Raw genomic sequence first — 57,671 nt, 5'->3', positions numbered from 1 at the left:
AGCCCGCGCCGAGAAAGCCGATGCCCGACACCACTTGGGCGGCCATCCGCGACGGGTCGAGCACGATGTGATCGACGGTGAGCACTTCGGCGAAACCATAAGCCGACACGATCATGATGAGCGCCGAGCCGACGCAGACCAGCATGTGCGTGCGCAGCCCCGCCGCCCACGAGAGCCGTTCGCGTTCGAAGCCGATGACGCTGCCGAGCGCCGCGGCCAGCACCAGACGGGAGATGAGTTCGACATTCCCAAGCATTGCTTTTTCGTCCTTGTCGGGAATTATTTGAAGTGCGTTGCGCACATGTTCTGATGTGTCGGCGGGGCCGTTTGCTTTATGCTAAGCCGCACGCCGCCGCGTCGATTGCGCTGACAGTCGCAGCGCGCATGCCCATGCGAATGCCGATGCCGTCCGCGTGCAAACCGGTTAGCATCCGTTGCTTTCCAGCGCGTTTGCCGCGCCTGCGCCGCTCCGTGCCATGGAGTCACGCAACGGCGCAGGCGGCGGATCGAGTCCGTGGACGCTTAGCAACTCCTCCGTTGGCCAACCTGACTATGCAAAGCATGAACCCTACCGCCGCTTCGACGATCGCTGTTGCCACCGCACTGCGCGATCACTTCACGGGCGTAGTGCTGCCCCTCTGGCGCGGCCCGGGCTTCAACACCGCGCTGAAGCTGCCCTACGAGGCGGTCAGCGCCGAGGACCACGCCCCGCTGCCCGTCGAGCGCTACCGGACGATGGCCTGCGCACGACAGCTGTTCGTGTTCGCGCAAGCCGGCGACACGGAGCATGCAAAAGTGTTGTTCGATTCGCTCAGGCATACCTTTCAGGACCCAATCCACGGCGGATGGTTCTACAGCGTGGACGCGCAAGGCGCGCCGCTCGACACCACCAAGGACCTGTACACGCATGCGTTCGTCGTGTTCGCGTGCGCGCACTACGCGCAGCGTTCCGGCGACCGCGATGCGCTCAATCTCGTGCACAACACGTCGGCGCTGATCCAGTCTAACTTCGCGGCCGACGGGGATCTGTTCAACGCCGCGCTGACGGCTGACTTCGGCAGTGTCAGCGGCACGCCGGTCCAGAATCCGCTGATGCATCTGACCGAGGCCTGGCTGGCCGCCTGCGAAGCCACGCGCGACAACGTGTTCGGCGCGGCATTGCGCCGTCTGGCCGGCGCGGTCGCTCATCACTTCGTGCATACGCCGACTGGCTGCATCGCCGAATTGCCGATTGGCACGAGCGGCAACTACCTCGAACCGGGACACCAGTTCGAGTGGTTCTGGCTGGTCAGGCAGGGTGGCGGTCTGTTCGAAGGCACGGGCCTGAAAGAAGCGATGGCGCGCGCGTTCGCTTTTGCGCAGCTGCACGGCGTGGACCGGGAAAGCGGCGGCGTTTGCGCATCGCTCGACGAAACCGGTGCGATCCAGGACGCCACGCAGCGGATCTGGGCGCAAACGGAATATCTGCGCGCGTTGGCCTGTCACGACGACCCGGCCGTGCGCGCGGCGCTGCCCCGGCAAATCGAACTGTTCCAAAAACGCTTTCTGCATCCGCAGGGCTGGTTCGAGTGCAAGACGCCGACCGGCGACGTTGTGCGCGCCGACATGCCGCCCACCACGCCTTATCACCTCGCCACCGCCTACGCGGCGTTGCCGGCCTGAGCGGCTGCGCGCCGTTACGCGGCACCTTCGTGCGCTGGGTTCGCACCAAGCCGAATGATTTTTGCGAGCGAACCCGCCGCAGCGCAAGGAAAGGCTGAGCGCCGAATGTTCAGGAAATGGTAAAAGGCGACTGATCGCGAGGCCCGCCGAACGTCGCCGACGGTCTCGCAAACCCGAGCCGGCATCAAAGCCGACCGCTCGGTCGATCAATACGCTTCGCGCTGCCAGGGTCCCCAATCGGCGTCGGAAGATTTAAAACGCATATAAGTTGCGCTTTGTCCGGTGGGAATGTTCGATGTATCGCCGTGCGGCTTGCGATCGGTGGTGTGAAGGGCAAAAGCCTGGTGGTCTTCGGTATCGACGGTAATTCGGCCGACCGGGTCCGGGGCGCCTTCTTGAGGGGATTTAGACTCCAATATCGCGAGATAGGGGGTCAAACGACTCCAGAACGACGTGAGTTCTTCTTGCAGATAATGTGTCAATGTTTTTCCTGGAAAAGTAATACAAGCAGTTTACCCTACCAGGCGGATCGCTCTTCCAATCGCTTCCCAATGCTTTCGGAGGGCTCAAAAGGGCCGAAACGGGGGAATACCCGGATACGGGTTGGTTGGCGTCCGTCATAAAGACGTGATACAACTCTCCCTTCGCGTCGATCTCGTGTTGAGAAATAGCGGTCGCGAATGCAACACACAACATTTACTGGATCAAAAATGGCAACAGGTACTGTGAAGTGGTTTAACGATGCAAAGGGCTTTGGCTTCATCACGCCGGACGACGGCGGCGAAGACCTGTTCGCACACTTTTCGGAAGTTCAAGGCAGCGGCTTCAAATCCCTGCAGGAGAACCAGAAGGTGTCGTTCGAAGTTAAGCAAGGCCCGAAGGGCAAGCAGGCTGCAAACATCCAGCCGGCCTAAGTACCCAAGGTACTTTGAGGCACCCTTAGGCGCTTGCGTCTAATGCAAAATGGCCCGCTTTCGCGGGCCATTTTCTTTGGAAAAATGCCTTGTTTTTAAGCGCCTGCCTGGTTTAAATCGCGCGCATTTCGGACAAGCCCGATTCCCTATTCGGCGCGCGCATCTCATCGAGTTGTTGCGTGCGCAACACAGTTTCAGAAATTTCGAACACTGAGACTGCCTGTTTCAATTGCTGCGTCTGTTGATGCAGCGAGGCCGCCGCCGCCGCGGCCTGTTCGACGAGCGCCGCATTCTGCTGCGTCATCTCATCCATCTGCACCACCGCCTGGTTGACCTGCTCGATGCCCGTGCTCTGCTCCAGCGACGACGCGCTGATTTCCGCCATCATCTGCGTGACGCGCGAAATGGAGGCGGACACGTTGCTCATCGCTTCGCCGGCATGCTCGACCAGCGTCGAGCCGCCCTGAATCTCCGCAACCGATTCGCTGATCAAGGTCTTGATTTCCTTCGCCGACTGCGCGCTGCGCTGCGCGAGGCCGCGCACTTCGCCCGCCACCACCGCGAAGCCACGGCCCTGCTCGCCCGCGCGCGCCGCCTCGACGGCCGCGTTCAGCGCGAGGATGTTGGTCTGGAACGCAATGCCGTCGATCACCGAAATGATCTCGGCGATCTTGTCCGAGCTTTGCGCAATGCCGTGCATCTTGTCGACCACCTCGTTGACCACTTCGCTGCCGCGCGACGTCGCTTCGAGCGCCGTCTCGGCAAGTGCGTTGGCCTGGCGGGCGTGATCGGCGTTCTGTCGCACGGTCGCTGTCAGCTCCTCCATGCTCGACGCGGTTTCTTCGAGCGACGCCGCCTGGTTTTCGGTGCGCGCCGACAGATCGGCGTTGCCGGTGGCGATTTCATCAGCGCCCAGATGGATCGAGTCGGCGGATTCGCGCACGCTCTGCACGGTGCGCGCGACGCTCGCCTGCATTTTCGCGAGGCCCGAGAACAGCCGGCCGATCTCGTTGGTGCCGCGCACGGCGATCGGCTGGTCGAGGCGTCCTTGCGCGATCCGGTCGAAGTGGCGCCCCGCCTCCTCCAGCGGCGCCACCACGCCCCGGCGCAACGCCGCGTGGACCGCGAACGTGCCGCCCACCAGCGCCAGCAGGATCAAGACGCTGACGACGCGAAACGTCGCCATGCGGGCGTCGATCGAATCGAGCGACGCGCGGCTCGCGGCGTCGCCGAATTGCACGAAGTTTTGCGACTCGGCGAGATAGGCGTCCTGGAGCGACTGGGTCGGCTGATCGAGGAAGGCCTGGAGGTTGTTCGAGTCGAGAAACTGCACGAGTTCGGCGAGCGCGTCGTGCAGCTTTTTATAGCGCTCGGCGAGCGCCGTGGCACGCGCGCTGTTTTCGTCACTGGTCTTCTGCGCGCTCATGAACGCGGCAAACGACTGATCGGCGGCCGTCAGCTGCTCGCGCGCGTGCTGCACGATGTCCGTCGGCTCCGCGCCGCCCCGCACCATGCGCGTGCCGGCGCGCGACAGGTTGATGCGCGCGTCCATCAACCGCTGGGTGGTTTCGTTGACCGCGTCCACCTGCTTCAAAGCAATGTTCGACAGATCACCCACGTCGTCATGGGTGCGCGTAAGCGACCAGAAGCCGAGACCCACCGTGACAAGCTGAAAGACGCAGAACGCGGCCAGAACACATAACAGGCCGGATGCGACCTTGATCTTGCTGAACATCAAGAACACCTAAAGCAAAAGAATGACGGGAGCTGCATAAGGGTTAACGGCAAGGCCATGCGTAGCTTGAGATCAATTTCATCAAAAATCGGCTTACACGCCCTTTTCATCGGTCAACGTCATTATTGGGATCGTTTCGCACAAGAATGCGGCACACTTTTTTCCGAATCACCTTGACGCGGCGCATCCACGCTTCCTAGAGTGGGTAGGGACTTCAACGCACACCGTGCGGATGACACCGCGGGCCTTGCCCGAAGGAATCACGATGACCGACCTTCTCGACCGGGCGCGCGGCGCACTGCATGCCCAGCCGTTCAGCATGCTGCTAGGCGCAGAGTTGATGCACACGGGCACCAGCGAGCTCACCTTGAGCCTGCCGATCCGCGACGAGCTGCGGCAGCAGCATGGCTTCGTGCATGGCGGCGTGCTCAGCTATCTGGCCGACAATGCGCTGACGTTCGCGGGCGCGATGTCGCTCGGGCCGAAAGTCGTGACCGGCGAATACAAGATCAACTATCTGCGCCCGGTGATGAACGGCACGCTGGTCGCCCGCGCGAAGGTCGTCTACGCGGGGCGGCACCAGGCGACCTGCCAATGCAACATCTATGTGACGGAAGGCAATCGCGAAAGACTCGTCGCGGTGGCGCAAGGCACGGTCAACCGGATCGGCGAAAACGGCGAACACGAACCGGCGAGTTGACGACCCCCGTTCGGGGTAGACGGTTGCGGTTTGTGAAGCGGCCCAAGCATCCGCCGAAACGTGGTTCGGCGGTTCGGTCTGGCAAGGACGGCCCGCGTTTCGCATCAGCGTCTCATCGTCGCGCACGCAAGACGAGCACATTGACCGACCCGTCGAGCTGCTTGCGCAACCGCGCGTCTGAAAAATCGCGGCGCCGGAAACTACAAGGCCGTTCCCGCATCACGCGGGAACGGCCTTTTGCATCGGCAACGCAGTTGACGGAGCGCGAGGTTGACTCCGCTGCGTTACTCCGCCGCGTACGTCTTCTGCGTCTGCTCGCCGAGACCTTCGATACCGAGGCGGATCGTCTGACCCGGCTTCAGGAACACCGGATTCGGCTTCACGCCCATGCCGACACCCGGCGGCGTGCCGGTGGAGATCACGTCGCCCGGTTGCAGGCTCATGCACTGCGACACATACGAAACCAGTTTCGCGACGCCGAACACCATCGTCTTCGTGTTGCCGTTCTGGTAGCGATGGCCGTCCACTTCGAGCCACAGGCTCAGGTTCTGCGGATCGGCGACTTCATCGCGCGTGACGACCCACGGGCCGATCGGGCCGAACGTGTCGAAGCCCTTGCCCTTGTCCCACGTGCCGCCGCGTTCGATCTGCCATTCGCGTTCCGACACGTCGTTGATCACGCAGTAACCGGCGACGTAGTCGAGCGCGTTCGCTTCGTCGATATATTTCGCCGGCTTGCCGATCACCACGCCCAGTTCGACTTCCCAATCGGTCTTCTTCGAGCCGCGTGGAATTTCGACGTCGTCGTTCGGGCCGCAAATGGCGCTCGTCCACTTGTTGAAGATGACAGGCTCGGCCGGCACCGGCAGATTCGATTCCGCCGCGTGGTCCGCGTAATTCAGCCCGATGCAGATGAACTTGCCGATCTTGCCCACGCACGGGCCCATGCGCGGATTGCCTTCGACCAGCGGCAGCGACGCCGGGTCGAGCGCGCGCAGTTTGGCGAGACCTTCGTCGGTCAGCGCGGCGCCGTCGATATCGCCGACCACTTTCGACAGATCGCGAATCTTGCCTTGCGCGTCGAGCAGGCCCGGCTTTTCCTGGCCTTTCGGCCCATAACGAAGCAGTTTCATCGTTGTACTTCCCTTTACGTTCAGTAATGTTCGGTTCGCAAATCGGTGCGCGTCAGTTCGACCAGCCGCCGTCGATCACATGCGCCTGGCCCGTGGTGAACGACGATTCGTCGGACGCGAGATACAGCGCCAACGCCGCGATCTCCTCGGGCTTGCCGACGCGGCCCATCGGCTGACGCGCGACGAACGCGGCTTGCACGGCGTCCAGCGTCGCGCCTTGTGCCTGGGCCTGCGCGGCGATCCGCTGTTCGAGCGACGGCGACGACACCGTGCCCGGGCAGATCGCGTTACAGCGTACACCACGCGTGACGAAATCGGCGGCAACGGCCTTGGTCAACCCGATCACCGCGGCCTTCGATGCGCCATACGCAAAGCGGTTCGGCACGCCCTTCACGCTCGACGCCGCCGACGACATGTTGATGATCGAGCCGCCGCCCTTCTCCAGCATCGCGGGCAGGAACGCGCGGATCGTACGGTACATCGCCTTTGCGTTCAGGTCGAACGCGAAGTCCCAATCCTCTTCGCTGCATTCGAGAACCGATCCGGCATGCACGAAGCCCGCGCAGTTGAACAGCACATCGACCGGGCCGATCTCCGCGGCCAGCGCCTGGATCGCCGCGTTGTCGCGCACGTCGAGCTTGCGCGCGTCGACCGGCTTGCCGGCCAGTCCGTCGATGCGGATGTCCGTGGCGATCACGCGCGCGCCTTCGCGTGCAAAGAGTTCCGCGGTGGCGAGACCGATGCCTTGTCCTGCCGCGGTGATCAGGGCCGTTTTGCCGGCCAGTCTTTGTGTCATCTACGACTCCATTTGAATGGGCTGCTGGTAGGCTGCTTATAGGCTGCTTGTGTCCTGCTGACTCTTCCAGTCATCAAAGGCGGTAAAACGCGGCGGCGTTGTCGCCGAAAACCGCGTCGCGCTCGGCATCGCTCAACGACGCGAGCAAGGTGGTCGCCACCGAATGCCAGAGCAGATAGTCGCCGTTCAGATCGAGCACGGGCCAGTCGCTGCCCCACATCAGGCGCGCCGGACCGAACGACCTCAGCAAGTGTTCGACATAGGGCCGCAACGTGTCCTCGGTCCAGCCAGGCGATGCTTCGGTGGCGAGGCCCGACAACTTGCAATGCACATGCGGCAGGGCGGCCATGCGCGTGATCGCATCGAGCCAGGTCTGGTAGCCCGCGCTGCCGTCACGGATCGGCGGCTTCGCGCCGTGATCGACGACGATGCGCAGTGCGGGAAAACGCATGGCGAAGGTTTCGAAATGCTCGACGTGCCGCGTGTAAATCAACGCGTCGAACGCGAGGTCGTGCGCGATCAGCGCTTCGATAGCCGGTGCGAGATCGGGGTTCGCGATCCAGGCATCGTCCGGCAGATCCTGGAGCATCGGCCGCACGCCCTTGAACTTCGGCTCGCGCGCGAGCGCCTCGATCACGGCGGGCGCCGTGGGCAACAGCAAGGGCACCCAGCCGACCACGCCCGCAATCGACGGCTCATGGCGCGCGAGATCCAGCAGGTAACGCGTTTCGTCGACGGTCTGCGCGGCCTGCACGACCACCGTCCGCTCGATGCCCGCTCTCTCGCGCAACGGCTCGAGATCCGCCGGGCCGAACGGCCGATAAAGGATCTTCATTTCCGGCGTGAGCCAGTCGTAGTCGCCTCGCGCGGGGTCCCAGTAGTGCTGGTGAGCGTCGATGAACATTGTCGAGTCAATCCTCATGCGCGGGCGCGCGCGCGTCGAGCAGGCCTTCGTCGCGCAATGCGGACCACAGATTCGCGGGGATTGGCTGCCCGAACGACGCGACGTTCTCGCGCATTTCGTCGGCGCTGCGCGCGCCGGTCAGCACGGAGGCGACCGCCGGATGCGCATACGGAAACTGCAATGCGGCGGCGGCCAGCGGCACGCCATGCGCGCGGCACACCGCTTCAAGACGTGCAACACGCTCGATCACTTCGGGCGGCGCGGCGCCGTAGTTGAATTTCAGATCGCCCTCGACGCCGCGAGCAAGAATGCCCGAGTTGAACGCGCCGCCTAACAGAATGCTGACGCCGCGCGCTTCGCAGGCCGGCAACAGGTCGTCGAGCGTGTTCTGTTCGAGGAGCGTATAACGGCCCGCGAGCAACGCGCAATCAATATCGAACTCGGCCATCGCGTCGAGAATGACCGCGCCTTCGTTGACGCCGAGGCCGACTGCCTTGATCGCGCCGGTTGAGCGCAAGCGGTCGAGCGCGCGGAAACCGCCGCCTTCGGTCAGTTGCCGCCAGTAATGGGGATGCTGGTCGCCGTGCGTGACACGGCCAATGTCGTGCACCAGCAGAATGTCGATTTCGACGAGGCCCATGCGCTGCTGACTGTCTTCGAACGAGCGCATGATGCCGTCGTGCGTGTAGTCGTAGATCGCTTCGAAGGGCAGCGGGTTTTGCCAGCCTTCGCGGTTGTCGAACGGGGTGGTGCGCGGCACGAAGCGGCGCCCCACCTTGGTGGACAGCACATAGTCGCCGCGCGGATAGCGGCGCAATGCGTCGCCCAGACGATGCTCGGCCTTCGTGTTGCCGTAGAGCGGCGCGGTGTCGAAGTAGCGCACGCCCGCGTCCCAGGCGGCGGCGACGGTCGCAAAAGCCTCTTCATCGGACAGATCGCGGTACAGGCCGCCCAACGGCGCCGTGCCGAGACCCAATCCGCTCACCTGCAATGCACTGCGGCCGATGCGGCGCCGCTGGCCAATCTTTGAAACGATCGTTGTCGTCATTGAGCGCGTCTCCTCGTATGTCGACCGGAGTTGGCGCTTTAGCGCCGACTCCGATCCTATTTATGTTTTTACCATGCGCGGACAGGATTTGCCCATCGCGTCCATCGCCTGCCGAATACGAGCGCGCACCCTGCGCCCACTGCACCTCACTGCGGCTCGATCGCGAAAACGCGTGCCGCCGACGCGCCGCTCGACGGCAAGCACGCGGGCCCAACCGGCTCGAACGTCTTGTAAGTCAGAATGAATTCCTGATGCCCGAGCGTTTCCGATTTCGACGCCGCGCCGCCCGACACCGCCACCGTCTGCTCGAACACTTCGAGGCCTACTTCGTCGAGCGTGCCGCGGCCTTCGAGAATCCGGCCGGCGTCGACATCCATGTCGCCGGCGAGGTTGCGGTACGTGGCCGGATTCGCGCACACCTTGATGACCGGCGAGATCGCCGAGCCCACCACCGAGCCACGTCCGGTCGTGAACAGGATCACGTGCGCGCCGCACGCGATCAGCTCGCCGATCTCCGCGTTGTCGCTGATGTTCGGAAAGCCGAAACGCGGTTCGCCGTCCGGCACTACGTCGAGCAGATAGAGGCCGCCGGTCGGCGGAATGTCACCGGGTTTGATGATGCCGACGATCGGCGACGCGCCGCTCTTCGCATACGCGCCGAGCGATTTCTCTTCCTGCGTGGTGAGGCCGCCGTCCGCGTTGCCGACCGCAAAGCTGCCGTGCCCGAGGATCGAGTAGTAGCGCGCCGCCTTCGCGACGCACGCAACGATCTCGTCGCCGAGTTCCGGCCGCGCCGCGCGCGTCTTCATATGGAATTCGCAGCCTACCAGTTCGCCGGTTTCCTCGAAGATGCAGGTCGCGCCCGCGTCGATCAGATGATCGAACGCGCGGCCCACCGCCGGGTTCGCGGTGATGCCGCTGGTGCCGTCCGAGCCGCCGCAAATCGTGCCGATCACCAGTTCGCTCAGCGCCATCGGCACTTTGCGCTGCGCGGCGAGTTGTGCGCGCGCGCCGCGAATCCAGTCGACGCCGTATTGAATCGTGCTGCGCGTGCCGCCCTTTTCCTGGATCGTCAGCACTTCGACGGGACGGCCGCTCGCGCGAACCACGTCGACCAGATAGTGCTTGTTCATGCTCTCGCAGCCGAGCGACACGAACAGCACCGCGCCGACGTTCGGATGCGTGGTGAGCCGCTCCAGCATCTTCTCCGCATAGCCGTTCGGGTAGCAGCCGGGAAAGCCGATCAGATGCACCGGCGGCCCGCGTTCAGCCGACGGGTCGTCGAACGAGGCGAGCGGCTCGCGAAACTGCGCGACGATCTCGCGCGCCACGTGATGCGCGCACTCGACCAGATAAGCCACCGCGACCACATTGCGGATGCCCTTGCGGCCGTCGCTGCGCAGATAGCCTTGCAGCATCGGCTGCCGCGCGGCGGTTGCTACGGATGTGTCAGTCATGATGGTTCCAGCGCGGCACGAGGCCGCGTGATTGTGCGCCTGTCAGTGATGGACGAACTCGTGGCCCGCGTCGTGCGTATAGGTCGGCAAGTAGTCGCTTTCGAGGTTGTGCGTATGCAGATGCGCGCCGCGCGCGACCGCTTCGGTCACGTGGCCGATCACCGCGCCGTAGCGCAGCACCTTGTCGTCTTTCGCGAGTTCGTGGCGCGCCACCTTGTGACCGAGGTCGATGGTTTTGGTCAGCGTCACGCGCTCGCCTTCGATCTCGACCTGCGTGCCCGCGTCGAGCCGGGCCGCCGCGATCAGGCAGTTGTCGGCGGGACTGAGCAGGATCAGGCGCGGGTCGGTTTGCAATGGACGGCTGGTCAAGTGAGGTCTCCGTGATGCGTGGACATTAGTTCTGGCCTTCGCCGCTCGCGAGGCGCGCGACCATCAGCGAGCCGAGAATGATCGCGCCGTAGATCGCCTGAATCCAGAACGACGGCACCTGGGCGAGCGTCAGCAGGTTCTGCACGACGCCGAGCAGCAGCACGCCGGAGAGCGCGCCGAGCATCGTGCCCTTGCCGCCGTCGAGCGAGATGCCGCCGATCACTGCGGCCGCGAACACCGTAAAGATCATGCCGTTGCCCTGATTCGCGTTGATCGCGCCGACATAGCCGGTCACGATCAGTCCGCCCAGCGACGCCAGCATGCTGCCGAGCACGAACACGCCCCACGTGATGCGCTCGACGCGAATCCCGGCCGCGCGCGCCGCTTCAGGATTGCCGCCGATTGCATACAGCGCGCGGCCCAGGCGGTGATAGCGCAACACGAATGCGGCGATCGCGAAAGCCGCCGCTGCCAGCCATACCGACAAGGGCAGGCCGAACACGATGGTGGTGGCGAGCGTGAAGAACGACGGCGGCATGTCGAACAGCGTGCCGCCCTTGGTCGCGCCGACCAGCATGCCGCGCAGCACGATCAACATGGCGAGCGTGACGATGAACGCGTTCAGCCGCAAACGCACCACGAGGAAGCCGTTGATAAAGCCGATCAGCGCGCCCACGGCCACGATCGCGACCAGCCCGACCGCCGCCGGCCATTGCATGCCGAAGCCCGCGGAGGCCGCCGGCATCACCAGCATCGCCCCCATGGCAGGCGCGATGCCGACCGTCGATTCGAGCGACAAATCGAACTTGCCTGTCAGCACGATCAGCGATTCCGCGAGCACGACCAGCGCAAGCGCCGCCGATGCGCCGAGCACGCTGATCAGATTGGCCCGCGTCAGAAAGCTCGGGCTGACGAACGCGCCGATCACGATCAGCAGAGCCAGCGCGGGCAGCAAGGCCAGATCGCGCAGGCGGGCGAGTTCGGAGCGGGCGCGCTTGCCGCGCGGCGCCGCTGCGGCGGCCTGCGGTTGCGCTGGGCCTTGCGCCGCGCTGAATGCGGGGCTGGGCACGCTATTCTTCATGAAGACTGACTCCTTCAACGGATGCGATCAGGTCGTGGTCCTGCCAACCCGCCGGAAATTCGGCCGCGACACGGCCACGGAACATGACCAGCACGCGGTCAGAGGTGCGCAGATCGTCGAGCTCGCCGGACACGACCAGCACGGCCTTGCCCTCTTCGCGCACGCGATCCACGACGGAGAGCAAGGCTTCTTTCGATTTCACGTCGACGCCGGCGGTGGGGTCGATCAGCACGAGCACGTTGGGGTCGGTGGCCAGCGCGCGCGCCATCACCACCTTCTGCTGATTGCCGCCCGACAGTCCCGAGACGACATGTTCCGGACCTTGCGCAACGATGCCGAGCGCGTCGATCATCTGCTGGCCGAACGCGCGCTTCTTCGCGGGCGGTGCGATGCCGAACTTGCCGAGCAGGCCCGCGATCGTCATCGACGCGTTTTCCGCGACCGATTGCGTCAGGACGAGCCCTTCGTGATGCCGGTCCTTCGGCACGCAGCCGATGCCGTGCGCCAGTGCCGCAGGCACGTCGCCGGGCGGCAACGCAACGCCGTCGACGCTGACCGCGCCGCGTTTGGCCGCGCGCAAACCGGCGACCGCTTCGGCGACGCTGGTGCGGCCACTGCTCGTCGCGCCCGTCAAGCCAACCACTTCGCCGCGCCGGACGGTGAACGACACGCCTTCGTAATCGGCGCCGGCCAGGTTGTCGACTTGCAGCGCAATCGCGGTATCGGCGGGCAACGCGTCGCGCGCGGCCGCGTCGGCGACGGCGAGGCCGCCGCGTTCGCCGGTCATCGCTTCGATCAGCTGCTCGCGCGGCAGCGCGGACACCGGCGCGCTGACAATATGCCGCGCGTCGCGCAGCACCGTCACCGCCTGGCAAATCTCGTAGACCTCCTGAAGATGATGCGAGATGAACAGGAAGGTCACGCCTTCGCGCTGCAGCTCGCCGATGCGCCGGAACAGGCGCTTGATCTCGTCGCCGTCGAGTTGCGCGGTCGGCTCGTCGAGGATGATGAAGCGCGCGCCGTACGACAGCGCCCGCGCGATCTCCACCAGTTGCCGCGCCTCGACCGTCAGATCGCCGGCGCGCGCGTCCTCGCGCACGTCGATCTTCCAGTGGTCGAGCAATACGCGCGTGTCGCGACGCATCGCCTGCCAATCGATCATGCCGCCGCGCACCGGCTGCCGGTTGATGAACAGATTCTCCGCGACGCTCAACTCGCGGATGATCGTCGAATGCTGATACACACAAGCGACGCGCTCGCGCCACCCGTCGCGGTCCGCGATCGACGGCGCGGGTACGCCGCCGAAACGCACCTCGCCGGTATCGGGCTTGCGCAGGCCGGTCAGAATCGACACCAGCGTCGACTTGCCCGCGCCGTTGCGCCCGACGAGCGCATGCGACTCGCCGGGCATCACGCGGATGCTCACGTCTTTCAGCGCGGGCGTCGAGCCGAAGCGTTTGGTGACTTCAAACGCTTCGACGACCGGCAGCACGGATGGCGTCGGCTCGCTCATTTGACCGTGTTGCCCCACAACGCTTTGTCGTCGACGTTCGACTTCGTCACGAGCGGCGCGGGCAACTGGTCTTCGAGCACCCCAGGCGCGAGCTGGATGATGTTGCTGCCGTGATCGGTCGGGCCCCGCTTGAAGGTTTGTCCGGCCAACGCGGCCTTGATATAGAACAGGCCGTATTTCGCGTACGAATCGGCGGGCTGCGACACGGTTGCGTCGATGTCGCCACGGCGGATCGCGTCGAACTCCTGAGGAATGCCGTCGTTACTCACGATCACGACATGCTTCGCATCGCCGGCGGGAAACAGCATCTGCTTGCGCCGCAAGGTTTGCAGCGTCGGCGAGAGATACACGCCGCCCGCCTGCATGTAGATCGCCTTCACGTCGGGATTCGCGGTCAGCAGGCTGTCGAGCGCGGTGGCCGCCACGTCGCCCTTCCAGCTCGCCGGAATCTCCAGCAGCGACAGCCCCGGATAGCCTTTCAGACACGCGCGGAACGCCTCTGACCGGTCGCGCCCGTTCACCGATGCGAGATCGCCCATGATCTGCACGACCTTGCCCGACTTCACGTGTTCGCCGATATATTTGCACGCCTTGTCGCCGTACGCGCGGTTGTCGGCGCGCACGACCATCGCGACCTTGCCCTGCGTCGGCGCGACATCCACGGCGACCACCGGCACGTTCCTGGCGGCGGCGGCGTCGAGCGCGCGGCTGATCGCCGCCGAATCCAGCGGCCCGACCACGATGCCCTTCGAACCGAGGTTCAGCAGATTGTTCATGTCGGTGATCTGCTGCGCCGGATCGCCGTTCGAATTGACCGGCGCGAGGATGTCGAGGCTCATGTCCTTCGCGTACGTCGGCAGGTAGTTGTTGTACGACTGCCAGAACGGCGAGGTGAGCAGCGGCAGATCGAGGCCGATCTTGCCGGTGTCGGCGGCTTGCGCGGCGCCGCTCAGGGCAGCGCTTGCGACGCACGCAGCGGCCGCGACAGTGAAGAGGGAACAACGGAACAGACGGGGGGCCGGGTGCGGTCGTTTAACGAACGGCATGGGGCTGTCTCCTGCGATGCGTTGTTGAACTGCGTGAACCGGTCATGGATGCCGGCACTTCGTCCTGCGCTTTCTTATCAAATATTGGTGTGCGTTCATTCACCAATGAACGTATTATTCATATACGAACTTTTTGAAGTCAAGGGATCCGCACTGCAGCAAGCCCCCCGTGTTTTCCCTGGACTACGGACTGCTTGCCGAAGATTCCCCACGCACTTACATTCACGCGCCAGATAATGAGAAATCCCCACGGAACCTCGCTGACGATGGAAGCCGAAGACAAAGACAAAGACGACGACGACCGTTACCGGGCTCCCGCGCTCGACAAAGGCCTCGACATCCTCGAACTGCTCGCCGAGCAGAAAGAAGGACTGACGCGCGCCGAAATCACCAAGCTGCTGGGCCGCAATGCGAGCGAGATGTACCGGATGCTCCAGCGTCTGGTCGCGCGGCAGTACGTGGTGCGCTCGGCGGCGGGCGACCGCTATTCGCTGAGCTTGAAGCTGTATGCGCTCGCGCATCGTCATCCGCCGATGAACCGGCTGATCGCCGAAGCGCTGCCGCTGATGCAGCGCTTTGCCGATGCCGCCGAACAGTCGTGTCATCTCGTGGTGTACGACCGGGGCAACCTGCTGGTGATCGCCCAGGTGGACGGGCCGGGCACGTGGGGCATGTCGGTGCGGCTCGGCTCGCGGGTCGGCTTGATCGACACGGGCTCGGGCCGCGTGATGCTGGCGTTTCAAAGCATCGAGCAGCGTCAGCAGATGCTGGCCGAGCATACGAAAGTGAAGGGCGAGGTCACGATCGACCGCGACGCGCTGGAGCAGGCGTGCGAGCGGATTCGTGCGGCGGGCTTTTCGCAGAAGGACAGCCAGCAGACGTTCGGCGTGACTGACGTCACGTTTCCGATCCAGGGGCCGTCCGGCCACGCGATCGCGGTGCTCACCTGCCCGTATCTGCGGCGTATCGATGAATACGTCGCGCCGACGCTCGAAGCGGCCACCGCCTTGCTGCGCGAGACCGTGCAGGCGCTGTCGATGTTCCGCGAGCAAGCCGCCTGACCTGAATAGCTGAAAAGTGGACTAGCGCGGCGGCCCGTCGAAAGACGAGCGCCTGCGCACATGGTTTAGAATGGCGGCCCTCTCAAATCTACGCCGCATGGGTTCGCTCATGCGCGCCCATCGACAAGCAATGGCGAAACTTCTGACCGATTCCGAATTCCAGCGTTTTTCCGAACTCCAGCAGAAGCAGTCGAGCTTCACGATCACGCCTGAAGAAGCCGACGAACTGCGCGACATCGTCGCTCACGCGCAAAAGCGCCGCGACGACCGCGCGGCGGCGATGCAAAGCATCGAAACCTTCATCCAGCAATTCGACATCAGCCCGGACGAGCTGTTTTCGCCGGAGCAGATCGGCGAGGCCGCGCGCACTTACGGCCTGATTCCGGCCGCGAAGAAAGAGCGCGTGCTGCCGCCGTCGTTCACCTTCAACGGCAAGCCGTACCAGTGGACGACGCGTCCGCTGCCCGACGATATTCGCGTGCCGCTGTTCGATGCGTTCAAGGAAGGCCAGTCGGTGAAACCGTTCATCGCGACGCTGAAGGACGCGAACCGTTGCGCGATGACCATCGCGCGTCTGGAGCGGGAGACCGGTGCGGTGTATGCGCAGACTTGGCTCGACGAGTTGGCGGTGACGCGCGCGCAGGTCGATGAGGCTGCGGCGAAGCTGGCGGTTTGAGGACTTGATTTTTAGCGTGAGGGGCCGTTAAGGCTTCTTGCGCAACGAGAAGCCGTTCGGGCTTCTTGCGGCGTGGGACATCTCTCACGTCTCAGCCGTTCAGGCGGCGCGTCGATCTTTTCGCACTGTCGCCGCTTTAGGCGGTTAGTTGCGTCCTAAACGGCGCGCCAATGATCCGTCTCCGATACCGCCCTTCACGCACGCGGAGCCTGCGCGCCGTTCTCGCGCGCCTCATCCAGCGCCATACGAAACCCAACCACGCCGGGGTCCTCGGTTCGCGTGACCGTAAAGCCGCTGGCTTTGGCAAGCGAAATCATCGGCGTGTTTTCACGCAACGCCTCGCCGACCAGCCAATGAATGCCGCGCGCCCGCGCATAGCGGATGATCCGGTCCATCAGCAATCGACCAAGCCGCCGCCCTTTCTGGTCCGAGCGCACCGCCACCGCGAATTCAGCGGTTTCGTTGTCGGGATCGGCAACAGCGCGCACCACGCCCAAAGTGCGCGTGAACCCCTCTTCGCTCGTCACCGTCGCAATCAGCGCCATTTCGCGGTCGTAGTCGATCTGCGTCATGCGCGCGAGCTGCGAGTGATCGAAACTCCCCACCGAGCCGAAAAAGCGCAAGCGCAAATCCTCGGGCGTCATCGCTTCGACCAAGTCATGATGCGCGGCCTCGTCCTCCGGACGGATCGGCCGCACCGTCAGCCGCAAGCCTTGCCAGTCGAGTGTCTCTTCGAAGCGGCGCGGATACGGCACGATCGCGAGGCGGCTGCGCTGCGCGGTGAGTTTCAGCACGGGATCGACCACCGTCACATGATCGCTGTAGACCCTCAACGACAACGACAGGCCGCCGATCTGCCTGACCTCGCAGACCACTTGCGAGAGCGCCGTCAGCGCGGCCAGCGCCGGTGCCGGCGCGGCCTGCCGCGCGTAGGGCGAGCGCATGATCAGGTCGCGCGCGAGTGTGGGGTTCAGCGGCGGCAGGCCGTAGACGCGCAGCGCCTCGGATATGCCATCGGCCGACGGCACAGTGAAGTGGAACACGGGCCCGAAGTTGTCGTCGTCGTGAAGCTCGATGGCGATATCGACTATCGCTTGTCCGGACGATCCGGCGTTGCCTTCCTGCGATTCAACCCGCAGCCCGAAGCTCTCAAGAAACCGCGCCGCCGCTTCCCCAGACAGTTCGCGCTCGCCACCCGCCACCGCGGCGCAAGCTTGCGCCTGAGCGACGTCGATCGCTTCGGGAATCTGCGCAGGCAATCCTTCCGGCGTTTGCATCAGCAGTTCGCGGCCCAGCCGGTAATCGACCAGCCGCGCGAACGCGCGCGCCAGGCGCTGCGGTGTCGTATGAACCGGAATGCCCTGCGCGTGCAACGCATCGCGGGTGGCGGCGTCGAGGCCGCCGAAGAAACACGCGAGCAAGCCGCGATACGCGAAACGCTGATTCGCAATCAGGGCCTGCGCGACCTCGCCAACCGGCGCGCCGTGTGTCGACGCATGGACCACGAACGCGGTGCCGCTGCTGCGATGCTCGGCGAGCAGTTTGAGCGCGGTGCCGAAATGCTCAGGACGCGCGTCGTCGCCGAGTTGCAGCGGATTGCCGCCGACCGCGTGCGGCAGCGCCTGCTGCAACGCGTCCGACGCTTCGGTCGGCCACGGCGCGAGCATGCCGCCAGCGGCGGCGAATGCGTCGCAGGCGAGCGTGGCGAGGCCGCGGTCGCTGGTGATCAGCGTCGCCGATGCGCCCGCCGCCACGCGCCCGACGCCGAGCGATTCCACTTCGTCGAGCAGATCGTCGAGTGCATCGACGCGCACCATGCCCGCGCGCCGGAACGCGGCGGTGTAGAGACCATCGGCGGGGTCCGCGCGGCCGGAGCGCAGCGCCAGCACCGGCTTGTTGCGCGCCGCCGCCCGCGCCGCCGACATGAACTTGCGCGCCGCCCGCACCGTATCGAGTTCGAGCAGAATGGCGCGCGTGCCGGGATCGCTGGCCAGATAATCGAGCACGTCGCCGGCGTCGACGTCGGCCTCGTCGCCGAGCGCGACGGCATGCGAAAAACCGAGCCCGCGCGCATGCGCCCAGCCGAGCACCGCATTGGTCAGCGCATTCGACTGCGACACCCACGCGACGCCGCCGGCCTTGACCGTGCACGACGGCGCGCCCAGGTGCGCGCGCAGCGCGGGCGAGACCATCCCGAGGCTGCCCGGCCCGACAATGCGCAGCAGATGCGGCCGCGCCGCCGACAGCGTGTGCCGCAACGCGAGGCGGTCGTCATCGCTGCGCACGTGGCCGACGATGATCGCCGCCCGCGTGCCCAGGCCCCCGAGTTTATGGACGATCCCCGGCCAGGTGGCAGGCGGCGTGCAAATCAGCGCAACGCTGGGCGCTTGCGGCAGATCGCCGGCGTCGCCGATCACGGCGTACGCGCCGAGCTTCGCGTGTTTCGGGTTGACCGGCCACAACGGGCCCTCGAAGCCGCCTTCCAGCACGCGCGCCCAGACCATCGCGCCGGTGCTGCCCGGTCGTTCGGAGGCGCCGATCACGGCGATGGATCGGGGGCGAAACAAGGCGTCGAGATTGCGTACGGTCACGGGCGCTCCGCGGAGAGGAGAAGACGCGAGGGCCGTGCGGCGCGCGTCACAGTCAGCATAGGCGAAGTCGGGCGTTTGCGCGGCGTGTCGGCCTGCGGGTCGTGAAATTCGTCCAACAGCGGAGCGGCGGCGCTGGATGCGCCGCGCACTGTCATCCGGGCTTTCGTCAGTTCATCATGACTCAGGTCCGGCGCCGCCGCTTGGTGATCGCTGTGCGGACAACGGCATCGAAGTAGTCGGCCTTTTCGGCTACTGGCTCGACGTGACGCAACGCCATGCGGCGCATGGGAATGTCGAGACTGTCGGGCACTGGATGCGCGGCGCAGTGTTGACGATCGAGTAACGGCGCACGCGGGCGCGTCCCGCGTAAAACGCGCGCATTGGGCAGAAAAAAGCCGCGTCAGTTTGCACTGGCGCGGCTGTCTAGCTGACGCGTAACAGAAACGGCTTACGTTACATCGCCTTCTTGAACGGCGCGCCCGAATGCTCGCGCAATTCATTGAACACGATCTTCGGCCACGCCTTCTGCGCGACTTCGATCTCGGACACGTGCGACGCCAGATAAGTCGGCGCATCCGAAGCGTCGAGCGCGATGCGCGCCGCGTACGAATCGGTGAAGCGGCGCAATTCACCGGCGTCCTCGCAGGTGACCCAGCGCGACATCCGGTACCGCGCCGGCGCCATCCGCACGTCGACCTTGTACTCGGTCGACAAACGGTGCGACACCACTTCGAACTGCAGCTGCCCGACCGCGCCGAGAATCGTCAGCCCGCCGCCTTCCGGACGGAACACCTGGATCGCGCCCTCTTCGCCGAGTTGCTTCAGCGCTTCGCCGAGTTGCTTCGCGCGCATCGGATCGACCACTTCGACGGTCTGGAAAATTTCCGGCGCGAAGAACGGCAAGCCGACGAATTGCAGCGGCTCGCCTTCGGTCAGCGTGTCACCCAGACTCAGCGTGCCGTGATTCGGAATACCGATGATGTCGCCGGGATACGCCTCGCTCACGGTCTCACGACGCTGCGACAGGAACGTCACCACGTTGTTGGCGCGGAAGGTCTTGCTGGAGCGCGTGACCTTCACCGCCATGCCGCGCTCGAAACGCCCCGAGCACACGCGAATGAACGCCACGCGGTCGCGGTGTGCGAGGTCCATGTTCGCCTGCACCTTGAACACGACGCCGGTGAACTTCGGCTCGTCCGGCATCACTGGACGCTGCACAGTCATGCGCATCGACGGTGGCGGCGCCAGGTCGACCAGCGCGTCGAGAATTTCCTTCACGCCGAAGTTGTTGATCGCCGAGCCGAACAGCACCGGCGACTGCTGGCCGGCAAGGAACTGCTCGCGGTCGAACTCAGGCGTCGCGCCGGTGATCAGGTCGATCTCTTCCTTGGCCTTCGTCCAGCTATGGCCGAAACGGCGTTCGCCTTCCTCGTCGCTCAACGCCTGCAACGTTTCCACCGCACCGCCCGCGGTATCCTGGCCGGCGCGGAACACGCGCACCTGATCGCGCTGGATGTCGTAGACGCCCTGGAATTCCTTGCCCATGCCGATCGGCCAGGTGAACGGCACCGCGGCGACGCCCAGATGCTGCTCGATTTCATCGAGCAGATCGAGCGGCTCGCGGACTTCGCGGTCGAGCTTGTTGATGAAGGTGACGATCGGCGTCTTGCGGCTGCGGCAGACTTCGAGCAGCTTCAGCGTCTGTGCTTCGACGCCGTTGGCGCCGTCGATCACCATCACGGCGGCGTCGACCGCGGTCAGCACGCGATAGGTGTCTTCGGAGAAGTCTTCGTGGCCCGGCGTGTCGAGCAGGTTGATGACGGCGTTGCCGTATTCGAACTGCATCACCGAACTGGCGACGGAAATGCCGCGCTGCTTTTCGATCTCCATCCAGTCGGACGTCGCATAGCGATTGCTCTTGCGGCCCTTCACGGTGCCCGCAATCTGAATCGCGCCCGAGAACAGCAGCAGTTTTTCGGTGAGCGTGGTCTTACCCGCGTCCGGGTGGGAAATGACCGCGAACGTGCGGCGGCGTTTGAGTTCGGAGACTGACATCGGGTCTGGCGGTCACAGATAGGGGTTCGGGCGGTTCCCGGCGGCGGGTGGCGGCCGGTATGCCGCGCCTTGCGCGGCGGCGTGAGCTGCGGGAGTTGGGCCGGAACCCACATCGACTGGCGAACCTCGCCGCGTCGGAAACAGGTCACGAACAAACGTTCGACAATACGGGAATCGCCAGCGCAGAACAGCGCAGGGAACGAATGATACACGCCCGCGACAACCGCAGGGGAAACGGGACCGGCCGCGAAGGTTCGCGCGGGTCGGGGCGGCGGGTGAATTCAATGGTGAACTTGTCCACGCACAGGGCGCGAGCTGTGAGCGGCACGCGCAAGGGTGAGAGTTTTCGGGACTTGCGACGCTGAGCGCCAGGGTCGCGGCAAAAGGTGAAGCTCAGCAAGCCCTGTTCACGCACCTGCGATGTAAAGTTCGCCGGCGCGATGAACGTTTATCAAGTCGTGGGAAAGATTCAGCCGATCCCCGGCATAGTTTTCCGTACAGCTTGAAACGCCCGACAGTCAAGGATCATGGGCCTCTCAGGGAATGAGCCCAGCGTCACGAAAGGCGTCATCGGTAACCACGCCTAGCGGTGCCTCACACAATAAAACCTGGCTCACCGAAAGAGTCGAACTCTTCGCGCGTCACGCCGCAAAAATCACCTTCCGCAGACAGGCGTGTGTCAAAGGTGAGCGTTTTCGGGACCCTCGCAACGGTGCGACATTGACCACACACCGCATCACTTCAGGAAATCCGGCGCGTCGAAAGCATTGCATGTTAAGCGCGCTCGCGCCCAACCGCGCCCTTCACATTTCGATCAGGAAGCGCTCGCGATTCTTGCCGGCAAGCCACGCGGGCGAGCGGCCGCGACCGCTCCAGGTCTCGCCGGTTTTCGGATTGCGATATCTGGCGACCGACTTCGGGGCCGCCTTGCGCGCCGGCTTGCGCTCGGTCGTGAAACCGAGTTCCTCGGCGGTCAGGTCGTATTCGGCGACCTTCTGCTTGATGTCGGCGATCGCTTGCGCCACTTCTTTCTCGCGGGCCGCGGCGACTTCCCGGTGGAGTTTTTCGAGCTCGGCGGTCAACTGTTTGTACGAGGCCATGGCGGTGCTCCCATCGATTGACGAATTGCAGTGCGGACACTACCAGATGAATAAAGTGTCGGATAGAAAGACCTGCAATCGTATCGCGCCGGTTGCGCGTCGGCCCGGGGGAGGCGATCAGTGCACTCAGTCGTCGATGGAATCGTACACGCGGCGCTCGAAGTCGACGGACATCGGAAACGGTTCGACGCCGCGCCGCTGGATCAGCATCAGACCGATCAGGTCTTCCCCTGGATCGGCGAACCAGCTGGTGCCGTAAGCGCCCGGCCAGCCGAACGAGCCAACCGAGCGATAGCCGAGCGCCAGTTGCTGGGCGGGATCGTCGACCACCGACAAGCCCAGCCCGAAGCCTTGGCCCGCCCACAGCACATGCCCGAAAGCCGGCACGCGACGCTGGTCGCGCGTCAAAAAGTTGGAGCGCATCAAATCGACCGAGCGATGCGACAGCAAACGCGTCTCGCCGACGCGCCCGCGTCCGAGCAACAATTGCGCGAATTGCAGGTAATCCTGCGCGGTCGAAACGAGCCCGCCACCGCCGCTCTGAAAGCGCGCCGGATTCGCCCAGCGGCTCGCCGACGGATGATCCTCGACCACGCGCCGCTGCGTGCCGGGCTCGACGCCATACGCGGTGGCAAGCCGCGCAAGTTGCGCGTCGGGCACCCAGAAGGCGGTATCGCGCATGCCGAGCGGCTCGAAAATGCGCGTTCGGAAGAACTCGCCGAGCGGCAAGCGGCTCACGCGCTCGATCAGCACACCGAGCACGTCGGTGGCGACGCCGTAGTGCCAGCGCGAGCCGGGCTGGAACATCAGCGGCAAACCCGCGATGCGCGCGAGCCATGCGCCGCTGTCCCCGTGCGCTTCGAAACCGTTGGAAGCGGCCGCGTAGGCTTCGGCCAGCGGCCCCGTGGCGGTGAAGTGGTAAGCGAAACCGGCGCGGTGCGTGAGCAGATCGAGCACGGTGAGCGGCGCTTTGGCCGGCTCGGTATCGTCGAGCGGGCCGGCGGGCTCGCGCAGCACGCGCGGCGCGGCCAGTTCGGGCAGCCATAGGGCGATCGGCGTGTCGAACGCGAGGCGGTCCTCTTCGATCAGCATCAGGATCGCGGCGCTGGTCACCGGCTTGGTCATCGACGCGATGCGAAACAGCGTGTCGCGCTCCATCGGCAGTTGCCGGGCTTCGTCGCGCAGACCGAGCGCCTCGAAATAGCCGATTTCGCCGCGCCGCCACACCATCGACACGACACCCGCGACTTCGCCGCGTTCCACATAGCCTTGCATGGCGTTGTTCAACGCCGCCAACCGCGTCGCGGAAAGTCCTGCTGGTTGCATGAGTGTCCCGGGTCAGTGGAAGCTCAATGATGGGAAAAGGTCTGGCCGCTCGCGGCGAGCTGGCCCGAGCCAGCCGTGAGGGCTATGTCGTTACGTTCGGCGATTCCGCTGCCGGGGCGTTCAGGCTTTGTGCCGCATTTCCAGCGCCGACAGCGCGGCATTCAGCCGTTTGATCCGGCTGGCTTGCGCCGGCACCCGGACCGCGCCGGAAACGACGTCGATGCGGCTGCGCCAATAGGACAACGGAATGCCATCTTCAGCGGAAATATGGGAAATAACACGTTCCAGATGTTCAATATCTTTTTCGAGTTGCTGATGATTCATTGCTATCCCCGGAATCTTTGAATTAATTTCGACCGTAAATCGGAAGCATGGAACGTGCCGCGGTGGGCGCGGCAGTATAAACTGAAAGCGGAAAATCTTTCTCGATTCTTTTCCCCTCGGCAAAAAAAACGGAAAAACGTGCTTGTTTGTTAAACCCCGAACCGTGCGAACAGCATACTGCCGATTCACCTCCGCGTTCCGTTAGGTTCCGCACCGACTCTAGTCTGCGGCCCGCACCAGGCAGCCGTTAAGCGGCTATTTACTGGCGTGGGGGAAACATAGCATTCGGCCAGCCGCTAAAAAAGTTGCGCGCAAAACTCAGCACGCATGATAACCGGTTGCAGAATGCATATTAGACATAGCTTTTTATGACGACCATGCGAAATTTCCATGACTTTACTATGCCCAATGAGTAATTTTTGGGCACAGCAAATAATGCACGTCATATGACGAAGCCAACCGCATTAATTACCGGAGGGCTTCGCGACACGAAGGGAATATGCGGTGAACCCTCGCGCCAGCGTTTGTGCCGGCGCGGATTTGATTCTCTTTATTTCGCGCGGCACGCGTAAATCAGGCTGAGCGTGCCGCTTTCGCTGGACTGGCGCACCACGTCGAACGGGCCGCCGCAACTTGCGCTGGCCTGCTGCGAGCAGGAGTCGGAGCCGACCGGGCATTGAACCAGCGTGGTGGCGCGGCCATCCGGCAGAAACAGCGGCGCGCTGCTGCTGCACGCACCGAGCAAGGACAAAGCGCCGACCGCCAGCGTGGCGCTGGCCCGGCACGCAAAGGAGGATAGACTGCGTTTCATTGGAAAGCCCCGGTCACGTCTTTTTTTTCGATCTCGAGATTGTGCCACGGGGTGGTTGCACTGCGTCACTCGCCCCCCCGGACCGCCTCACACCTCGATGCCGTAGGCCGCGATTTTCTTATAGAGCGTCGCGCGGCCCATGCCGATCTGGCTGGCGGTGTCGATCACGCGGCCGCCGTTGGCGCGCAACGCGTCGCTCAGGAAGCGCTTTTCGAACGCGGCCATCGCGTCGCTCCACGATGCCGGCTCGGGCATTCCAGCGGCCGCGCCCGGTGCTTGCGATCGCGTTTGCGTTGGCGCGGTCACCTCGGTCGCTTGAAGACGCCGCCCGCCCGGCTGCGCCGAACCGATGTACGGCGCCAAGGCGCGCGCGTCGATCCGTTCGCTGTCGGAGAGCATGACGGCCCGCTCCAGCGTGTTGCGCAACTCGCGAACGTTGCCCGGCCACGCATACGAGCACAGCAACCGCAGTGCGTCGTCCTGCAGTTCGAAGTGGCCGCTCGCGCACGCTTGCGTCGACAGATCCTCGAGGATCGCGTAGGCCAGCGCTTCGATGTCCGATGAGCGCTCGCGTAACGGCGGCGCGTGGATCGTCAGCACGTTCAGCCGGTAGAACAAGTCCGCGCGGAAGCGTCCCGCCGAGACCAGCGCGGGCAGATCGGCCGAAGTCGCGGCGATGATCCGGACGTCGGCGCGCACGATCCGGTTCGAGATGAGCGGTTCGAACTCCTTGTCCTGCAACACCCGCAGCAGCTTGCCCTGCAACGCGAGCGGCATATCACCGATCTCGTCGAGAAAGAGCGTGCCGCCGTTCGCCAGTTCGAATTTGCCGACGCGGCCTTTGCGATCCGCGCCGGTGTAAGCGCCGGGCGCGGCGCCGAAGAATTCGACTTCGAGCAAGGTCTCGGGGATCGCCGCGACGTTGACGGTCACGAGCGGCTGATTCGCGCGCGCCGAGCCGCCGTGAATCGCATGCGCGAGCAGCTCCTTGCCGGTGCCGGTTTCGCCGAGCAGCAGTACCGGCGATTCGAGCTGCGCCGCGCGGCGCGCCTGACGCTTCACTTCGAGACAGGCCGCGCTCGTGCCGACGAAGCTGCCGAACGTGTAGCGGGCGCGGCGCGCCTGTGCGAGCGATTTGCGTGTCGCGATCAATTCTTCCTGCACGCGCGAGTAGTGTGAAAAGAGCGGCGTCAGCGCCTTCAGCTCGTCGAATAGCGCGAAGCCGACCGCGCCGACCGTCGCCCCGGCGTCGTCTTTCAGCGGCAAACGCGTGACGACGAGCGGTTCGCGGTCGGTCTCCATGATGTCGAGCAGGATCGGCTTGCCGGTGATGACGACCTCGCGCATCAGGCTGTTGGGAATCACCGCTTCGCAATCGCGGCCGATCGCCTGCCGCGGGTCCGAAAAGCCGAAGCGCGCCGCATAACGCTTGTTGATCCAGACGACGCGCGCATCGGCATCGACGATGAACGTGCCTTCGCTGAAATTTTCGAAGGTGCGAAAGAGCGAATCCATTGCCCGGCGCAGTACGTCGTCGTAGGTGGCGGGCAGGCCCGCCCAGTCGTTCATCATGCTGTCGCTGTCTCCGGGTATCGTTCTGACTGCGCTTGTCTCATTTTGTAGACAAGCTTATCTCATCGGAGAGAACGCCAGCAAGCCCTATTGATAAGGGTTTAACCTTGGTTAGCCTTATCTTCCGTTGATTTGCGTCCCGTTTCGGAGACGTTTGGGTACAATCGGCCGAACTGCGCTTCCCGCTTCGGCCACCTGATCAATGCATCGGCCATGGCAGCGGGCATGGCACGAAACCTGCTTCCACGCGGCGCCGTGCCGTCGCACCGTCAGGACGGCGTACATGTAGAACAACCAAGCCTTGGAGACTCAATGTCCTTTGTCATCGTCCTCGCCGCGCTGGCGTTCCTGATGTTTGCCGCGTATCGCGGCTATAGCGTCATTCTGTTCGCGCCCATCGCGGCGCTCGCCGCCGTCCTCGCGACCGAACCGGCCGCTGTCGCGCCGGTCTTTACCGGCATCTTCATGGACAAGATGGTCGGCTTCGTGAAGCTGTACTTCCCGGTATTCCTGCTGGGCGCCGTGTTCGGCAAGGTGATCGAACTATCCGGCTTTTCGGAGTCGATCGTCGCGGCCGCAATCCGCTATATCGGCCGCTCGCGTGCGAATGCGGTGATCGTCGCGGTGTGCGCACTGCTCACGTACGGCGGCGTGTCGCTGTTCGTGGTGGTGTTCGCGGTCTATCCGTTCGCCGCCGAGCTGTACCGCCAGAGCAATATTCCGAAGCGTCTGATGCCCGGCGCCATCGCGCTCGGCGCGTTCTCGTTCACGATGGATTCGCTGCCCGGCACCCCGCAGATCCAGAACATCATCCCGACCACCTTCTTCAAGACCACCTCGTGGGCCGCGCCCACGCTCGGCGTGATCGGCTCGCTGTTCATCATCGTGGTGGGTCTGTCCTACCTGGAATGGCGCCGCCGCGCCGCGATGGCGACCGGCGAAGGCTACGGCACGGAACTCGTCAACGAGCCGGAGCGCGTCGAATCGAAGCAACTGCCGCATCCGTTGCTGGCCGTCGCGCCGCTGGTGGTGGTGGGTGTGGCGAACTTCCTGCTGACCCGCTGGATTCCCATCTGGTACGGCCCGACCTTCACGATCACGCCGGACATCCTGCCGGGCCTCCACGCGCCGGTCGAAACCACGGTCAAGAGCGTGGTCGCGATCTGGGCCGTGCAAGGCGCGCTGCTGCTGGGCATCGTGATGGTCATGTTGACCGCGTTCGGCCGCGTCAGCTCGCGCTTTGCGGTCGGCACCAAGGCCGCGGTGGCGGGCGCGCTGCTGGCGTCGTTGAACACCGCGTCGGAATACGGCTTTGGCGGCGTGATCGCGGCCTTGCCCGGCTTCCTCGTGGTCAGCGACGCGTTGAAGAGCATTCCCAATCCACTCGTCAATGCGGCCGTTTCGGTCAGCACGCTCGCGGGCATCACGGGCTCGGCGTCGGGCGGCATGAGCATTGCGCTTGCGGCCATGTCCGACGTGTTCATAAAGGGCGCCGAAGCGGCGCATATTCCGCTCGAAGTGCTGCACCGCGTGGTCGCGATGGCGAGCGGCGGCATGGACACGCTGCCGCACAACGGCGCGGTGATCACGCTGCTGGCGGTCACCGGGTTGACGCACCGCCAGTCGTATCGCGACATCTTCGCGGTGACGGTGATCAAGACGTTGGCGGTGTTCTTCGTGATCGCGGTGTACTACGGGACCGGGCTGGTTTGATCGAGGGGAGGCGAGCCGCGCTGCGTGCTGTGCGGTGCGGCTGCTTGCCTGAGTTCGCTCTTGAAACACCCACTCGACTCCCCCGCACGAGTTTTGATCGGTTAACGTAGCGTTTCGACAATCGAAACGCGCCGACCTTTCCGATGAGCTCAAGCCCCAGCTTCTGGATGATTCCGCAGGCCCCGACGCCCGTCGGGCCGTTCTCCCACGCCGCCGAAGCCGACGGCTGGGTCTTCCTGACCGGCCAGATGCCGACCTCGCCCACCGACGATAGCGCACCCTTGCCGGACGGCGTCGTCGCGCAAACGCAGCGCGTGATGGACAACCTGGTGCTCGTGCTGCAAGGCCTCGACATGGGCTTGCAGCACGTGGTCGCTGTGCGCATCTTCCTGACCGAGTTCAAGCGCGACTATGCCGCGATGAACGCCATCTACCGCGCTTACTTTCCCGCCGACGCGCTGCCTGCCAGAACCTGCATCGGCGTGACCGCGCTTGCGCGCGATGCGCTGGTCGAGATCGACTTCGTCGCGAAGCGGCCGGGCTGAAGCGGCCGGGCTGTGAGCGTCCACGCCCGTGCTGAGAAGGCCAGCACTGCCAAGCTCGCGCGGCACTCGTCCGGCGCACTTACGCGCCACGTCAACCCGCCCCCCTCGACCCAACCCTGCATTAACGGCGAGACGCCTCACAAACGTGAGTGGTTTAGTGGGAGACCCTAAAGACCGTGGGGTTAATTGCCGTTATTCCTTGCGAACAAGTCAGCACCGCGCCCACGCGCGACAGCATCTGCAAGGAAAGTCATGCGCAACAACCAGCCTGTCACTGGGCACGAGTACGAATTCCCGTCGTCCCACATGCTTGTTTCCGCGACCGATCTGACCGGCCGCATCCAGTACTGCAATCCGGCCTTCATCGCCGTGTCCGGTTTTACGCGCGACGAGCTGATCGGCCAGCCGCACAACCTGATCCGTCATCCGGACATGCCGCGCGAAGCGTTCGCCGACTTGTGGGCGACCATCCGCGCAGGCCACCCGTGGACCGCCCTCGTCAAGAACCGTCGCAAGAACGGCGATCACTACTGGGTGCGCGCGAACGTCACGCCGGTGGTCGAGAATGGCGCGGTGGTCGGCTACCTCAGCGTGCGCGTGAAGCCGCAACGCGACGCGGTGCGCGCCGCCGAATCGCTGTATGCGCGCATGCGCAGGGGCGAATCGCGCGGCCTGATGCTGCGCCACGGCGTGCTGGTGCGCACCGGCTTGCGCGGACGTCTGCAGGCGCTGATGCGTCTGCCGGTCGCGACGCGCGCGGCGGCCGGCTACGTGCTCACGCCGCTGGCGTTGCTCGTGACCGGTCTCGCAGCTTGGCAAGGCACGCCGCCCGCGCCGTTCTGGATTGCGCTCGGCGTCGCCACGACGATCAGCGTCGTGTCGTGGCGAGTGCTGACGCGCCAGCTCGCCGCGCCGATCGACGACATGTCGGGCTTCGCGACCCGTCTCGCCGCGGGCGATCTGACCACCGATCTGGAGATCGCCCGTCACGATGACCTCGGCGATGTGCTGCAGGCCTTGAACCAGCTGAAGGCGAATCTCGCGGCCATCGTCTACGACGTGCGCGCGCAGATCACCGGCATGCTCGACAACGCGCGCGAAATCTCCAGCGGCAACGTGGATCTGGCGCGCCGCACCGAATTGCAGGCGGCGTCGCTCGAAGAGACCGCCGCCACCATGGACGAGCTAACCACCACCGTGCAAGCCAACGCCGATGCGAGCGTGCGCGCGCCCGACCTGGCGCGCGACGCCCAGGCGGCGGCGGCCGAAGGCGGCAAGATCGCGGGCCAGGTCGAGCAGACCATGGCCGGCATCACGGCGGCGTCGCGGCGGATCGCGGATATCACCGGCGTGATCGACGGGATCGCGTTCCAGACCAACATCCTCGCGCTGAACGCCGCCGTCGAAGCGGCGCGCGCGGGCGAAGTGGGCCGCTCGTTCGCGGTCGTCGCGGGCGAGGTGCGGATGCTCGCGCAACGTTGCGCGGCGTCGTCGAAGGAAATCAAATCGGTGGTCGAGGCAAGCGCGAGCGAAGTCGCCGCGGGCACCGAGCTGGTCGCACGCACCACATCGCAGATGCGCGCGATCGACGAGGCGGTGGGCCGGGTGTCGTCGATCATCGTCGAAGTGGCCAACGCGAGCAGCGAACAGGCCGAAGGGATTCGCCAGGTCAATCAGGCCGTCTCGCATCTGGACGGCGCAACCCAGCAGAACGCCGCGCTCGTCGAGCAGGCGGCGGCCACCGGGCAACGTCTCGCGGAACAGGCGGACGTGCTCGACGCAGCGGTGCGTCTGTTCACGGTCGCCGAGGCCACGTCCGCGCCGCGTGGCGGGAGCGGCGCGCAGCGCATGCTCGGGGCCGATGCGGCGAACCGCGCGGCGCCCGCATTTCACGCCAGCGCACCCGCCGCCGAGCAGGAAGAAGCGACATTGATCTGATAGATCGGCGTTACTCCCACCTCGACAGCCGACTATTGGCGCGTGAGGATGCAACCGTCAGCGCCCACTGGTTGTGGGCAGTTTGACCCGAGTAACAACGGCGTTTAGCAGCCCGTCCCTTTCCGGACGGGCTATTTTTTTGCCTGCATGGTTGGGGCGTCAATGGATGGTTGAAGCCGGGGCCTGTCGGGCTCGCGTCGCGAGCAGCGTTTGCGTTGTGCCGGAACGGCCCGCGAAGGTGAGCCAATACGGGAGCCGTTGTCCACGCGATTGCCGTGCGCCGCGAGTGCGCTCACACTTGAGTGCGCCCTATGCTGACTGCAACCCCAGGAGGCCGACGTGACCCCTTCCGACTCGCCGCGCGCGAACCCGCTTGCCGCGCACTTCGTCGCGATGGCGCGCAACAACGCGTGGTCGAATCTACGCCTCTACCGGGCGTGCCTCACGTTGACCGACGACGCGTTCGCCGAGCGCCGGGTGAGCTTCTTCCCATCGCTGCAGCTCACGTTGAATCACATCCTGCTGGTGGACCGGTATTACTTCGACGCGCTGACCGGCGGCGGCGAGGGGCTCACCATTTTTGACGACGAATTGCCCTATCCGCGCGCAGCCGACTTGTGGGATGCACAAGCGCGGAGCGACCAGCGGCTCGTCGCCTTCTGCGAGTCGCTCGCCGACGGCGATCTGCAACGCGACGTCCAGATCGACCGAGGCCCATTGGTCGGCATTCAGCAGGAGGCCGTCGGCAGCGTACTGCCACATGTGTTCGTCCATCAGATCCATCATCGCGGCCAGGTTCACGCGATGCTGAGCGGCACAACGGCCGCCCCGCCGCAGCTCGACGAGTTTTTTCTCGCCGCCGACGCGCCGCTGCGCACCGCCGAACTGCGCGAGCTGGAGCGCATGAGCGCGCCGCGCTAACCCGCGCTTTTAACCGGAAGGTGCGTCAGCAGCATGACAGCGATGGAGAAGACTCGCGGCGCCACGGGGCACGAAAAATGCATCCGTCGCGAGTGGGAGTCGCGTTAAACTGGTTGCCCCGCTTGGGATGTCACGGCACGCACTGGCGTGAAAGACGGCGCGCCAGCCTGCCCGTACAATGGTTCGATCAACAACGGAACAAGGACAACTTCGATGCGCATTACCGGGTCCTCCGGCTCAATGGCCCTGCTCACCGAATACGACGAAGCCACGGCGCGCGAACTCCGCTCGCTGCGCCTCGAATCGACAGAAGACGGCAAAGGGATTCTTCTGATCGAGGTCGACGAGCGCAAAGCGGGCATACACCGCGAGGTGCGTTACGAAATCACGCCTGCCGAGCTGATTGCCGCGATTCGTGCGCATGGCGCTGAATTGCCGGGCGAACAGCACAATCATCGTCAATGAAATAACGCATGCGGTATTGCGCTCGCGCGCGAATGCCGCATGTTTTACCGCTTTACCCGCATTGAATGGTGAGTGGCGGCACGCGGGCACGCGGCCTTCGCAGCGTTCCAATGGACAAGGTTCGAGCGCTTTGCATGCCGACGGGTTTCAATCTTTTTCTGTTTGTTTCGCTTGCGGCACTAATCCGCGCTTTGAATCATTCAACCTGCCGCAATAGCGCTCTTACCACCCGAATATCGGGCACCTTTTCAAGCCGTTTGCACGTCTTGAAAATGCGTCCATAATCCTTGCATTCTCCTTTGCTTTTGCCACCCCCGCCGCACCCGCAAGGGCCGCGGTTGTAAGCCAATGCTACATGATCTCGTCGAGCAATATGGGCCGGCGCTCGTCTTCGCCAACGTGCTGGCCGCCTCACTCGGGCTACCCGTGCCGGCGATGCCGTCGCTCGTGCTGTTCGGCGCGATGGCGGCCATGCATCCCGGCTCGGTCGGCACGCAATTGCTGCCGGTTCTGATTCTGTCGATCTTCGCCACGCTGATCGGCGACAGCGCGTGGTATCTCGCCGGCCGCATGTACGGCGGCAACACGTTGAAGACGATTTGCCGCCTGTCGCTCTCGCGTGACACCTGTGTGAAAAAGACCGAGCGCTTTTTCGGCCGCTGGGGCGTGCGCGTGCTGGCGGTGGCCAAGTTCGTGCCGGGCCTCTCGATCGTGTCGATCCCAATGGCCGGCGCCATGGGCACGCGCTACCGCACTTTTCTCACCTACGACAGCATCGGCGCCGCGTTGTGGTCCGGCACGGGCTTGATCATCGGCGCCTTGTTCGCGCGGCAGATCGACATGCTGTTCGCGATTGCCGGGCGGCTCGGCCGCACTGCCGCGCTCGTGGCGGTTGCGCTGCTGCTGTTGTACGCGGCGTACCGGTGGTTCCGGCGCCGTCAGTTGATTTCGAAGCTCGCGTCCGCGCGCATCGAAGTCGAGGAGCTCGCGAAGCTGTTCGCGGCGGGCAAATCGCCGGTGCTGTTCGACATCCGTTCCCAGGAGAAGCGCAAGCTCGATCCGTACGTGATTCCGGGCTCGCAATTCGCCGATGAGCGCCAACTCGACGAGATCGTCGCAACCTATCCGCACGATCAGAAACTGGTGATCTACTGTTCCTGCCCGAATGAGATCTCCGCGGCATGGATGGCCAAGCAACTGAACGAGGCCGGCTTCTCCGACGTGCTGCCGCTGCGCGGCGGCATGGAAGCTTGGCGCGACAAGGGCAAGCCGGTCGAAGCGCTGCCCCACACGCCGCCGCCGGTAGTCGCGGTCGACGACATCGCGCCGAAGGCCATATAGCGCGGCGGCGCATCCGCATCAGCGCGCCTCGCGCGCCGCGCCGCTTCGCCTCCCGTTCAATCCATCAATGAACACCGAAGGAGCGGTTCAATGCTTTCGACTCAGGAAGTTCCGACTCAGGAAGTTGAAGGACAGCAGACGGTTGTCGCCGACGCGCCGTTTTCGACGCTCTCGACGCGCATGCATCAGATGTTCCCCGCGCTCACCTGCGCGGAAATCGACCGTCTGCGCCGGTTTGGCGAGATCGGCCACTGGCAAGCCGGCGAATTGCTGTTCGAGACGGGTCATACCGGGCCCGGCATGTTCGTACTGCTCGAAGGACGCGTGAAAATCTATCAGCGCGACGGCATTGGACGCGAAGTCCTGATCAACGAACATGGCGCGGGGCATTTTCTTGCCGAGGTCGGCCAGTTGTCGGGACGGCCCGCGCTGGTGAACGGCATGGCGCTCTGCGAGGTGAAAGCGCTGCTGATTCCGCCCACCGGGCTGCGTGCACTGATCGTCGCCGAAGCCGAACTCGGCGAGCGCATCATGCGTGCGCTGATCCTACGGCGCGTGTCGCTGATCGAAAAGGGCGCGGGCGGCCCGATCCTGATCGGCAACAGCAGCGACGCGCGGCTCGTGATGCTGCAAGGTTTTCTGTCGCGCAATGGCCACCCTCATTCCGTGATCGACGAGCGCGATGAAGACGCCCTGCGTCTGATCGAGCAGTTCGCGGCGCAGCGGGAAGACATGCCGCTCGTGATCTGCCCGGACGGGACGGTGCTGCATCATCCGAGCATGCCGGAACTCGCCACCTGCCTCGGCCTGCTGCCCGACCTCGACGACTCGCATGTCTATGACGTCGCAATCGTGGGCGCCGGACCGGCAGGACTGGCGACCGCCGTCTACGCAGCGTCCGAAGGATTGTCGGTGATCGTGCTCGACAGCCGCGCGCCGGGCGGCCAGGCGGGCGCCAGTTCGCGGATCGAAAACTACCTCGGCTTCCCGACCGGCATCTCCGGCCAGGCGCTGGCGGGCCGCGCGTTCGTGCAGGCGCAGAAATTCGGCGCGCGCGTCGCGATTCCGGTCCACGTGACGGCGCTGAAGTGCGCGGAGTCGCCGTATCAGCTGGAACTCAAGTGCGGCGGGCATATCACGTCCCGCACCATCGTGATCGCGAGCGGCGCGGTCTACCGGCGGCCCGCGCTCGAAGGTCTCGACCGCTTCGACGGGCGCGGCGTCTACTACTGGGCGTCGCCAGTCGAAGCCAAGCTGTGCAAACGCCAGGAAGTCGTGCTGGTGGGCGGCGGCAATTCGGCCGGCCAGGCGATCGTCTATCTGGCCACCCACGCGGCCAAGGTTCATGTGCTGATCCGTAGGAGCGGCTTTGAGGCCACCATGTCGCGCTATCTGATCGACCGTATCCGCTCGCTGCCGAATGTGTCCGTGCATCCGAATTCGGAGGTCGGCCGGCTCGAAGCCGACGAGAGCGGGCTCGCATCGGTCGGCCTGAAAAAGCCTTTGCCCGACGGCGTCGATCATTTCGACACGCGGCATCTGTTCCTCTTCACCGGCGCGGACCCGAACACGGACTGGCTGCGCACCTGCGGCGTGCAACTCGACGCCAAGGGCTTCGTGTTGACCGGCACCGGCGCGGACGGCGTGGCCGCCTGCGATCTCGCGACGTCGGTCGAAGGCGTGTACGCGATAGGCGACGCCCGCGCCGGCTCGACGAAACGGGTGGCGGCGGCGGTCGGCGAAGGCGCGGCGGTGGTCGCGCAGATCCATCAACTGCTGGCGGCTTCCACTGGGGAAGCGGTCGCGCTCGGCGCCTAGAGCCATCACCAAGCGACTCGCCGGGCCTCCGTGATGCCAGCAGCGCCCAGGCTCGGCGTCCAAGGCCCCGGGAAGCAGGCCCCCCATGGCCCGGCCTCGCGGGTAACCGGCTGTTACACACGCCTTCAACTCGTTGCACCTGCGTGCCTTTCTGTCTCGTAAGATTGTCGTCAGCCGTTCGACAGCGAACGGCCAGCCCTTTCGCTTGGGACCGGAGTAAGCGCTAATACGCCAACTCCGGATCGACACTGGAGACACGCATGACCAAACGCGCCATCGTATCCGCCGCCCTCGGCCTTGCCGCCGCCTGCGCATCGACTGCCGCCCTCGCGCGGGTGGACGTCGGCGTGTTCGTCAATACGCCTGGCCCGGTGTACGCGGCACCACCCGTGGTGTACGCGCCGCCGCCGGTCGTCTATGCGCCGCAGCCCGTCTATGGTTACGGATACCGCGACGACTACTATCGCGGCCGCGGCTGGCATCACGACCATGGCCGCCATCGCGGTTGGGAACGGCATCATGGGCACGGCTGGTAACTACGTCTCGCGCTGCACGCCGCGTCCGGTTCATCTTCTCGATTCACGCTACAGTACCGGCTGCTAATCGAGGTCGGGCCTCGTGCCCGCACCACTCGCCGTCATTCACTGTCCGACGCTCGCGTGAAGATTCTGCCGATATCCGCAGCCCGCACCCTGCATCTGGCCGCGCAAGGCCTGTTGACGCCGCCACGCCGCAAGGCCGTCAAGGCCGACGTGCTCGACACGATCCGCCGCATGACGCAATTGCAGATCGACACGATCCACGTCGTCGCGCGCAGCCCCTATCTCGTGCTGTTCAGCCGGCTCGGCGCGTATCCGCAGCAGTGGCTCGACGAACATCTCGCCGAAGGCGAACTGTTCGAGTACTGGGCGCATGAAGCCTGCTTCCTGCCAATTGAGGACTACGGCCTGCTGCGTCATCGGATGCTCGACCCGAGCGGGATGGGCTGGAAATACGCGGCCGAGTGGCACGCCAGGCATCGGGCGGACATCGACACGTTGCTCGCGCAAATTCGTGCGACGGGTCCGGTCCGCTCGGCGGATTTCGTCCGCGAGACGGGCACGAGCCACGGCTGGTGGGACTGGAAGCCGGAGAAACGTCACCTTGAAGTGCTGTTCGCGATTGGGCAACTGATGGTGGCGGAGCGCCGCAATTTCCACCGCGTCTACGATCTGACCGAGCGCGTCTTGCCCGGTTGGGACGACGCGCGCGATCTGCCGCCGGCCCACCTCATCACCACCGAAGTGCTGCGCCGCACCTGCCGCGCGCTCGGTGCCGCGCGCGCCGATTGGGTCGCCGATTACTACCGGCTGCCACGCCGCCCCTACCGCGACGAACTGCACGCGCTCGCCGATGCGGGCGAGCTGATTCCGGTTCACGTGGAAGGCTGGAAACAGGACACGTTCGTCCATCGAGACTTCGCGCCGCTGCTCGACGACGCCGCAAGCGGCAAGCTCGCGTCAACCGTCACGACGGTGCTGTCGCCATTCGATCCGATGGTATGGGACCGCAAGCGCGCCGCCGCGCTGTTCGACTTCGATTATGCAATCGAATGCTATACGCCCGCGGCCAAACGCAAATACGGTTACTTCGTGTTGCCGCTGCTGAGCCGGGGCAAGCTGGTTGGCCGCGTGGATGCGAAAGCGCATCGGGCCCAGCGTGTGTTCGAGCTGAAGTCGCTGCACATCGAGCCGGGTGTGCGTCTTAGCGCGCGCCTCGCCGGCGATTTGCGCCGCGCATTGCAACGTTGCGCGGACTGGCACGGCACCCCGCAACTGGCGATCACTTCGGCGCCGTCCGCCTGGCTCGAAGCATTAAGCGCCGACAACGACGTGCAAGCGTAACGACACGATGCAAACGCGCGCTCAGTGCAGCGCCGCCCACGCGAGCGACAGGGAAAACACGCCCAGCACAATCGACGCGCCGCGCTGCATCTTCACCGGATCGAGCCACAGCTTACCGCTGCCGAGCGCCGCGCCGAATGCGATCCACGCGAGCGCGATCGGCACGGCCAGGCACGCGAACACCAGCATCGTGAACACATAAGCCGGCACCTGCGTGAAGGCGATGGCCGGAAAGATCGTGCCCGCGAACAGCAGCCCTTTCGGATTGAGCAGCGTCGCCACGAACAGCGTGCGCATGCCGCCAGTGCGCGGCGTGGAATCGGGCAAGGCGACCGCCGCGCGCCACATATCGACGGCCAGACAGGCGATGTAAAGACCGGCCGCGACGCGCAACAGCGACGGCAACCACGGCAGCGCATGCGCCGCTTGCGCGAGAAAGCGTCCCCATACGGAAATCGACACCAGATAGCCTGCCAGTTCGGCGCCGATCAGCGGCGCCGAGCGCCGCACGCCATGACGCAAACCGGCCGCCGCCAGCAGCGTGTTGGTGGGTCCCGGAGTAATCAGCACGACGACGATGCCGACAGCCAGCAACGCGATTGCAGTCGCAGAGAGCATAGAAATGGCGCAGTGTTGGAAACAGTGCGCCTTTTATCACAGATAGGGGCATCGCCGTCACGCGGCGGCGAATGAATTGACGGCTAATGCGCGGACGGATCGCAAGCGCCGCTTGCAACGGCTACGCGTGTTCCACATCGGCACGCTTGCCGACATTCATGCCGATGCAAACCGCGCCGCCCACACTCGGCGGCGCGCCCTTGCTTCAGCGATCCAGCTTCGCGCGCAATTCACGCGCGGCTTCCAGCAGCCCTTCGTAGCCCGAGCGCGCGTGCTCCGGCAGATCGGGATCGCCCACGAACGCGCCGAGCGTTTCGATCAGGCTGTACAGAATGCCCTTTGCTGCGCCCGACGCAATACTGCCGGACGATACCTGCTGATCCACGTGACTGAGCGCTGCGTCGAGGTTTTCCAGATCGGGCCGGTCGCCCGTGGGCGGCTTTGGCGAAACGTCTTGCGTCATGATCAAACATCGCTCCGGTTGATGCAGCGTGAACAAGCCTTTCACGTTGTTATATACCGATCGTGCGCCGCCGTCTATTCGTGATCGGCGCGCACGCGGCGCACATCAAGGCGTCCAGCGATACATCAGGATTTTCGCGCGGGCGTCGTCTTCCAGCAGCACCACGTACTCGCCATTGGCGCGTTGCACCGCGCTGATGCCGAGGTACACGTCCACCCAGCCGCTCGTGCTGCCGACGCTCGCGCCCGGCGTCATGTAGCCGACCGCCTGGCCGGTGCGCGCGTCGTACACATCGACTTTCGCCGTGTACAGCTCCGCGACGAAAATGTAGTTGCCCGCCACCGCGACGCCGACCGTCGTCGTCTGCGGATTGCTCCGCGTATTCCACGGCAGCGAGATCGCGTACTGTTGCGTCGGCGCGCCGGAACTCCAGTTGTCATAACGCGCGAGCACGGGGCCCGCTTCCTTCCAGTGGGTCGCGTCCCACGGAATCGCGCTCGTGAAACCGGACAGATACATGGTGTCGGTCTCCGCGATGTAGACGAGCCGCGCGAGCCGCGTGAACGGTTGCGGCATCGCGAACATCTTCGAACTCGCGTACGTGTAGATCGGATTGCCGGCGGAGTCGAACCCCTGCATCGGCATCTCGCGGATGCCGCTCAACGGCGTCGCAAGCCACACGTTGCCCGGCGTGTCGACCCACCAGAAGCCGTTGCCGACCGTGCTGCCGGACGAAGGATGGCTGCTGATTTCGCTGGGCTCGACGGTGCCGTTGCCATTGCTGTCGCGCCACAGCCATTCGCCGTAAGTCGGCTGGCCGGCGGGCCACGTGCCCGGCAGCGGATTCTGCGCGAGCAGACCGGACGGAATCGCCATTTCGCCATGCGCCGCGTCGAAGCGATAAACGTTCAGATAATGCGCGCCCGGATCGAGCGTGTACAGAAACGGCTGACCGTTGATCCGGCGCACCATCGGCTCGCCACGCACACCGCGCGGCTCGTGAAATGCGGGGTCGTCGGGATAGTCGAACCGGTCCAGCGTGAAGGCCGCATACGACCATTCGTGGCCGACCGGCTGGTTGTAATCGAGCGTGAAGCGCTTCGAGCCCGTGTAGACGGCGTTCGGCGTGGCTGGATCGAACGCGGCGCTGTCGACGAACGTGAGGCCGTAGAGCCGCCAGTTGGACGTATGCGACCTGAACACGTAGCTTTCGAGCACCGCGCCCTGCCCAACCGACGCCGAGCCCAACGCGCGCGGCCCCTCGCCGTTTTGCGCGACATACAGATTGCCCGCCGGATCGACACCGATACCCGTGATGCCGTTGAAGCGCACGTTGCCCGGCACGCCTTTGACCGCGTGAAACAGGCCATTGCGCGTGCCGATCGCCGCGCCGGCTTGCGGCTGCCCGCTGGCGTCCTTGTTGAAGACGAGAATCTGCTGTGATGGCCCGTTGTCGGCGACGAGTATTTGCCCTGACGGTGCGACCGTGATATCGGACGGCACCGTGCCGGCGGGCAATGTCAACGCGCCGAGCGCGGTGCCGTCGGCGGCGTAGTGCTCAATAGTTAGGGATCCGGATGAAATGCCGCGCATCACCCATAGCGTCGAATCGGTGTCCACCGCGATGCGTCCCGGCGACGTCACATTCCACGAGCGCAAAGGCTGCATCGACTCCGCGTCGAACACGACGATCCGGTTGCCGTAGGTGTCGGCCACATACAGTTCGGTATCGGTGGCGGCCAGGCCGCGAATGCCTGCGTCGATGCCGGTCGTCACCGTGTCGAGCGCGAGGAAGCTGTTCTTTGTCGCATTCGCGCTATTGCCGATGCCGCCGCTGAACGGCGCGCCGCTCGCCAGATTCGCGAGCCTGCGGCGCGTGATGCCGTACCAGGTCTGATTGGCTGGCGGATAGTCCGAGCCGACGAGCGCGTTGCTCTCATTGCCGATCGACATCGCCGCATACAGGTACTGATGATTTACCGCGACCGCGTCACCGCCGGCCGCGCCCCAGCCATGTGTCGAACCCGCCACCGCGAGTTTGTCGCCTGCACGGTAGGCGGCAATTTCGCTGCCGCTCTCGTCCCAGGGCGCATTGGTATAAACGGTGCCGTCGGCGCCGACGCTAATGGCCCGAATATCCTGCTGCATCCATTTGCCGTCGCCGAAACCGAAGCTATTGCCGATCCATGAAGTGGAGTAGCTGAGTTGGGATTGTGCGGACGCATTCAGTGGAATAAGGCTATGGAATAAGACGACGGCCAGACCGAGACGAGAGAGGAGTTTCACGACGGTATTTCCTTGCGAGTCGCAAAGCGCGCGCATGGCTGGCACGCTGTCGCGGATATGCGCAGACACCAGTTCATGCGCATACGTCAATGTTGACGTTTTATCCTCTCATAGAAAAAGCGTAAATAAATTCCAAAAAAAATCCTTGATAAGCCTTTAGCCACCTCAATTAATACGCTGCGCATATTATTACGCGGCAATAACTTGCTGTTTGAGTTTTATATGCGGATGTAATCGAAATGTCACCGCGTAGGTGCATGACATGGCATTGCGGCGGATGACGGGGACCGGCCTTTGGATGACCTGAGCGAGTGCGGCGACTCTACGAAATGAAAAGGCCTCCGCCTCTTCGCGACGAAACGGCGAAGCGAAGCGAAGGCCCGTGTACAGCAGGACAACGTTACGAATGCACGGCGTGCTCCACGATCACCGCTTGCGCGGCAGCCGCTTCGGCAGCGGTAACGGCAGGCGAGACGATCGCCGGTTGTCCCGTCTGCCCACGCGACCGCCCTGAACTCAGATAATCCGCGATCGAATCCTGTGTGACTTCGCCGACATAACGGCCATCGCCGTCCAGTACCGGCATCCAGGACGAATTGAACTGGTACATCTTCGACAGCACGATGCGCAGATGCTCGTCGGCATTGACGGTGGCCTTGAACGCGGTGAGATGATCGCCGCACACGCCCTGGCCCGCGCGCGCCGCGCGGCGCGTCACATAACCGAGCGCCTGCTGGTTGTCGTCGACGATGGTCAGATAGCGATTGTCGCTGTCGTCCATCATCTGGAGCGCGCGTGCCACCGGCATTTCGGCGCGCGCGGTGTCCGGCTGCGTGGCGGCGTCGCCGGCCTTCACCAGCAACAAGCGCTTCAGCGTGCTGTCCTGGCCGACGAACGCGCCGACAAACTCGTCGCGCGGACGCGCAAGCAGCGTGTCCGGATGATCGTATTGCACCAGCTGACCGCGGCGGAACACCGCCACGCGGTCGCCGAGCTTGATCGCCTCGTCGATGTCATGGCTCACCATGATCACCGTCTTGTTCAGTTGACGCTGCATCTGGAAGAACTCGTTCTGAATCGACTCCCGGTTGATCGGGTCGACCGCGCCGAACGGCTCGTCCATCAGCAGCACGGGCGGATCGGCGGCCAACGCGCGAATCACGCCGATGCGCTGCTGCTGCCCGCCCGACAGTTCGCGCGGATAGCGCTTCAGGTATTGCTTCGGATCCAGCGCGACCATCGACATCAGCTCCATGGCGCGCTCGCGGCAGCGCTTCTTGTCCCAGCCGAGCAGGCGCGGCACGACCGTGATGTTTTCCTCGATCGTCATGTTCGGGAACAGGCCGATCTGCTGGATCACGTAGCCGATGTGCCGGCGCAATTCGACTTCGTTCAGACCCGAGGTGTCCTCGCCGTTGATCAGCACGCGGCCCGAGGTCGGCGTGATCAGACGGTTGATCATCTTCAGCGTCGTGGTCTTGCCGCAACCGGACGGCCCCAGGAACACGCAGATTTCTCCTGCGCCGACGGTGAGGCTCACCGAGTCGACCGCCTTGACCTGCTGGCCGTCCTTCTGCGTAAACGTCTTTGTCAGTTTGTCGAGTTCGATCATGTCTTTTGCACTCCCTTCGGTGTCAGCAGGCGTTGCAGCGCCTGCAGCAGCAGGTCGGCGACGATCGCGAGCAAGCTCACGAGCACCGCGCCCACCAACAGTTTCATCATGTTGCTCTGGCCAATCGCGCGGACGATCAGCGTGCCCAAGCCGCCCGCGCCGATCACCGCGGCGATCGTCATCACGCCGATGTTCATCACCACGGCCGTCCGCACGCCGCCGAGAATCACCGGCACCGCGAGCGGCAAGTCGACGAGGCGCAGCCGTTGCCACACGGTCATGCCGATGCCGATGCCGGCTTCCTTGATGCCGGCGTCGACATTGCGCAGCGCGAGGTAGGTGTTGCGCATGATCGGCAGCAGCGAATAGAGAAACACGGCGGTGATCGCCGGCACCGCGCCGATGCCCTGGCCGAAGCGCGAGAACACCGGAATCATCAGGCCGAACAGCGCGATCGACGGCAAGGTGAGCACCACGGTGGCGATGCTCAGCAACGGTGCGGCCAGCCACTCGTGGCGATTGATCAGGATCCCCAGGGGAACGCCGACGATGATCGCGCAGCCCACCGCGATCCCCACCAGCCACACGTGTTGCGCGGTCAGTTGCAGCAGTTCGAGCCAGTTGGCCGATAGATAGTCGAATACAGTCATAGAAAGGTCTCCGCTCAGGGCAGCTTGTGCGTGCGCAGGAAATCCGCCGCGACTTCGCGCACCGGCTTGCCGTCGATATCGACCTGCTTGTTCATCTCCAGCATCGCGTCGTTGTTCAGGACACCGGAGAGTGCGTTCAGTTGCGCCGCGAGCTGCGGGTTCTGGTCGAGGATCGCCTTGCGCACCACCGGCGTGGCGTTGTATGCGGGGAAATAGTGCCGGTCGTCTTCGAGCGGCACGATGTCGAAGCCCTTCACGCGGCCGTCCGTTGTGTAGATCAGGCCGATCGGCACCTGGTTGTTATGCAACGCGGTGTAGACGAGACCCGGGTCCATCTGGCGCGTTTCCGCGCGGCTGAACTCCATGCCGTAGGCGGCTTCGAGCGGCTTCAGGCCATCGGCACGATTGGCGAACTCCGCATCCATCGCGAAGACGTGCTTCTTTTTCGGCTCGGCCGCGAGCTTCTCGGCGAGTTGCGAAATGGTGCGAATGCCGGTTTGCTGCGCCAACTGCTGCGGCAAGCCGAGCGCGTACGTGTCGTTCAGCGGTGACGCATCAAGCCAGACGAGGCCGCGTTTCGCGTCGAGTTCCTTCACGCGCTCGTACATCGTCTTCGCGTCGAGCTTCTCGGTGATCTTGTTGTAGACGAGCGCGGCCGTGCCCGTGTATTCCCAGACCACGTCGAGCTGGCCGTTCTCCTGCGCACTGCGCATGAGCGTGCTACCGAGCCCCGCGCGCGCGTCGATCGTGTAGCCCTTCGATTGCAGGTATTGCGACGTGATCTCGGTGAGAACGTACTGCTCAGTGAAATTTTTCCCGCCGACAACGAGCGTCGCCGCGCTCGCGTGAAGGCTCGTGAAGAGCAGCGCGCCTGCCGCGATCCAGCGGCTGCGTTTGAGCAGATTCATCATGCCGTCACCCCGCGTCGTGCGAGCAGGTAACGGCTGCCGGCCGAAACGATGCCGTCGAGAACCAGCGCGAGAATCGCGGTCGCCGCGGCGCCGAGCAGAAGCTGCTGCTGATTGTTCAGGTAGATGCCGGGGAAAATCAGCGTGCCGAGACTGTCCGCGCCGATCAGATACGCGAGCGGTGCGCTGCCCACGTTGATCGCGAGCGCGGTACGCACGCCGCCGATGATGATCGGCATCGCGTTGGGCAGCTCGACGCGCAACAACGACTGCCACCCCGTCATGCCGATGCCGCGGGCCGCCTCGCGCAGCGCGGGCGACACATTCTTCATGCCTTCGTACGCGTTGCGCGTGATCGGCAGCAAGGAGGCCAGGAACAGCGCGACGAGCGCCGGAATATCGCCGATGCCGAAGATGCCTAGCGCGATGGCCAGCACCGCCAGCGACGGGATCGTGTTGCCGATGTTTAAGATCTGCATGAAGCGTTCGGCGTGACGCGCGAACGATGGACGGCTCAACAGAATACCGGCCGGTATGCCGACCAGCAGGGCGAGGGCCATCGAGTAGCCGACCAGCAGCAGGTGCCGTTTCGTGTAGTAGACGAGATCGGGCGCGTATTGCTGCAATGCGCCGGGGTCGATCGCGTGGCTGAGCAAAGGGACGACCAAGCCGAGGGCTACAAGACTGCCGATCAGTCTGGCAGGACGATGAATCATGAAGATGCGCCTCCTTGTTCGGGCGACGCGCAGAAATAGCCGCGCCGCACAGGCGTCATAACGACGCTGCGAATGAGAAGTTCGGGACGCGGCAGGTGCCGCGAGTTGAACCGAGTGATGCCGGGACTGTGTGGTTTGCCCGGCGCGAGGGCGGTGCGATGAACTGCTCGTGCCCTCGGTGGCTAGCCAGTTAGCAAACTGGCGCCAGATCCTTCGATGAGGTGGACAGCGACGCTTGGACGCTTGTCCGACGGGGGTTTGGGAGCCCCTCGGAATGCAGGTCTTTTACAGGCGATGGGCTGGATGCAAGGTGGCACTCATTTGCATTCAACCCCTTCTAACTTAGCCTATCTGGCTGCGATTTCGCGGTTAGGAAGCGGCGATTATACGGGCGGACAGCGCGTTCGTCTACCCATGTGGTTAATTTATGGGCAGCCGGGCAGTCTGCGGGCGGGAAAATCGGCTCCCGGAAACTCTCACCCTTTTAGTTTTCTGCGCGCGGGCGGCTCCCGGAAACCCTCACCTGAAACGGCCGCCGTAGCGGCCGTCGCATACGATTCTTCGTGGTCGCGTGTCGCGTCAGGCGATGCCGGCGCTGATGTGCTGCATCACGATCTCGCCACGGTTCGCCGCGTAAAAATCCGCCGCGTCAAATCGAACGCCACCAGGTTGCCGGCGACTACCAGCGACAGTCCGACCACCGCCAACGCGGACCACCGGTAACCTTCGAATACCGTCGACGCCGCCAGCGCCACGATTGGAAACAGCACCGTGCAATACGCGGCCCGTTCGGGGCCCATGCGGCCGACGAGCATCAGATACGCGGTAAAGCCGATCACCGAGCCGAACACCGCGAGATATGCGAGCGCGCCGAGATAACGCACGGACGGCTCGACCGCGAACGAAAAGCCCGCCACAAGGCTGCCGAGCGTCAGGATGCTGGCGCCGATCAGCATCGCCCAGCTATTGGTGGCAAACGGGTGCAAGCCCATCGACTGCATCCTGCTCGACAACAGGCTGCCGGTCGAGAAACACAAGGTGCCGAGAAACGCGATTCCGAGTCCGATCAGCTCAGTGCGATCGCCGAGGTGTCCCGCCATCTGCTGGACGAACAGGCACAAAATGCCGACGAGTCCCAGCAATGCGCCGGCAATCGCCGTGGGTTGCAGCGGCCGGCCCATGAAGAAGCGTCCGTTGATCGAGTTCAGCAGCGGCGCGATGGAAAACACCACGGCCACCAGCCCGCTCGGCACCGTCTGCTCGGCGTAGTAAAAGCATAGAAAGTTCAGGCAGAAGAGCGTGAAGCCTTGCGCGAACAGAAAGCGCCACGCGGCGCGCGGTGGCCAGATCGGCCGGCGCATGATGCGCAGCAGCGCGAACAGCAACAGCGCCGCGATCCAGAAGCGCCACGCAATCGACACCGGCGGCGGCACCGTGCCGAGTTGCCATTTGATCGCGAGCCACGTGGTGCCCCAGATCAGAACCGTGGTCACATAAAGCAAAAGATTCATAGTCGAGGTTACGGCAGCAGATACGGAACCTCCACTATGCGGCCGCGCGAGCCGCCACACTTGTCCAGGCTTGCGCACTTTTTCGCGCCGACGATCCGCCGCACAGGCGCGCACGTATACTCGTGCTTATCCAGTCATCGAAACCCGTTTGCCCATTTGCCGTGAACGCCAGCCCGCCCGTCCCCGTGATGCCCGCTATCGACACGCCGTTCGGCCTTCAGTCGGTGTGTCACACGCTGAGCAGCGCGGACGCGCATCTGGACCGCTTCGCATGGCTCGGCGACGGGCTCGCGATCGCGCTATGGACACGCGACACGAAAGAAACCGAGACCGTCTACGATCGGCCCGGCCATCACACGCTGTCGTGCTATCTGGATGGCGGCTATCGCACCGAGCGTCAGAAAATGCCAGGCCACTATGGCGCGCCGTCGCGGCTGTGCGCGCTGCCTGGCGAACACGAATCGCGCTGGTGGGTGCGCGGCTACATGCACTTCATGCATCTGTACTTCCTGCCCGAACACTTCACGCAGCGCGCCGTGCAGGAACTCGACCGCGAACCGCGCGAATTGACGCTCGCGGATCGCACCTATTTCGAAGACGCCCGCATGGCCAGCTTGTGCCAAACGCTCGTCAACGAAGAGTGGCGGAGGCCCGACGGTCTGCTGCGCACCAACGAAACCGCGCACGAAGTGCTGAGCCTGCTGCTGCGCGCGCAGGGCGTGCGGCGCACCGACGTGTCGCTCAAAGGCGGTTTGTCGGTGGCGACGCGGCGGCGTCTGCGCGATTACATCGAAAGCCATCTTGCGCAGCCGCTCACGCTCGGCGAACTGGCCAGCGTCGCGGCGTTGTCGGAGTTTCATCTTGCGCGCATGTTCCGCGAGTCGTTCGGCCTGCCGCCCGCCGCGTGGATCGCGCAGCAACGGCTCGACCGCGCGCGCACCCTGCTGCGCACGTCGGCGCTGTCGCTCGCGCAAGTCGCCGAACAATGCGGCTATGCGAACGCCAGCCATTTCAGCCATCGCTTTCGCGAGGGCGTCGGCGTGGCGCCCACGGTGTTCCGGCAGGTAGTTGGCGTTTGAGCGCGGCTGGCGTAGCCAGCGCGATTACTGCAACGCCATCGCCAGCACGCGCGCCACGTGGATCGCGTCGACACCCGCGCCATCGTGGATCTGATGCCGGCAACTGGTGCCGTCGGCGACCATCACCGTATTGCCGTCGATCTTGCGCACCGCCGGCAGTAGCGACAGTTCCGCCATTGCCTGCGAAGTCGCGTAGTGCTCGGCTTCGTAGCCGAAGCTGCCGGCCATTCCGCAGCAAGACGATTCCACCGTCGATACCTTCAGCTCGGGAATCCACTTCAGCACGGTCTGCACGGGCGTGAACGCGTCGAACGCCTTCTGATGGCAATGGCCATGCACCAGCGCCTCTCGCGCGGCCAACGGCTTCAGCGCAAGCTGCAAGCGGCCGGCCTTGTCCTCGCGCACCAGAAACTCCTCGAACAGAAACGCGTGCTGCGAAAGCTGCTGCGCTTCTTCGCCGAAGCCATAGTGCAGAAACTCGTCGCGCAACGACAGCAGACACGACGGCTCCAACCCGATTATCGGCACGCCCCGCTCGACGAACGGCTTGAACAGATCGAGCATGCGCCGCGCTTCCTCCTTCGCTTCATCGACCAGACCCGCCGCGAGGAACGTGCGGCCGCAGCAAACTGGGCGCTCGCCCTGGCGCACGTTGAAGTGCACCGTGTAGCCGGCGGCCTCCAGCACCTGCTGCGCGGCGCGCGCGTTATCCGGCTCCATGTTGTTGTTGAACGTGTCGACGAACAGCAGCACTTCTTTCAACGCGCCGCCTGGAGCCGCTTTGCGAGGCACCGCGCCCGACAGAAACGACTTCCTGAAGCGCGGCAAACGCCGCTCGGGCGCGAAGCCCACGGACCGCTTGAACCACGCCGATAGCACCGGCACGTTATCGGCCAGCGCCATCAGACCCGGCATGCGGCTCGCGGCGGCGGCATAGCGCGGCATGAACGCGACCAGCCGGTCACGCAGACGCAGGCCGTGCCGCTTGACGCGCGCCGCCCGCGCCTCGATCTTGAACTTCGCCATGTCGATGCCGGTCGGGCAATCGCGCTTGCACCCCTTGCACGACACGCATAGATCGAGCGTGTCCTTGACGTCGTCGCTCGCGAGACCCGCTTCGCCGAGCTGACCGGAAATCGCGAGACGCAAGGTGTTCGCGCGGCCACGCGTGACGTGCTGCTCGTCTTTCGTCACGCGATAGCTCGGACACATCGTGCCCGCGTCGAATTTGCGGCAGTGGCCGTTGTTGTTGCACATCTCCACGGCCTTCGCGAGACCACCGGACAGATCGTTGCCGCTGCCCGGCAACGTCTCCTGTCCGGTCAGCGGATCGCGCTCGACGTTCCATGCCGACCAGTCGAGCGCCGTATCGATGCGATGCGCCTTGTAGCCCGGTGCAAAGCGGAAATTCCGCGCGTCGTCCATCTTCGGCGGACGCACCATCTTGTCGGGATTGAAGCGATTGTCAGGATCGAACAGCGCCTTGATCTCGCTGAACGCCTGGTTCAGCCGCGGCCCGTATTGCCACGCGACCCATTCGCCGCGGCACAGTCCGTCGCCGTGTTCGCCCGAATACGCGCCCTTGTATTCGCGCACGAGCGCGGCTGCTTCGTCGGCGATCGCGCGCATCTTCACCGCGCCGTCGCGCCGCATGTCGAGAATCGGGCGCACGTGCAGCGTGCCGACGCTCGCATGTGCGTACCAGGTGCCCTCGGTCCCGTGCCGATGAAACACCTCGGTCAGACGGCTCGTGTAGTCGGCCAGATGCTCGAGCGGCACCGCGCAATCTTCGATGAAGGAGACCGGCTTGCCGTCGCCCTTCATGCTCATCATGATGTTGAGCCCGGCTTTGCGGACTTCCCACAACGCTTTCTGCTCGTTCGCCTCCGTCATCTCGACGACCGAACCAGGCAAGCCGAGGTCGGCCATCAGTTCCGTGAGCTGCCTGAGCGAGGCGAGCTGCGCGTCGCGGTCCTCGCCCGCGAACTCCACCAGCAGGATCGCTTGCGGCTCGCCGACCAGCGCGCGGCCGATCACCGGACGAAACGCGGGATTGCTCATCGCCAGATCGATCATCGTGCGATCGACCAGTTCCACCGCCGCCGGCTTCAGCTTGACGATGTGCTGCGTCAGTTCCATCGATTGCCGGAACGTCGGGAAGTTGACCACGCCGAGCGTTTTATGCACGGGCAGCGGCGCGAGCTTCAGCGTCAACTGCCTGCTGAACGCGAGCGTGCCTTCCGAGCCGACCAGCAAATGCGCGAGATTCGCGATGCCGTCGTCCGTATAAGCGCGCGGGTTCTGGCAATCGAACAGGTCGATGTTGTAGCCCGCCACGCGCCGCAAGACCTTCGGCACACGCGCGACGATTTCATCGCGCTCGCGTTGCGCGATGCGCGTCACGCCGTCGAGAATCTGCTGCAGGCGCGCGCCTTGTGGCGTCTCGCGCAGCGACGCGAAGCGCGCTTCGCTGCCGTCGGCGAGAATCGCGTCGATCGCCTCGACGTTGTGCACCATGTTGCCGTATTCGATCGAGCGCGAGCCGCACGAGTTGTTGCCGGCCATCCCGCCGATCGTGCACTGCGCCGCCGTCGACACGTCCACCGGAAACCACAGCCCGTGCGGCTTGAGCCACGCGTTCAGATGGTCCAGCACGACGCCGGGCTCGACCGTCACGGTGCGTGCTTCGGCATCGAACGCGACGATGTTGTTCAGCCACTTGCTCGTGTCGATCACCAACGCTTCGCCGACTGTCTGACCGCATTGGCTGGTGCCCGCGCCGCGCGCGAGCAGCGGCACTTTCTCACTGCGGGCGATCTCCAGCGCGATGCGCAGGTCGTCCTGATCGCGCGGCACCACCACGCCGACCGGCATGATCTGATAGATCGACGCGTCGGTTGCGTAACGGCCGCGGCTCGCCGCATCGAACAGCACGTCGCCGCGCAGCGACTTGCGCAGATGCTGTGCGAGCGGACTCGCGAGCCGCGCGGCAGAAGGAACCAGATGAATCGGCTTGACGAGTAAAGCGGAAGTGGGGTTCGTCATATGGTCGGCTTGTGGGAACGCTGAGGAGCTGAAAAGCAGGCGCAGCGCTCAGTACAACGTAACGCTGACCGGCGCGAGTCCTTCGATGTGCCCGCTTGCCGTGCCCGCCTTGCGCGGAAAAAACATCCCGGTGTACGAGCCCGCGGTCACGACCATCTCCGGCGTCACCGCGATACCGCGCGAACTCGCGTGATTGACGAGCCACGTCAGTAAGCGCCGCGGATCGCCGGCAGGATTCGCGGGCGCGGTTTCGACCACCTCGCGTCCGTCGAAACTGAAATGCAGGGACGGCGCGACGAACGGAAAGTCCTCGCGATACGGGATGAACTCGCCAACGATCAGCGCGCCGTGATTCTGCAAGTCCGCGAGCTGCGCGAGCTTGTCGATGTCGGGCCACGCGGCATAGCGGCTCGCGACGACTTCGATGGTCGCACCGATCGAACCGATGCCCGCCTTCACTTCGTCCTCGCTGTAAGGCGTGGCGGACGGCTCGAAGCGGCGGCCGAAGCGAAACGCGACTTCCAGTTCGAGCCCGAGCGGCGCGAAGCCTTCCCGCGACAAACGCGCGCCGTCTGCGTGCAGGTCGACATCGGGCAACGGCGCGCCCTGGATCGGGCCGCTCGCGGACTTCGCGCCGATCTTCCAGCCGCCGATCCGCGCGCCGGACGCGCTCAGAATCTCGTGCTGGATCGCATAAGCCGCGCTGGCGTCGGCGGGAATCTGCTCCGGCGGCAACGTGTCGAGTGTGACGCGATCGCGGCGTGCGTCGGCAAGGCGCCGGCTGAGTAATGAGGTCATGTCTTTAATCGCGAACAGTGAGTGAACAGTGGATTGCGCTTACACGCCCATGCGGGTGGGGACGTGCGTGTTGTCCGCAGCATCGAGCGTGAACCTGCTTTCGGGCTGCATGCGGAACGCGAGCACCACGCCGACGCCCATCAACAGGATGCTGCCGACGAACGGCAAATCCCAGTTGCCGAAGTAGTCGATCAGAAACCCGCCGACCACCGGCGAGATGATCGCGGCCAGCGCCGAGCCGGTGTTCATCATTCCGCTCGCGGTGCCGGCGAATTCCGGCGCGATGTCCATCGGGATCGCCCACATCGGGCCGATCGTCATTTCGGCGAAGAAGAAGCCCGACGCGAGACACGCAATCGACAGATACAGGTTGTGCGTGAACATCAGCGGAATCAGCGAGAGCAGGCAGAACAACATGCAGACGGACACCATCCAGCTGCGCGCGCGTTTCAGGCTGCCGGTGCGCTTGAAGATCCAGTCTGTCACGATGCCGCCGAGCGTATCGCCGAGCACGCCGGCGAAGAACACCACCGATGCGAAGATCGCCGACTTCTGCAATTGCAGATGATGGTTGCGCAGGAAGTAGAGTGGAATCCAGCTGAGGAACAGCCACAGCGTCCAGCCGTAACAGAAGTACACGACCGTGACCGGCGCCATGCGGCGAAACAGTTTGCTCCACGGTACGCCGGCCGCTTTCGGCTTCGGCGTGGGCAGCACCGCGAGTTCTTCAGTGGTGATGCGCGGATGATCCTTCGGATGCTCGGTGAAGGTGACCGCCCACACGGCGACCCACAACAGGCTGAGCACACCGCAGATATAGAACGATTCGCGCCAGCCCCAGGTCGCCATCACCAGCACGATCAGCGCGGGCGCGATTGCATTGCCGACGCGCGACGCCGCATGCGTAATGCCCTGCGCGAAGCCGCGGTTTTCCTTCGCGACCCAGCGCGACATCGCGGACGTCGCGGCGGGAAACGTGGCGCCCTCGCCGAAGCCGAGCAGCACGCGCGCGGCCAGCAGGGACGCGAGGCCCCCGGCGAGACCGGTCAGCACGGTGGCCACGCCCCAGATCGCGCCGCACCACAACAGCGTGCGTTTCGCGCCGAAGCGGTCGCTCACCCAGCCGCCTATCACCTGAAAGATCAGATACGGATACGCGAAGGCCGAGAACACCAGGCCGACCTGCGTATGCGAGAGCTGGAATTCCTTGCCGAAGCCCGCGGCCGCGGTGCTGACGTTCACGCGGTCGAGGTAGGTGATGAAGTACATGATGCATAGCATCAGTAGCACGATACTGGGTGCACTGGTCAAACGAAACCGCTTCATCGTCTCTCTCCATTGCATGTATCGACGGCGCGCCGGGGATGGCGCGCTGCGTCGTTGACCGGCAGCGGCACACGCCGCTGCAGATGTCTTGCATGATGTTGGGCCCGCGTTCTGTGCGCGGCTTTTTTGGTCTCGAGGGAGGCGCTCCCGCATTCCCTTTCCGTCTGCTGCTTATTGCTTATCTATTGCGTGTTCTTTTCAAGGCTGACGGCGCGGCGCTCGCGGCCCGCGCCGTGCCATTGCGCGCGGCGCGCTTCAGGCCGCGGCTTTCAGACCCGATGCCTTGGTCGGCTGGCTCAACCACTCCATAGCGGCAGGCAAGCCGCTTTCCTTGAGCGCCACGCCCGCGAGACGCAGACCCATTTCGCAACCGGCCAGCGTGGCGAGCAGCATCAGATCGTTGCAATCGCCCAGATGGCCGATGCGGAACATGCGGCCTTTCATCTTGCCGAGACCCGTGCCGAGCGACATGTCGAAGCGTTCGTAGATGAGCTTGCGCACCGCGTCGGCATCGACGCCGTCGGGCGTCATCACGCCGGTCAGCACCGGGCTATACACGGCCGGGTCCGCGCACTGGATCTCCAGGCCCCACGCGCGCACCGCGCGGCGGGTCGCTTCGGCCAGACGCTCGTGACGGGCGAAGACGTTGTCGAGACCTTCGCCGAGAATCATCTCCAGCGCTTCGTGCAGGCCGTAGAGCAGGTTCGTGTTCGGCGTGTACGGCCAGTAGCCGGTCTTGTTCATCTCGACGATGTCGCTCCAGTCCCAGAAGCTGCGCGGCAGTTTCGCGTGCTTGCTGGCGGCCATCGCTTTCGGCGAGATCGCGTTGAAGCTGATGCCCGGCGGCAGCATCAAACCCTTTTGCGAGCCCGACACGGTCACGTCGACGCCCCATTCGTCGTGGCGATAGTCGGCGCATGCGAGGCCTGAGATCGTGTCGACCAGCAGCAGCGCCGGATGGCCCGCTGCGTCGATCGCGCGACGCACGGCGGCGATGTCCGACGTGACGCCGGTGGAGGTTTCGTTGTGCACGACGCACACGGCCTTGATCGCGTGTTGCGGGTCGGCGCGCAGACGCTCTTCGATCATCTGCGGCTGCACCCCGCGCCGCCAGCCTTCGATGCCGGGCAAACCGAGGAACTCCGGCTTGAGGCCAAGGCTTTCCGCCATCTTTTTCCACAGCGTCGCGAAGTGGCCGGTCTCGAACATCAGCACCTGATCGCCGGGGCTCAGCGTGTTGGACAGCGCGGCTTCCCACGCGCCGGTGCCGGACGCCGGATAAATCACCACGGGTTGCTGCGTCTTGAAGATCTTCTTGATGCCGTCGAGCACCTTCAGACCCAGTTCGCCGAACTCCGGGCCGCGATGGTCGATGGTGGGATAGCTCATCGCCCGGAGGATCCGGTCGGGCACCGGACTCGGACCGGGAATCTGCAGAAAGTGACGTCCAGCGGGATGAAAGTCTAGCTTGAGCATTGGGCTCCTCCGTTTGAATTTTGCATGCAAAAAACTATATCAGACGAAGTAGGAGGGTTCCAAGGCGAAACTGGCGCCCCAAGACCGGTGTTTACCCTCACTATTAACTAATCTTTCAGCTTCCGATAAAATTCCAGTACATGCGACATTGAGGGGTTTTTGTATGCAAAATTCGGATTTCTATGCGGGTCTCACCGCATCCCCGCTGATGCCGAAGGTCGAGCGCCAGCGCCTGCACGACACGGTGGTGGAGCACATCCGCCGCTTTATCGTCGAGGGGGCGCTGGAGCCGGGCAAGAAACTGAATGAGCGCGAGCTGTGCGAAACGCTCGGGATTTCGCGCACGCCGCTGCGCGAGGCGCTGAAGGTGCTGGCCGCAGAAGGGCTGATCGAGATTTCGCCGAATCGCGGCGCCTCGGTGTCGAAGATGTCCGAGGCGGAGTTGCGCGAGACCTTCGAATTGATGAGCGGTCTCGAAGCGTTTTCCGGTGAACTGGCGGCGGAGCGCATGACCGCCGCCGAGCTTGCCGAGATCAAGGCGCTGCATTACGCCATGCTCGCGTGCCGCACGCAAAACGATCTGCCTGGGTACTACAGCCGCAACCAGGCAATTCACGACAAGATCAATGAGGCAGCGCGCAATTCAGCGCTGCGGCAGACTTACATCGCGGTGAACCGGCGCTTGCAGGCGCTTAGATTCCGCTCGAACTTTCAGATTCCCAAGTGGGATAGTGCGATTCACGATCACGATGAGATGCTGAAGGCGCTCGAAGCGCGCGACGGCAAGAAGCTGAGTGCGATTCTCCGGCAGCATCTGCTCGACAAGCGCGATGCGGTTTTGCAGGTGCAGTCGCAGGAAGCGGCGGCGGCTTCGCCGTTGAAGACTTAAGCCATGTAAAGGTGTTTTGCGTTCGGCGTCGAGATGGCTGGCGTTGTCGGAACGCCCGCGCCGAAGTGAAAAACTTGTCCACCTAAAATGTTCGCAAGCCTGTGGACAACGTTCGCATATCCGGGCCAAGTGGTTGATGCCGCAGCAGTATCTGCTTGCGGTTCATGTGTAGGCACGAGGCGTTGTAGGGTCTTTCATGCTGTGGGGCTCGTTTGGCAAGGACCACATAGAAGTTGCGGCCGAGCTAGCTTCTGGTTGTCCACATAATTTGGGCACAGTTCTATGGAGCATTTTTCCCCGGCGGCACAGCTGCAGATTGTGGACACCTGACCTGTTTGACTTCAACAACTTACACGTTGACCGTTCTCCCGCGGCCCTGACTACAGTCGTTCCATCACGGTCAACTTGTGGGGAGGTGGCTGGAGCATGACAGGAAGCAACCGACAGCGCTCCTGCCGTCCACCTGATCTGGGCCAGTCTGTGAAAGGGCTTTGGCTCCGCCAACTGCATCCGAGTCGACAAGCACATAGACTTCAGGTGACTTGAAGCGGGAACGCGAACAGGATTGGTCTGCATCATTCCCCACGTTACAGAAGACTCGAAATCAGGTGACAGCCGCACGTGCCGCGATGCCCGGCACGTGCAACCGGGATGCCTTCGTCGGTGATATCTCCATCGCCTTCCTCGATCACATTGGGCTGCACTTCCGGATGCTTCGGACAACTGATCCGGTCGCCCTCGCGTGCAACCGGCACGCCGTCATAACTCATGGTCTTCGATGCACTCTCGACCCTGCCATCATGGTCGGTGGCGTCTCCGAGTCGGATACGATCGATCATGGTTTGCTCGTTGGCGGGAAAGGGTTTGCGAGGTCAGCGGAGCGGACCCAGCCGGTTGTGACTCGACCTGGATTTTCAACGTTCGCCCGGGGGTCGACGAACGGACAAAAGAAAACTGATCAAGCGTCCGCAAGATGACAACTCCGTTCCACTTCGTCAGATAGCCTTTTCGTGCGACGAACTTTCCGCCACGATAATCGTAAAAATTAGACTTGTTTTTTATAAGGCGAATACCGATTGCCGGAAGCTCTTGTTCGACATAGTAACTAGCGGCGCGAAAATCATCGGAATCGAAAGTGAACGTTCCCATCGCGTTTTCGCACCCAGCTTGGGCGGTCGTAGTCCGAATTATCCATTCATTCTCGCGGCGATATAAATTTCCACCGATATCATAGGTTCTGTTTCTATTCGAGAATTCAAATGAATCTTCACTTGGGGTAAATGTAAGTAACTTGATGTCGGTGTATCCATTAACGTTCACCGCCTTTGGCTCTTTCTTATCTTGAAAGAATAGGAAAAAGCACGAAAATTTTTGATCTTCCGCATCGTAGAATCCGGAAACAGTTTCACCATTGCGAAACCCGATTAAATTAGGATTATCAAAAATAATGACGTGCCCAGCATAAGCCACTGGGATAGGAAGTATCGAGGTCGCGATGAAAGCGATGATTTTATTTAAATTGATCATAGTACTTTGCAAGGTTGCTCGCATAGTCTGGATTTTTGGTGCGCCAGATTGAACCGCTATATGAGTCCGCGACTTTTTCCCAATTGCGTGCTTGCAGACCTTTAACGCCATCAGGTTTCATATTTTTCATAAATGCAATAAATATCTCTGCTTGCCCATCCGTCCCCGAGATGAACTTATTAACAAACTCGAAAATCGTTGCACACCCCGACGAGTAATATTCACCCAAAATCTGAAATCCACCCCAAGAGCAAGCCATCAACGATATTTCAAGATCAAGGTTTGCTGCTCGAACCAGTTTCTCATATTGATGCAACCCATCTGGCCCATAGTTGTCACCATGCGGGAAGCAAAGATCTGGAAAATCCGGATATGGATTTTGATGCTGTGATTGTTTGTTTCCACTGCCTTTCCTTTTCAATCCGCTTGGGCTTTGCTCTACCTTTGCCCGCTTTTTGGCGACGAGCTCGAAGAAATGTCGCCGCTCATAGAGTATCGGCGGGAGACCATTTTCCAAAAACGGATGCCCCTGCGACTCTTGCATAACAATGGCTTTGATAGCGGCGACCTCGACGTTGAGCTCCATCGCCATAGATTTATAGTGTTCTTCAGAGAATGTACTGGGATGTGGGTAATTCAGTCTGGACCCAAGCACATTCAATGTAATCGTTTGAGGCTTGCCATTGTCGACTAGTACGGCCCGAAGCCGATCTGCCTCTTCATCATCGTGAGTCTGTTCCGTGAGCTGCCTTCTACAACGTCCTCAGCTACCCCAGCGATGACCTCCGAGCTGAATAAATCAGCGTTTCCCTAGTTGCAGCTTCCATCAACGATTTCGTGTTCTTTATCGCAAGGCACCACAGCTTCAAGGGTGGAGATATGTGAGATCAAATTCTGGTTATTTAGGCAATTGAGGGTAATCGTGTGCTTTGTCACTTCAGAAGTAACCAGCAGTGCTCGGGCCGTGACCCCATCATCGGCTCCGCCCTCGGTCGTTTCTGAAATTTCATACCTATAATTGGAATTGTCAAAACCAAGAATAAACGTACTTAAATCTGGCCTGTCATATGAGTCATAGCCGAATTTGGATTGCGAGTCCAATTTATCGTCAGGATAACTTAGCTCGACATTTTTTTCCGTACCATAGCGATACTGCATAAATCCTGTCTTATCCGAAATGTTCCTGGACGTGCACACCGACACGAATTTTTTGTTTTCTTTAAGCTGGCAGCTAAATACTGCCACCTCATCTGCATGACAAAGTGTGGAGGCGTGTGCAACGGGAGTTATCCCGACGGTCAGAAAGATGACTGCAATTTTTCGCATCGACATGCAAATATCCATTAGCGATCGTAAGTTTCTTTATATGAGTCAACCCAATATAAGTCCTCCGCGAGAAAGCCTGTCTCGTCTTTGATCAGGCGACCTGCACGTTTTATTTCCTCACCATTCACATCAACGATTTTCGTTAGGCCTTTGTGGATAACAGAGTAGTTTTTTATCTCGCCTTTTGAAACCGCAGTTACTGCCGCCTTCTCATCCGCCTCGGATTCGAAGGGAACCTTGAGCCCCTTCTTTTTGGCCGCCTCAGACAACAAACAAGGATTGACCCCGCGAACCTGACATGCAACGGCAAACGCAATGCCCAAGGCAGACCGAACGTTGTTGTCCTTGCAATACGACAACGTTGGGTTGAGATAATGTTCAACCGCAAAAATGAGTTGCGCCTCCTGAAAATCTACCACCTGCGCTGCATTTTTAAACCGCTGTTTCCACTTACCTTTCCAGATATCCTGCCGCTGCCCGCCGATGGTAACGGCTATCGGCTGAACCCGCCGCCCGCGTATTTCCATATTTACGGGCAAACTATTCGCCGACGCTTTTGCGGAAATATCCAATCCGTCCTTTGTTTTCGAGATACTATGCCAATAGTCCAGGCCAGACGTATAATTAACACCCGGGACATCTATGCCAGCATTAGTCAGTGTTAAAAGCTGATGAAAATTATCACCAAACGTCTCGACGAACTTTGCATGATTTTTTTCACTGCATTTCTTAAGGACTCGGCCCAGAGAGCCGCCGTCTTGTGTGAACTGGATGACTCCGTACGAAAGCCCAATATGGACGATCCTTGAATAGCTGGTCTCAGCACCGTGCTTGCCATTTTTTCGCCCTACGAATTCCTGGTCGTCATTCATCGCTCCAAATGGGTCTGCACGGCTTTCGCACATCGCAACCGCAGCAATAATTTTCAAACGCTCATTTCTAT

General features: G+C 63.4%; 53 protein-coding genes and 1 pseudogene (1 of these 54 running past the window's edge). 18 read left to right on the top strand and 36 right to left on the bottom strand.

The annotated features are described in order from the left end of the window. A protein-coding gene (locus tag PQR02_RS21290) for an MgtC/SapB family protein (RefSeq protein ID WP_408235336.1) crosses the window boundary here: on the bottom strand, positions 1-256 show its beginning. 431 nt of this gene lie to the left of the window's left edge; 256 of the gene's 687 nt are visible here — the first part of the coding sequence; its start codon is at positions 254-256; its stop codon lies beyond the left edge, outside the window. 296 nt (positions 257-552) lie between these two features. Here PQR02_RS21290 and PQR02_RS21285 point away from each other — a divergent pair, with 296 nt between their 5' ends. Continuing rightward, a complete protein-coding gene (locus PQR02_RS21285; RefSeq protein WP_408235420.1) occupies positions 553-1,662 on the top strand; it encodes an AGE family epimerase/isomerase in 1,110 nt (369 codons plus the stop codon). A 206-nt stretch (positions 1,663-1,868) separates the two neighbouring features. Here PQR02_RS21285 and PQR02_RS21280 read toward each other — a convergent pair whose 3' ends face one another. Continuing rightward, positions 1,869-2,144, bottom strand: coding sequence for a hypothetical protein (locus PQR02_RS21280; RefSeq protein WP_408235333.1), 276 nt, complete (start codon positions 2,142-2,144; stop codon positions 1,869-1,871). Positions 2,145-2,372: 228 nt separating this feature from the next. Between PQR02_RS21280 and PQR02_RS21275 the strand changes: the two genes are divergently transcribed. Continuing rightward, positions 2,373-2,576: a cold-shock protein gene (locus PQR02_RS21275; protein WP_102632542.1), complete on the top strand. Its 204-nt coding sequence runs from the start codon at positions 2,373-2,375 to the stop codon at positions 2,574-2,576. 112 nt (positions 2,577-2,688) lie between these two features. Here PQR02_RS21275 and PQR02_RS21270 read toward each other — a convergent pair whose 3' ends face one another. Further along, positions 2,689-4,311 carry a methyl-accepting chemotaxis protein gene (locus PQR02_RS21270; protein WP_408235330.1) on the bottom strand — a complete coding sequence of 541 codons (1,623 nt, stop codon included), beginning with the start codon at positions 4,309-4,311 and terminating at the stop codon, positions 2,689-2,691. Between the two features lie 265 nt (positions 4,312-4,576). Between PQR02_RS21270 and PQR02_RS21265 the strand changes: the two genes are divergently transcribed. Then, positions 4,577-5,011 carry a PaaI family thioesterase gene (locus tag PQR02_RS21265; RefSeq protein WP_408235327.1) on the top strand — a complete coding sequence of 145 codons (435 nt, stop codon included), beginning with the start codon at positions 4,577-4,579 and terminating at the stop codon, positions 5,009-5,011. Between the two features lie 19 nt (positions 5,012-5,030). Next, a pseudogene (locus PQR02_RS21260) lies at positions 5,031-5,192 on the top strand (aspartate aminotransferase family protein); the annotation flags it as partial. A 103-nt stretch (positions 5,193-5,295) separates the two neighbouring features. On the opposite strand, the gene PQR02_RS21255 reads toward PQR02_RS21260, so the two are convergent. The 9 genes from PQR02_RS21255 to PQR02_RS21215 form a co-directional block, all read right to left on the bottom strand. Next, positions 5,296-6,144, bottom strand: a complete 849-nt coding sequence (locus PQR02_RS21255) for an ureidoglycolate lyase (protein ID WP_408235324.1) — start codon at positions 6,142-6,144, stop codon at positions 5,296-5,298. A 52-nt stretch (positions 6,145-6,196) separates the two neighbouring features. After that, on the bottom strand, positions 6,197-6,940 hold the full coding sequence (locus PQR02_RS21250) for an SDR family oxidoreductase (RefSeq protein WP_408235321.1): 744 nt from the start codon (positions 6,938-6,940) through the stop codon (positions 6,197-6,199). A gap of 73 nt (positions 6,941-7,013) precedes the next feature. Continuing rightward, a complete protein-coding gene (locus PQR02_RS21245; RefSeq protein ID WP_408235318.1) occupies positions 7,014-7,844 on the bottom strand; it encodes an amidohydrolase family protein in 831 nt (276 codons plus the stop codon). 7 nt (positions 7,845-7,851) lie between these two features. Beyond that, the gene (locus PQR02_RS21240; RefSeq protein ID WP_408235315.1) at positions 7,852-8,892 is read right to left on the bottom strand and encodes an aldo/keto reductase; all 1,041 of its coding nucleotides are present in this window, start codon (positions 8,890-8,892) and stop codon (positions 7,852-7,854) included. A 146-nt stretch (positions 8,893-9,038) separates the two neighbouring features. After that, positions 9,039-10,349 carry a UxaA family hydrolase gene (locus PQR02_RS21235; protein ID WP_408235312.1) on the bottom strand — a complete coding sequence of 437 codons (1,311 nt, stop codon included), beginning with the start codon at positions 10,347-10,349 and terminating at the stop codon, positions 9,039-9,041. A gap of 42 nt (positions 10,350-10,391) precedes the next feature. Beyond that, complete coding sequence (locus PQR02_RS21230; protein ID WP_211611760.1) at positions 10,392-10,718, bottom strand: UxaA family hydrolase; 327 nt, start codon at positions 10,716-10,718, stop codon at positions 10,392-10,394. Positions 10,719-10,743: 25 nt separating this feature from the next. Next, positions 10,744-11,799 (bottom strand): ABC transporter permease, encoded by a 1,056-nt coding sequence (locus tag PQR02_RS21225; protein WP_408235308.1) that lies wholly within the window; start codon positions 11,797-11,799, stop codon positions 10,744-10,746. Next, positions 11,789-13,312, bottom strand: coding sequence for a sugar ABC transporter ATP-binding protein (locus PQR02_RS21220; RefSeq protein WP_408235305.1), 1,524 nt, complete (start codon positions 13,310-13,312; stop codon positions 11,789-11,791). Before PQR02_RS21220 ends, PQR02_RS21225 begins: the two co-directional genes overlap by 11 nt. Further along, complete coding sequence (locus PQR02_RS21215; RefSeq protein WP_408235302.1) at positions 13,309-14,358, bottom strand: sugar ABC transporter substrate-binding protein; 1,050 nt, start codon at positions 14,356-14,358, stop codon at positions 13,309-13,311. Before PQR02_RS21215 ends, PQR02_RS21220 begins: the two co-directional genes overlap by 4 nt. Before the next feature lie 266 nt (positions 14,359-14,624). On the opposite strand from PQR02_RS21215, the gene PQR02_RS21210 reads away from it, so the two are divergent. Continuing rightward, positions 14,625-15,419, top strand: coding sequence for an IclR family transcriptional regulator (locus PQR02_RS21210; protein WP_408235417.1), 795 nt, complete (start codon positions 14,625-14,627; stop codon positions 15,417-15,419). Positions 15,420-15,549: 130 nt separating this feature from the next. After that, complete coding sequence (locus PQR02_RS21205) at positions 15,550-16,095, top strand: hypothetical protein (RefSeq protein ID WP_408235299.1); 546 nt, start codon at positions 15,550-15,552, stop codon at positions 16,093-16,095. 194 nt (positions 16,096-16,289) lie between these two features. Here PQR02_RS21205 and PQR02_RS21200 read toward each other — a convergent pair whose 3' ends face one another. Next, the gene (locus tag PQR02_RS21200) at positions 16,290-18,686 is read right to left on the bottom strand and encodes a GNAT family N-acetyltransferase (RefSeq protein WP_408235296.1); all 2,397 of its coding nucleotides are present in this window, start codon (positions 18,684-18,686) and stop codon (positions 16,290-16,292) included. Between the two features lie 136 nt (positions 18,687-18,822). On the opposite strand from PQR02_RS21200, the gene PQR02_RS21195 reads away from it, so the two are divergent. After that, positions 18,823-19,029 (top strand): hypothetical protein, encoded by a 207-nt coding sequence (locus tag PQR02_RS21195; RefSeq protein WP_408235293.1) that lies wholly within the window; start codon positions 18,823-18,825, stop codon positions 19,027-19,029. A gap of 110 nt (positions 19,030-19,139) precedes the next feature. On the opposite strand, the gene PQR02_RS21190 is transcribed toward PQR02_RS21195, so the two are convergent. From PQR02_RS21190 to PQR02_RS21165, 6 genes are all read right to left on the bottom strand, one after another. Further along, positions 19,140-20,741, bottom strand: a complete 1,602-nt coding sequence (locus PQR02_RS21190; protein ID WP_408235290.1) for a peptide chain release factor 3 — start codon at positions 20,739-20,741, stop codon at positions 19,140-19,142. An 803-nt stretch (positions 20,742-21,544) separates the two neighbouring features. Beyond that, a complete protein-coding gene (locus PQR02_RS21185) occupies positions 21,545-21,841 on the bottom strand; it encodes an H-NS histone family protein (RefSeq protein WP_408235287.1) in 297 nt (98 codons plus the stop codon). Between the two features lie 126 nt (positions 21,842-21,967). Next, positions 21,968-23,167, bottom strand: coding sequence for a serine hydrolase domain-containing protein (locus PQR02_RS21180; protein WP_408235284.1), 1,200 nt, complete (start codon positions 23,165-23,167; stop codon positions 21,968-21,970). Positions 23,168-23,287: 120 nt separating this feature from the next. Further along, positions 23,288-23,491: a hypothetical protein gene (locus tag PQR02_RS21175; protein ID WP_408235281.1), complete on the bottom strand. Its 204-nt coding sequence runs from the start codon at positions 23,489-23,491 to the stop codon at positions 23,288-23,290. A 550-nt stretch (positions 23,492-24,041) separates the two neighbouring features. After that, positions 24,042-24,302, bottom strand: coding sequence for a hypothetical protein (locus PQR02_RS21170; RefSeq protein WP_408235278.1), 261 nt, complete (start codon positions 24,300-24,302; stop codon positions 24,042-24,044). An 87-nt stretch (positions 24,303-24,389) separates the two neighbouring features. Beyond that, positions 24,390-25,874 (bottom strand): sigma-54 interaction domain-containing protein, encoded by a 1,485-nt coding sequence (locus PQR02_RS21165; RefSeq protein ID WP_408235275.1) that lies wholly within the window; start codon positions 25,872-25,874, stop codon positions 24,390-24,392. Positions 25,875-26,186: 312 nt separating this feature from the next. Here PQR02_RS21165 and PQR02_RS21160 point away from each other — a divergent pair, with 312 nt between their 5' ends. The 9 genes from PQR02_RS21160 to PQR02_RS21120 all read left to right on the top strand — a co-directional run bounded on the left by PQR02_RS21160 (position 26,187) and on the right by PQR02_RS21120 (position 36,498). Continuing rightward, entirely contained in the window at positions 26,187-27,587 is a 1,401-nt protein-coding gene (locus PQR02_RS21160) for a GntP family permease (protein WP_408235272.1), read from the top strand. A 143-nt stretch (positions 27,588-27,730) separates the two neighbouring features. Next, positions 27,731-28,132, top strand: a complete 402-nt coding sequence (locus tag PQR02_RS21155; protein ID WP_149670623.1) for a RidA family protein — start codon at positions 27,731-27,733, stop codon at positions 28,130-28,132. Positions 28,133-28,384: 252 nt separating this feature from the next. Beyond that, complete coding sequence (locus PQR02_RS21150) at positions 28,385-30,070, top strand: methyl-accepting chemotaxis protein (protein ID WP_408235267.1); 1,686 nt, start codon at positions 28,385-28,387, stop codon at positions 30,068-30,070. 339 nt (positions 30,071-30,409) lie between these two features. After that, entirely contained in the window at positions 30,410-30,991 is a 582-nt protein-coding gene (locus PQR02_RS21145; RefSeq protein ID WP_408235264.1) for a DinB family protein, read from the top strand. A gap of 213 nt (positions 30,992-31,204) precedes the next feature. Continuing rightward, on the top strand, positions 31,205-31,456 hold the full coding sequence (locus PQR02_RS21140) for a hypothetical protein (protein WP_408235414.1): 252 nt from the start codon (positions 31,205-31,207) through the stop codon (positions 31,454-31,456). Positions 31,457-31,804: 348 nt separating this feature from the next. Continuing rightward, the gene (locus tag PQR02_RS21135) at positions 31,805-32,797 is read left to right on the top strand and encodes a DedA family protein/thiosulfate sulfurtransferase GlpE (protein WP_408235261.1); all 993 of its coding nucleotides are present in this window, start codon (positions 31,805-31,807) and stop codon (positions 32,795-32,797) included. Between the two features lie 90 nt (positions 32,798-32,887). Further along, the gene (locus tag PQR02_RS21130) at positions 32,888-34,615 is read left to right on the top strand and encodes an FAD-dependent oxidoreductase (protein ID WP_408235258.1); all 1,728 of its coding nucleotides are present in this window, start codon (positions 32,888-32,890) and stop codon (positions 34,613-34,615) included. Between the two features lie 260 nt (positions 34,616-34,875). Then, positions 34,876-35,151, top strand: coding sequence for a hypothetical protein (locus PQR02_RS21125; RefSeq protein WP_408235255.1), 276 nt, complete (start codon positions 34,876-34,878; stop codon positions 35,149-35,151). Positions 35,152-35,274: 123 nt separating this feature from the next. Then, a complete protein-coding gene (locus tag PQR02_RS21120) occupies positions 35,275-36,498 on the top strand; it encodes a winged helix-turn-helix domain-containing protein (RefSeq protein ID WP_408235252.1) in 1,224 nt (407 codons plus the stop codon). Positions 36,499-36,519: 21 nt separating this feature from the next. Here the strand turns inward: PQR02_RS21120 and PQR02_RS21115 are convergent, their stop codons facing one another. The 8 genes from PQR02_RS21115 to PQR02_RS21080 form a co-directional block, all read right to left on the bottom strand. Continuing rightward, positions 36,520-37,116, bottom strand: a complete 597-nt coding sequence (locus PQR02_RS21115) for a LysE family translocator (RefSeq protein WP_408235249.1) — start codon at positions 37,114-37,116, stop codon at positions 36,520-36,522. Between the two features lie 205 nt (positions 37,117-37,321). Beyond that, positions 37,322-37,579 (bottom strand): hypothetical protein, encoded by a 258-nt coding sequence (locus tag PQR02_RS21110; protein ID WP_408235246.1) that lies wholly within the window; start codon positions 37,577-37,579, stop codon positions 37,322-37,324. A 105-nt stretch (positions 37,580-37,684) separates the two neighbouring features. Then, on the bottom strand, positions 37,685-39,865 hold the full coding sequence (locus PQR02_RS21105; RefSeq protein ID WP_408235243.1) for an NHL repeat-containing protein: 2,181 nt from the start codon (positions 39,863-39,865) through the stop codon (positions 37,685-37,687). A gap of 400 nt (positions 39,866-40,265) precedes the next feature. Continuing rightward, the gene (locus PQR02_RS21100) at positions 40,266-41,477 is read right to left on the bottom strand and encodes an osmoprotectant ABC transporter ATP-binding protein OsmV (protein ID WP_408235240.1); all 1,212 of its coding nucleotides are present in this window, start codon (positions 41,475-41,477) and stop codon (positions 40,266-40,268) included. Continuing rightward, on the bottom strand, positions 41,474-42,127 hold the full coding sequence (locus PQR02_RS21095; RefSeq protein ID WP_408235237.1) for an ABC transporter permease: 654 nt from the start codon (positions 42,125-42,127) through the stop codon (positions 41,474-41,476). Before PQR02_RS21095 ends, PQR02_RS21100 begins: the two co-directional genes overlap by 4 nt. Positions 42,128-42,141: 14 nt before the next feature. Continuing rightward, positions 42,142-43,038, bottom strand: a complete 897-nt coding sequence (locus PQR02_RS21090) for a glycine betaine ABC transporter substrate-binding protein (RefSeq protein ID WP_408235234.1) — start codon at positions 43,036-43,038, stop codon at positions 42,142-42,144. Beyond that, positions 43,035-43,751, bottom strand: coding sequence for an ABC transporter permease (locus PQR02_RS21085; protein WP_408235231.1), 717 nt, complete (start codon positions 43,749-43,751; stop codon positions 43,035-43,037). Before PQR02_RS21085 ends, PQR02_RS21090 begins: the two co-directional genes overlap by 4 nt. Before the next feature lie 608 nt (positions 43,752-44,359). Then, a complete protein-coding gene (locus PQR02_RS21080) occupies positions 44,360-45,262 on the bottom strand; it encodes a DMT family transporter (RefSeq protein WP_408235228.1) in 903 nt (300 codons plus the stop codon). Positions 45,263-45,450: 188 nt separating this feature from the next. Here PQR02_RS21080 and PQR02_RS21075 point away from each other — a divergent pair, with 188 nt between their 5' ends. Continuing rightward, complete coding sequence (locus PQR02_RS21075) at positions 45,451-46,341, top strand: AraC family transcriptional regulator (protein ID WP_408235225.1); 891 nt, start codon at positions 45,451-45,453, stop codon at positions 46,339-46,341. A 24-nt stretch (positions 46,342-46,365) separates the two neighbouring features. Here the strand turns inward: PQR02_RS21075 and PQR02_RS21070 are convergent, their stop codons facing one another. The 4 genes from PQR02_RS21070 to PQR02_RS21055 all read right to left on the bottom strand — a co-directional run bounded on the left by PQR02_RS21070 (position 46,366) and on the right by PQR02_RS21055 (position 52,986). Then, complete coding sequence (locus PQR02_RS21070; protein ID WP_408235222.1) at positions 46,366-49,386, bottom strand: FAD-binding and (Fe-S)-binding domain-containing protein; 3,021 nt, start codon at positions 49,384-49,386, stop codon at positions 46,366-46,368. A gap of 48 nt (positions 49,387-49,434) precedes the next feature. Then, positions 49,435-50,184, bottom strand: a complete 750-nt coding sequence (locus PQR02_RS21065; protein ID WP_408235219.1) for a 2-keto-4-pentenoate hydratase — start codon at positions 50,182-50,184, stop codon at positions 49,435-49,437. A gap of 39 nt (positions 50,185-50,223) precedes the next feature. Continuing rightward, entirely contained in the window at positions 50,224-51,510 is a 1,287-nt protein-coding gene (locus PQR02_RS21060; protein ID WP_408235216.1) for an MFS transporter, read from the bottom strand. A gap of 255 nt (positions 51,511-51,765) precedes the next feature. Then, positions 51,766-52,986 (bottom strand): pyridoxal-phosphate-dependent aminotransferase family protein, encoded by a 1,221-nt coding sequence (locus PQR02_RS21055; protein WP_408235213.1) that lies wholly within the window; start codon positions 52,984-52,986, stop codon positions 51,766-51,768. A 163-nt stretch (positions 52,987-53,149) separates the two neighbouring features. Between PQR02_RS21055 and PQR02_RS21050 the strand changes: the two genes are divergently transcribed. After that, positions 53,150-53,875: a GntR family transcriptional regulator gene (locus PQR02_RS21050; RefSeq protein ID WP_408235210.1), complete on the top strand. Its 726-nt coding sequence runs from the start codon at positions 53,150-53,152 to the stop codon at positions 53,873-53,875. A gap of 587 nt (positions 53,876-54,462) precedes the next feature. Here the strand turns inward: PQR02_RS21050 and PQR02_RS21045 are convergent. From PQR02_RS21045 to PQR02_RS21025, 5 genes are all read right to left on the bottom strand, one after another. Further along, complete coding sequence (locus PQR02_RS21045) at positions 54,463-54,714, bottom strand: PAAR domain-containing protein (protein ID WP_408235207.1); 252 nt, start codon at positions 54,712-54,714, stop codon at positions 54,463-54,465. After that, positions 54,674-55,402, bottom strand: coding sequence for a hypothetical protein (locus PQR02_RS21040; protein WP_408235204.1), 729 nt, complete (start codon positions 55,400-55,402; stop codon positions 54,674-54,676). The genes PQR02_RS21045 and PQR02_RS21040 overlap by 41 nt, the downstream gene beginning before the upstream one ends. Then, the gene (locus PQR02_RS21035) at positions 55,386-55,994 is read right to left on the bottom strand and encodes an N-acetylmuramidase domain-containing protein (RefSeq protein WP_408235201.1); all 609 of its coding nucleotides are present in this window, start codon (positions 55,992-55,994) and stop codon (positions 55,386-55,388) included. Before PQR02_RS21035 ends, PQR02_RS21040 begins: the two co-directional genes overlap by 17 nt. 218 nt (positions 55,995-56,212) lie before the next feature. After that, on the bottom strand, positions 56,213-56,734 hold the full coding sequence (locus PQR02_RS21030) for a hypothetical protein (RefSeq protein WP_408235198.1): 522 nt from the start codon (positions 56,732-56,734) through the stop codon (positions 56,213-56,215). An 11-nt stretch (positions 56,735-56,745) separates the two neighbouring features. Further along, the coding region (locus PQR02_RS21025; protein WP_408235195.1) for a hypothetical protein at positions 56,746-57,671 on the bottom strand (926 nt) is incomplete at its 5' end.

This window comes from Paraburkholderia sediminicola, from assembly GCF_046026895.1.
GTDB lineage: Bacteria > Pseudomonadota > Gammaproteobacteria > Burkholderiales > Burkholderiaceae > Paraburkholderia > Paraburkholderia sediminicola_C.
Note: the sequence above shows the minus strand (reverse complement) of the source record. Positions and strands in the feature narration are given on the sequence as shown.

Coding starts and splice junctions, on each gene's coding strand:
- PQR02_RS21265 (WP_408235327.1), top strand. CDS start 4,577: ATGACCGACCTTCTCGACCGGGCGCGCGGCGCACTGCATGCCCAGCCG.
- PQR02_RS21170 (WP_408235278.1), bottom strand. CDS start 24,302: ATGAAACGCAGTCTATCCTCCTTTGCGTGCCGGGCCAGCGCCACGCTG.
- PQR02_RS21250 (WP_408235321.1), bottom strand. CDS start 6,940: ATGACACAAAGACTGGCCGGCAAAACGGCCCTGATCACCGCGGCAGGA.
- PQR02_RS21245 (WP_408235318.1), bottom strand. CDS start 7,844: ATGTTCATCGACGCTCACCAGCACTACTGGGACCCCGCGCGAGGCGAC.
- PQR02_RS21185 (WP_408235287.1), bottom strand. CDS start 21,841: ATGGCCTCGTACAAACAGTTGACCGCCGAGCTCGAAAAACTCCACCGG.
- PQR02_RS21030 (WP_408235198.1), bottom strand. CDS start 56,734: ATGTCGATGCGAAAAATTGCAGTCATCTTTCTGACCGTCGGGATAACT.
- PQR02_RS21155 (WP_149670623.1), top strand. CDS start 27,731: ATGAGCTCAAGCCCCAGCTTCTGGATGATTCCGCAGGCCCCGACGCCC.
- PQR02_RS21075 (WP_408235225.1), top strand. CDS start 45,451: ATGCCCGCTATCGACACGCCGTTCGGCCTTCAGTCGGTGTGTCACACG.
- PQR02_RS21205 (WP_408235299.1), top strand. CDS start 15,550: ATGGCGAAACTTCTGACCGATTCCGAATTCCAGCGTTTTTCCGAACTC.
- PQR02_RS21240 (WP_408235315.1), bottom strand. CDS start 8,892: ATGACGACAACGATCGTTTCAAAGATTGGCCAGCGGCGCCGCATCGGC.
- PQR02_RS21275 (WP_102632542.1), top strand. CDS start 2,373: ATGGCAACAGGTACTGTGAAGTGGTTTAACGATGCAAAGGGCTTTGGC.
- PQR02_RS21050 (WP_408235210.1), top strand. CDS start 53,150: ATGCAAAATTCGGATTTCTATGCGGGTCTCACCGCATCCCCGCTGATG.
- PQR02_RS21070 (WP_408235222.1), bottom strand. CDS start 49,386: ATGACGAACCCCACTTCCGCTTTACTCGTCAAGCCGATTCATCTGGTT.
- PQR02_RS21100 (WP_408235240.1), bottom strand. CDS start 41,477: ATGATCGAACTCGACAAACTGACAAAGACGTTTACGCAGAAGGACGGC.
- PQR02_RS21175 (WP_408235281.1), bottom strand. CDS start 23,491: ATGAATCATCAGCAACTCGAAAAAGATATTGAACATCTGGAACGTGTT.
- PQR02_RS21165 (WP_408235275.1), bottom strand. CDS start 25,874: ATGATGAACGACTGGGCGGGCCTGCCCGCCACCTACGACGACGTACTG.
- PQR02_RS21035 (WP_408235201.1), bottom strand. CDS start 55,994: ATGGCGATGGAGCTCAACGTCGAGGTCGCCGCTATCAAAGCCATTGTT.
- PQR02_RS21045 (WP_408235207.1), bottom strand. CDS start 54,714: ATGATCGATCGTATCCGACTCGGAGACGCCACCGACCATGATGGCAGG.
- PQR02_RS21195 (WP_408235293.1), top strand. CDS start 18,823: ATGCGCCGCGCACTGTCATCCGGGCTTTCGTCAGTTCATCATGACTCA.
- PQR02_RS21190 (WP_408235290.1), bottom strand. CDS start 20,741: ATGTCAGTCTCCGAACTCAAACGCCGCCGCACGTTCGCGGTCATTTCC.
- PQR02_RS21080 (WP_408235228.1), bottom strand. CDS start 45,262: ATGAATCTTTTGCTTTATGTGACCACGGTTCTGATCTGGGGCACCACG.
- PQR02_RS21085 (WP_408235231.1), bottom strand. CDS start 43,751: ATGATTCATCGTCCTGCCAGACTGATCGGCAGTCTTGTAGCCCTCGGC.
- PQR02_RS21285 (WP_408235420.1), top strand. CDS start 553: ATGCAAAGCATGAACCCTACCGCCGCTTCGACGATCGCTGTTGCCACC.
- PQR02_RS21110 (WP_408235246.1), bottom strand. CDS start 37,579: ATGACGCAAGACGTTTCGCCAAAGCCGCCCACGGGCGACCGGCCCGAT.
- PQR02_RS21220 (WP_408235305.1), bottom strand. CDS start 13,312: ATGAGCGAGCCGACGCCATCCGTGCTGCCGGTCGTCGAAGCGTTTGAA.
- PQR02_RS21135 (WP_408235261.1), top strand. CDS start 31,805: ATGCTACATGATCTCGTCGAGCAATATGGGCCGGCGCTCGTCTTCGCC.
- PQR02_RS21115 (WP_408235249.1), bottom strand. CDS start 37,116: ATGCTCTCTGCGACTGCAATCGCGTTGCTGGCTGTCGGCATCGTCGTC.
- PQR02_RS21160 (WP_408235272.1), top strand. CDS start 26,187: ATGTCCTTTGTCATCGTCCTCGCCGCGCTGGCGTTCCTGATGTTTGCC.
- PQR02_RS21125 (WP_408235255.1), top strand. CDS start 34,876: ATGACCAAACGCGCCATCGTATCCGCCGCCCTCGGCCTTGCCGCCGCC.
- PQR02_RS21060 (WP_408235216.1), bottom strand. CDS start 51,510: ATGAAGCGGTTTCGTTTGACCAGTGCACCCAGTATCGTGCTACTGATG.
- PQR02_RS21055 (WP_408235213.1), bottom strand. CDS start 52,986: ATGCTCAAGCTAGACTTTCATCCCGCTGGACGTCACTTTCTGCAGATT.
- PQR02_RS21255 (WP_408235324.1), bottom strand. CDS start 6,144: ATGAAACTGCTTCGTTATGGGCCGAAAGGCCAGGAAAAGCCGGGCCTG.
- PQR02_RS21040 (WP_408235204.1), bottom strand. CDS start 55,402: ATGATCAATTTAAATAAAATCATCGCTTTCATCGCGACCTCGATACTT.
- PQR02_RS21210 (WP_408235417.1), top strand. CDS start 14,625: ATGGAAGCCGAAGACAAAGACAAAGACGACGACGACCGTTACCGGGCT.
- PQR02_RS21130 (WP_408235258.1), top strand. CDS start 32,888: ATGCTTTCGACTCAGGAAGTTCCGACTCAGGAAGTTGAAGGACAGCAG.
- PQR02_RS21215 (WP_408235302.1), bottom strand. CDS start 14,358: ATGCCGTTCGTTAAACGACCGCACCCGGCCCCCCGTCTGTTCCGTTGT.
- PQR02_RS21090 (WP_408235234.1), bottom strand. CDS start 43,038: ATGATGAATCTGCTCAAACGCAGCCGCTGGATCGCGGCAGGCGCGCTG.
- PQR02_RS21140 (WP_408235414.1), top strand. CDS start 31,205: ATGCGCATTACCGGGTCCTCCGGCTCAATGGCCCTGCTCACCGAATAC.
- PQR02_RS21180 (WP_408235284.1), bottom strand. CDS start 23,167: ATGCAACCAGCAGGACTTTCCGCGACGCGGTTGGCGGCGTTGAACAAC.
- PQR02_RS21270 (WP_408235330.1), bottom strand. CDS start 4,311: ATGTTCAGCAAGATCAAGGTCGCATCCGGCCTGTTATGTGTTCTGGCC.
- PQR02_RS21150 (WP_408235267.1), top strand. CDS start 28,385: ATGCGCAACAACCAGCCTGTCACTGGGCACGAGTACGAATTCCCGTCG.
- PQR02_RS21065 (WP_408235219.1), bottom strand. CDS start 50,184: ATGACCTCATTACTCAGCCGGCGCCTTGCCGACGCACGCCGCGATCGC.
- PQR02_RS21235 (WP_408235312.1), bottom strand. CDS start 10,349: ATGACTGACACATCCGTAGCAACCGCCGCGCGGCAGCCGATGCTGCAA.
- PQR02_RS21095 (WP_408235237.1), bottom strand. CDS start 42,127: ATGACTGTATTCGACTATCTATCGGCCAACTGGCTCGAACTGCTGCAA.
- PQR02_RS21225 (WP_408235308.1), bottom strand. CDS start 11,799: ATGAAGAATAGCGTGCCCAGCCCCGCATTCAGCGCGGCGCAAGGCCCA.